The sequence below is a fragment of the Spirosoma aureum genome, assembly GCF_011604685.1.
In the GTDB taxonomy this organism is placed as follows: Bacteria; Bacteroidota; Bacteroidia; order Cytophagales; family Spirosomataceae; genus Spirosoma; species Spirosoma aureum.
This window is the reverse complement of sequence record NZ_CP050063.1, coordinates 3,872,106-3,929,776: the sequence shown is the minus strand read 5'-3', so window position 1 is coordinate 3,929,776 and position 57,671 is coordinate 3,872,106. Positions and strand designations below refer to the sequence as shown.

Genomic DNA, 57,671 nt, shown 5'->3' with positions numbered 1-57,671 from the left:
GCTGGTTTTCAGTGGCTTGTAGGCATTTAACGGCAGTTGTTTAGCCTGTTTGTAATAGTTAGAGAGGAATTTTTTTACGTTACTAACGTCCTTCCTTGCTTTGAATAAGTTAGACAAGCCATAATACGCACTTCCTGAATGGCTCCATAATTTGATACCAAACCCTGGTGCTAACGAAATAATTTTAGGATGATACGCGGGCTGGGTGTGCTTCGTATTGAAATTAATTTTTCCATAGTAATCACACCAGGCATAATCTGCTTCGGCCACAGACGGATCATCGCCCCAATCGATCACGTACTTGTGAACAACTCCGTTATCGTCAAGAATAAATTTCAGGGTTCGATTGGGTTTCAGTCCTGTAAAATACTGACCGGAAAAAGACACATTCGCTTTGCCAAAGCGATCATACAACCCTTTAATGTAGAAGGCCGTATAATCCGTATCCGTTTGAGGGTCAATATATACAAGCATGGTAGCCTCGACGTTAAATCGATTTCAGTTGAGCAATCACACACACATCCTCATTGGGTCTGTTGTGCGTGAATGGAATATTCGCCAATTCATTGTCTAACGTGATTTCACGAATGTTTGTGAATAGGCCCGATTGTTCCAGCTGATAAATGAGCCCCTCGGCATCATAACACCACTCATGTTTCTCAAAAGGCAGGCTATGCGAGAAAATTGAGAAATAGAAACTATTGGGACTATCTTTCGGAATTCGATTCAAAGCCCAATCGTAATTTTCGCGAATCTGCCCCGACAGGTAAAACTCAATGTACTTTTTCAGATCGGGCGTGGAAATAAGCACGTAACCACCTTTATTGAGCAACTTGGCGCAGTTGTCGAGCACAACCCGACCAGATTCTGGCGTAAAATGCTCAAATACATGCTGCATCCGGATCAGGTCGAACTTGCCGAGCCGTTCCAGTGCAGAGTCGGTGGCGTTAACCATATCCATCCGAAAGTAGCGTCCTTTTTGGCTGACTACCGTTTCCGGGAAAAGATCAACGTAGGTAAAATTTTCGTCGAAGGTGCCGCCACAACCGATTTCGAGCCAACTGGTTTTACGTTCAGCTACTAACTTTTGGCGCAGACCGCCATTTTCCCGCGCTTTCAGAAAACTCCCTTTGCCGTCCAGCATCGGGTGAACGCTTTCCAATCGAGCCACTTTGTAAGACTTTATCGTTTTTTTCGTAAAGACGATAAAACCTAATTTATCCAGCAAATTGATTATACCTCTTTTCATACTCATTCGCGGGAACGGAGTTTATCAAGCCTGAACAGCACCCGATAGAGGTTCAGTATTAAAAACCAGCATAGCTTGTTTTGCTTTAATCGTTTAATAATTACGCCTTCATGAGCAAAGGCCTGATAGTCGGACAGAATAGGTGCAGGTAATGTTTTTTGAAGAACTTCGGTGCGTTCGTGTCTATCTAACTCCTTTTGGATACTGCTGATGCCCTGCGTATCGAACCAGACCATATCGATATCCCGATACGCAACTTTTTCATTGTGCAGGCCAACGGTAATCAGGTAAAATTTCCAGTCCGATACGATTTTCAGGGATTCATCGTAGAACCCATACTGTTCGAACAGCGATCTTTTTATATAGGCTGTAGCATGAAAAATTGTGGAACGATACAGATCCAGCAGCGTAATCTGACGTCCGGCATAGCTTTTTTCCACGATTCGTCGGCCACCAATTTCGCGTATTTTATTGCCGTATAAAATGCTACATTGAGGCATATCCCGCAGCATTCGTTCGGTTACGTCGGGTTTGAGCAAATAATCTCCTGAATTCAGAAACTGACAATATTCGCCTTTGGCCTGCCTGATACCCTTGTTCATTGCGTGATAAATACCCTGATCAGGCTCGCTGATCCAGTAGCTTAGTTCAGGTTCGTGTTGCTTTATCACATCCAGACTTCCATCACTAGAGCCACCATCGATGATGATGTATTCAAAGTCACTGGATGTCTGACTGGCTACACTTTCTACCGTTCTGAGCAATCCGGCCGCATTGTTGTAATTAATCGTTATGATCGACAATTTCAGCATGGAGCCGGGGTTGGTAAACGCCATTAATTACCGCCACAATCTGATCAATCTCGAGAAAGGTCAGTTCATAAAATAACGGCAGGCGAACCAGGCAATTTGTGTACATGTCTGAATAGACCAATTCCCGGCCATCGTGTTTAGATCGATAATAACCGCTTTTATGCAGGCTTAGGTAATGAAAAACCGCTAGAATGCCATTTTCTTTTAATGCATCGATAAGGGCACTACGCTCCTCTATGTTCTGACAAATCAGATAGAACATGTGGGCGTTATTGGTGGCATAGTCTGGTATGTCAGGTAGTCGGACATAACCTGCCAGGGCGAGTGGCATCAATGACTGATAGTAATAGTTCCAGAGAGCAGTTCTCCGGTTTTGAATCAGCTCGATATTTTCGAGTTGGGCATATAAAAAAGCAGATATGACTTCAGATGGTAGAAACGAAGAGCCTATATCGACCCACTCATATTTGTTTACCTCTCCCCGAAAGAATTCACTGCGATTCGTGCCTTTTTCCCAAATGATTTCGGCCCGTCTACAAAATCGTTCCGCATTGACAACCAGCATTCCGCCCTCGCCGGAAATGATATTTTTTGTTTCATGGAATGAGAAAGCAGCCATATGCCCAATTGAACCCAATGGTTTCCCTTTGTAAAACGAATTGATGGCCTGCGCTGCGTCTTCAATTATCAGTAAGTTATATTTATAGGCCAATGCCATCAGGCGATCCATATCGCAGGCAATACCGGCATAGTGAACTGGCACAATGGCTTTGGTACGATCTGTTATCAGACTTTCCAGCTTGTCAATATCCAGATTTGGATTCGCCTGACTGCTATCCGCAAATACAACGTGTGCGCCCTGCCTGATAAAGGCCAGAGCCGTTGACACGAATGTGTATGATGGCACGATTACCTCATCGCCCGGTTGTATATCGGCCAATATTGCCGCCATTTCCAGCGCGTCAGTACAGGACGTTGTTAAGAGTACCTTTTTGAAGTGATATTTTTTCGTTAGAAACTGGTGACACTTGTGCGTATATAAACCATTGCCCGAAATTTTACCAGATCTAACCGCATCTGTTATATAGTCAGTTTCCCGGCCCGAGAGGAAGGGTTTATTAAACGGAATTTTATACGGAGTCACAGCCAGCAATGATACACGTTCGACACGCTTTTTACACTGAATAGGTTTTTCTCATAGAACCGACAGGCCGTTTCGTTACCTCCCTGCGTGGTTACCTCAAGGCGTGTCATACCAGTGCCAATGGCATACCGTTTTACGTGATTCAACAGGGCGGAGCCAATGCCCTTTCCCCGGTAGTGCTTATCGGTTGCAATCAGCCCAATCACACCCGTATCTTCATTTTTTTTGAGGCTGACAAAGCCCGTTATCGAATCATCTATTTTGTGGATAAAGACCCCATCGGCCAATTCCCCTGAAATGGAATTATCGACCCACTGATTGTATAATCGTTTGAAATTATGCTCACCAAAATTTTGATCAACTCGATACCGGGAATACTCACCACTTTGATAAGCGAGTTCATACAAGGTCTTTTTATCATCAGTCACGTCAAACTGTCGAATAAGAAACGTGGGTTCTCTATAATCCTCGCACAGGGCTAGTTCATAGATAATTTTATGATCGACAAGTCGCCCGTTATATAGATGCATCACGTCCTGGCTTACTGAAAATCCGGCATCACAAAAAACATAAAGGAGGTCATATTGCTGTTTGCGGGCGTTTACGAGGATGGAGCTAAGGGATAACAGATTTTGTTGAGTCGTCACACTTACCCTTCCTATTTTTCGTCGGAAAAATCTACTATCCCACTCAAGGAAGGTTATTTCAGCAATTGGAGTCGACAGTGTAAACGACATTGCGCTCAGGCAGTAACTAAGTCCATTAACTTGTTTGTAAATGCCACCCGACCATAAGCCTGTAGGGCCATATTACGACAACGATTCTGTAATGCTACCTGGCTTGACACATCTCGGTTTACCACATGGGCTATACCCTTAGCCAGATCCTGAGCATCAGCCAGTTTGGCGCGGTAGCCGGTTTGTTCAAAGATTACTAAGTCCTGCGCGACTCCTGTATCAAACGCCACAACCGGAGTACCGCACATTAACGATTGGTTGATCATCATTGGACCCGAATCCTCAACAGAAGGGCATATGAATACAGTAGCCGCCTGGTAGGCAATCACCAATTCGTCCTCGTTTAAATAGCCCAGATTCCTGACATTACCTTTCAACCCTTTTGTTGGAAATTCCCCGGCGATTAACAGCGTAAACTCATCGGCAGGATTAGTAGTCAAAGCATCCAACAGTAGCTGCATGCCCTTGCGCTTCTCTTTTAACGACGATGCTCCAAAAAAGAGAACTGGCTTATCGGCTGGGACATTGAAATAACGTCGTGCCGCTGCCTTATCGCCCACTGTAAATTTCTCTTCATCGACAAAGCCTGCCAGCTTTAATACGTGTTTGTCTCGGAATAACGAAGACTGTTTTGCCCGTACAAAATCACTTTGTGAAAACGTAATCAGGCATAGGTCATCGGGTAAATACTTTTTCTTGAATGATAGGTTTTTCTCAGCAATCCACTTGTATTCGTCAGCCCGAATTGCCGGGCAGGAGGAACAGGAACGCGTAAAGCCATCGCACGTCCAGGGGTAGTGGCACCCGCCCGTAAGGGGAGCATTATCTATGACGAGCCAATAAATTTTAGCCTTTGTTAACCGATGTAGTTCTTGAATTACTTTGGCATTGATAAAGTCGGTGACCCAGTGAATGAAAATGACATCTGGTTTCTTAGGAATAAGTGTCAAAATCTTTTGGGCCGACACTACTGAAAGTGTTTCATACTTATTGTAAAAGTAGTAGTCGTAGGCAAAATGGTCATCTGTCAGCTTTTTCTTGAATGATTTACGCTGAAACTTCCCAAGTGCATTATCGAACACACTATCGTTATAGACGATAATGCCATCACCGCCTACCTTAGAATCTTTAACGACTAAATAAGACTGTAAGCCATTTTTCTGAAGTAATCGACTAAAATCAACGGCAAACTTCCCGGCGCCACTGTAATCCAGAGCAGACAGATTTAAAATAATTTTATCTGAGTGGGCCATGAACTGAAATAGACCTAACGGATACGTAGCCTGATTTTGACCGCTTTCAGTAAGACTTTCTTCCAGAATGGCCTTTTTTGTGAATTAACAAAACGTTCAAACACATACCAGTCGAACAGTTTATCTAATTGTCGGGTAGGGTGAATGAGCGGAAACGTCATTTTATAAAGAGGAAGGTTAGCCAGCAGATCAGCTTCATGGACAGTATGGGTAGCGTCTTCATTAAACCCAATATTTTTTATCAGATTAACTACCGGAACAATCGTTTTTCCGCCGTTTGCCCAACGGCTATACAACCATTGAAAATCCCACACATCATCCGGGCGGCTTAGCTGATATTTCGTAAATTCTGCGCTGAAATGATTGAAATACATGGATAGCGATAACGTGTTGCGTATCTTCTGTTTACCAACCTGAGTTGCCCATTCATGCATTTCATAGTCAAAGGCTGCCCATGCTCTGCGCCATGAAGCCCAGCCATAACTGTGCCCCATATAACTGAAAAAATAAGACTCCCGATGTATTGTCCATTGCTTGAGCGCATTGGTACCACTTATCATAAATACCCGTTCATCATTCCTATATTTTTCCAGCAAAGTGCGACAGTAAGGGAAAAAACTCTGATCAGGCACGCAATCATCTTCCAGAACAATTCCGTCTTCAACCTGATCAAAAAACCACGTAATGGCTTCTGCCGGTCCACGCCCACAACCTTTGTTGTCGGGCCTAAACAAGGTTTCAACAGTACAGGGCCAATCTATTTGATTGATAACTGTGCGGGCAGCCTGGCATCGTTCCTTATCCGTGGGTTTATCAGGTCGTGGGCCATCGGCCGCTACAAACAACCGCCTGGGCTTCACGGCACGAAGTGCGTCTACCATCAGTTGAGTCGCGTCGGGCCGATTGAATATGAGCAGCAAAACAGGTGTCTCAAACATTCTATTGGTCAGGCTTAGGTGGCACCAGCCTTCGTTTCCATGCAACCAGTTCGATGGCACTTATATAGATAAAATGGATTGCCCCGTGGAGCATTTTTTTTGATTTGATCCATTCCCAAAGCTGTAATTCTGCCTTTTTAACCTTCCAGATTTCATAATCAGCCAACACTCTTTCGGGAAAAAACTGCCGGAGTATTTGTTGGATCTCGCTTTGTGATTGTTGATTAAATGCAGGACTGTTCGACAACCCATCCAGGTTATAATCAGTAACTATTGTATCAATAACAGCTATCGTACACTGGTGTAGAATAAGTGCGCGAATCCAGAATTCGTAATCGCCATGAATCTTATAGGTTTCACTATAAGCGCCCAATTGTTCGAATAAAACTCGTTTAATAAAGGTGGCCTGATGAGGAATGGTGGCTCCATAAAATGATTGTAATGTTAGCTCATTGGTCGGTTTATAGGTGTGAATTAAACGCCCCGCTTTAGATAGATAGCAACCACCAATCAGCAGGTCAGCCATTTGCTCGTTCGCAAAACACCGTTCGAGTACGTTTTCATCAACCAACCAATCGCCTGAATTCAGAAATAAACAGTACTGCCCGGTAGCCCGTTCGATCCCTTTGTTCATTGCATGGTAAATACCTCTATCCAGCTCCGAGATCCAGCAGTGGATTCTATGATTAAACGAACGGATAACTTCTTGGCTACCATCAACTGATCCTCCATCAATCAGTATAAATTCAACATTGGTAAAAGTCTGGCTAATTACACTTTTTATAGTCTTCTCTAAACCGTATTTATCGTTGAGGTTAATGGTGATTATTGATATTTTTTCAGCTTCATTCATCCGCTCTACATATCACTACTCTTTTACAATGTGTATCGCTTAAAACTGGGAAGGGTTAGCTCAACATCTTTATTTTCAACAACGCACAAGGGCACATCGCCGTAGAAAGATGCCCATCCCGAAAATGTGCTCGGAGGCCCAATCAAATAATCACACTTAGCCAATAAATACAGATCGACAATTACTTCGTTGGCGCTGATATACACAGTGTCGGACTGAAACAAGCTTTTGTTTATCGGCTCATCGGAGCAGAGAATGAACCCAACATTCTGGTTCTTGAACAAGCGTCTGGCTTGCTCGATATAGTTCATGTATGTCAGGTCGTCAAAGTAATACTTACCTGATTCCCAGTATCTATAATCGCCCTTGCGAAGATGAATACCCACCAGAAGCGCACCCTTTTCTTTTAGGCTGATGATGATACGATCTACTTGCTTTCCATACTTTGCTTTGGGGCGAAACAAACTCCTGATGGTAGCCTTATTGCGTTGTACATCGATGGAACTTCGGAACCCCTCTCCCTCTAAAAGCAACCAGTTTTTTTGCTCTCGTCTCAAATCATTTAGTTCTGTATGAACCCAGCCAACTTGATACTCATCAAATAGCGGACGGCTCCTAAAAATGGTGATGGTCTGCTTTAACCCGCGGATACAGGTGGAGAAGAACCATTGTAAGCGTTTACTGCTGACAACAAAAATGCGATTTCTGGCAAACAAGTAGGCTGAAAAATAGGTAGCATCATAGCCCAATACCGCATTCAATAATGTCTCATGGCGACTTAAGCAGTAGGCAGTAGCATGGGCCGAAATAAGAAGCTTATTACCAAGCTGGCCACTACTCTTTTGCACGATCACCATTCGGCTCTTTTATCTATTTAAAAAAATAGCCCTCAATCTGAAGAAGTTCGCCAGTTTCGTAATTGCGGTGGCCACCATCTATGAGCTTGAGTTTGTAGCCGTTTTCCCGCAGCAGATTCAGCATATCGTCCAGCAGTGTCTCACCCTCATACAAAGGCTGAAGTGACAATTCCATCTGAAAACCACTGATTTTATCCAATGATTTCATACAACCCTCGAACACCTGACGCTCAAAGCCCTGTGTGTCGATTTTTATATACAGATTCTTACCTGGTCTATAATACTGATCGACAAATGTGTCGATTGTCTGCACCTGAATTGGCTCCTGTTTCGTGTAAATAGAATCAGGCGCACTTTCGACGTGTAGAGGCAGTATATTCAATACTGAACTACTGTAAGAATTAGCGGATACATTAATGATGGCGGTTCCAGTATAGTCGCCGATGCCGGAATGAACAGCGTCCCAATCAGGGTCAGTAGCCGATGTTATCAATAGCTGACGAAATTCATCGGCCATTGGTTCGAATGAAACCAGCCTTCCCTTATAGCCTAATGCCCTCACTCGTTGCCCAAACTGACCGGCATTGGCTCCAACATCAAAAATTAAGTTTATCTGGTAGGCGTTGAGCAGTTCGAGCCATTGCCGGGCAATGGGATCGGTGGGCAGATGCAGTATATCATAGCCAAAGCGTCGGGCGATCTTTTTCAGTAGTCCCCTCACCGTTTTCTATAAAGATTACGCTGAATAACCCGTTTTATCCGGCGCAGAAACACCCCTAAGCTAATAAAACCAATCCGGTCCAAAAAGTGATATACACGATATTCGTTACTCTGCTTCCATTGTAAACTTTGCGTTTCAAGCTGATCGAGACGTTCATAATCAGGCAGAAAAAGCGGATATTCATTCGCCAAAACCGCAAGTTGCTCCCTGCGTGGCAGCGATTCCGTAGCCGGATCGCAACTTATGCCGTCCATATTGAAATAAGCAATCGTTCCCTGATAGTGTTGATATGTACAACCGTATTTCAATAAAGCCTCCAGAAAAAAGAGCCAATCCGATGCGATTTTGAGTGTTTCGTTATACAACCCCACTTTATCAAACACAGCCCGACGAATAAAGGTAGCCTGATGGGGAAGTGTTCCTAAAAATAAGGTCTTTGCCGTAAGCTGGTCAGGTGACGGAACGTGCCATTTAATGGCCTTCTGCTGGGTATTGTAAAAATACACATCACCCGCAACGATATCGGCCTCTGGATCCTGGGCAAATACATTTTCAAGAATAGTTGGCGTTGCAAGCCAGTCGCCAGAGTTCAGAAACAGGCAATAGTCACCCGTTGCTTTTCGTATGCCCTTATTCATGGCGTGGTAGATACCCTTATCTGGCTCCGAGACCCAACTGTTGATAAACGTTTCATAATTCCGAATCACTTGCTGACTGTCATCTCGGGACCCACCATCGATCACGACGTAGTCGAGATTACGATATGATTGGTCAGCAACGCTTTCTATTGTCTTTTTTAAGCCTGCTGCATTATTTAGGTTGATCGTTATTATCGTCAGTTTAACTGGCATTGTTCGGTTTATCCGCGAAGGCCCGCACCCGTGTACTTATAGAAATAATATTTGTGGAGGGGAATGTAAACAGATTTTATCCAGTCTTTTGCTTTCACATGCTGATGAAGACGTAGGTATATAAAACAGGCTATTACCATTGCCCAAGGCTTTTCCTGCTTGTAGTAAGTAACGAATTTATTTATGGCTTTTACCCGCGTCACCCCCTCAAAGTTCTTGAGTATCAGAAATATATTCTCGTATTGCCACGAAAAGTTTTTTAGTTTCCTACCCATCAACAGCGATTTAAAGACCCTAAATAATAATTGATACGGTTTTAGATATTCATACTCAATGGGCTTGAAGTCCTGGCGGCCAACAGTAGTATCGTGTCTTCGCCAGTATGTAGCCGGTTGGTCTATTTTTTTTGCCTGCCCAACCGACAAAGCGGTTAAGCCCACCAGCCAATCATATATAAAATCAATTTCATGAAGGTTTTTTAAACCAAGCAACACATCCTTTTTAAACAGTACACTATGACCGGGGGCAAGACCCATCCAAACTAAATCGATTAATGAATGATCGGGTACGTTAAATCTACCTGTCACCGTTAGCGTCGAGTCCGTTATGAATGAATCAGAATACACAAAACAGCAATCTTTGTCGTGTAACGCCTTGACATATAGGTCCAGCTTATCCTGAAGCCAAACATCATCCTGATCCGAGATGGCTATATAATCACCTGAAGCCTTGAAAAAAGCAGTGATAAAGTTTTGATTAAGCCCCAGGCGTTGGCTATTCTGATGTGATTTGATGCAGGCGTTAAGGCTCTTGTACTCTTCAATAATCTGCCACGTATTATCAGTTGACTGGTCATCCTGAATCAATATTTCGTAGGGCCGAAAACTCTGATTCAGAAGCGAATCAAGTTGTTCCCGCAAGTACAGCTCACCATTATAGGTACACAACACGACAGACACCTTAACGGAACTCATACATTCTTATCAATCGTTGTTTGCTACGAGTTTACTTCGCTGTCCCCGAATAATACCCCGTCTGAAATACGGCGGTTGAATATGTTTATCATGAACAAAGATCATGTAGCCGTCCGAAAATTCAGTTTCATATCCGTAGTCATTCAGAATATTTTTTAAATCCTCGGCATCCTTGTTTTTATGATATGTGCAGCAAGCTATTCGTATAGCTGGACCTGTCAGAAAAAAATCTTTATTTCCACGGAGAACCTTTAGCTCATCACCTTCAATATCAATTTTGATGAAAATTTCATCCTGGCTTTTGTCGGTTACACAGGAAGCAAGTGTTGTTTGATTACCAGAATCTACGTCCGAAACGAACTTGTTAATTAATACAACTCTGTCCTGATATGGCTCGAATGTGGCCCTCAATGCATTAGTCCACATTTCATCTGATTCAAAGAGATAAACTTTGCGTGCTTTATCAATATTATCTAACGCAAATATTCCTTCCGCAGCACCAATATCAAGTATGGTATCACCCTGTTTAACATGAAATGCCTTTGTTTGATACTGATGAGGGGCTTTCTCATAGTAGCCACCTCCTAAAATGCCTTGCTCTTCAACAAGACTAATGTAAGTATCCCTAACCTGATCTATTGACCAATCTGCCGGAAAGTACAGTTTTTTACAGTCACAATGAATAACATAAGGAAGGCCCTTAGCTGAATCAACTCCACAAACTAAAGGCGCAAGGGCTTTTATTTTTCGGTAAGGGAAAAGGGCTATTGTGCCAATTTCTTTCAAAAAGAATAGCTCGTGGCGGTAATCGTCATTAGGATGGTTGTTATAATAATCTAGAATTTTAAAATAAAGTAATTCTAGTTGAGTGGCTCCCAATCGATAATTCACGGCCGATAGCTCTGCCTGTGTAACCCTTAATTCAGATTTATAATCGTATTTGCTAAGATAAGCGAGATTCTTCAACAGATTGAAAAGGCTAACAGATTTAATCCTGAGGAGGTATTTGTTAAGCCCTGATGTGATCGAGTACTTCGCCATTAATTACTATATCGAATTGCCCGTTTAATCAGCCGTTTGATTTTCTTGTATGTGCCTGGTATTTCGACACTACCAAACAGCATCTTTTGAATAAATAAATCAGCTTCATAATGCCGAACAATCTGGTCGGGATGCGTGATTGGAAATTCAAACTCATGTGTCGGAACATTAGCGAAATAGCTATCTGGGTTCTGGGAATGGGTTGCGTCGGGACCATAACCTATATTTTTCACCAAATTAGCTTTTGGAATTATAGCCAATTGATTTCTAACCATGCATTGATAGTGGAATTGGTAATCCCAGGAATCGTTCGGCTTGAGCTGGTAAAACCGATCGAAAAAGGTTATCCACCAGTGGCTATAAGACTTATCATTGAAAAGAAACTTCGCCAGCTTACGCTTATCCACATGAGGCCAACTGCTGAGGTGATAGTCGAATCCCTGCCAGGAGCGCTTCCAGGTAGCCCATCCATTTGAACTTGGGAATACAGAAAAGTAATAATCTGCGGCTAAAGGCATAGGCTGAACGGGTTGAAAATTATTCCCTGAGATCATCGAAATCCTGGGATTGTTCCGGAATCGTTTGAGGAGGTCCTCGCTAAATCGGAAAAACGTTGCATTTGGCAAGCAGTCATCCTCTAATATTATCCCTTCTTCAACATGCTCAAAAAACCAGGATATAGCTTCTGAAGGACCACGCCCACAGCCAATATTATTATCTCTGAACAGGGTTTTTACATTGCATTCCCAATCTATATTCTCTAAAACCCACTCTCGTACGTAGCGGCACTTTTCGTCTTCCCCATCTCTCTCAAGCCGCGGTCCGTCGGCCGCTATGAAAAGTTGCGTAGGCCGTTGATCGCGAATAAGGCTAAAGACCCGCTTAGTTTCCTCTCTTTTATTGAAAATAATGAAAAGAATAGGTGTCTTCATAAACCAGTGGGGAATGAACGCAAGTCAACAAGGTCAAACAACCTCTAAATACCTACCTAAGACGCTTTTGATTTTTTTCTTAATTATTGTTTTGTAAAGCGAACTATAGAAGCCAGTAAACTCGTCGATATTAAATTGACGCGATTTGATGAAAAGAACAGATAAATAGTACAAGTACTTCGCGGAGAATGGCTTTAACCTGAGTTCCTCAGTAATCATGAAATAAATCAATAGCGCGTAGTACTTAAAATTAGGCTGATAATTCTGCGGAAAGTGCGTTTTCAAAAGCCGGAACAACCGCAGCATTTTGCTATAATTAGCCAATGGTTCTTTACTGGAAAAAACCGAATCGGCATGGATTCTGTACGTAGCACCGTTGAAATTTAAGTAAGCGCATTTGCCGAACAGGGACAGATAAGCCCACGCACCAAAATCATATAGGGGCAGTTTGCGAAACGCTGCGGGAAAAGGATGTTCACTCAGTATGTTTCTGAAAACAACGGTTACTGTCAGAATGTGAGCAGCAAAAACTTCTTCCTGCACAAAATATTTATTTTCTTTAAAATCATAAGTCGATTCCCGCACGATAGCCCCGTCTTTTTGGTGCGTTTTGTCATGATAACATAAAATGAAATCAGAATTTGCTTCTAAAAAATCAACTTGCTTTTGCAGTTTATGAGGGTCAGTCCAATAATCATCACCCTCAAGCATAGCAATGTATTTCCCAGAACACGACATTGACGTTCGCAAGAAATTATTGACCATGCCCAGATTGGTCTGATTATTTAACAGCTTTATGTGCGCGTGTTTGAGGGCGTACTCCCGACAAATGCCCCCCGTGCTATCAGCACTGCAGTCTTCACCAATGACAATGTCAATGGGAAAAGTGCATTCCTGCATCAACACACTGTCGATTGCCTGCCCAATAAACTGTTCATGGTTGTAGGTAATTATACAAACGCTGACAGAGGGAGCTGCTTCGGTCATAACGGGAAATCAACGGCGGAGCAATGAGCTTAACTAAATATAATGCCTTTGTTTGGATGCTCGTAATACCCCTTTTCGGAAGAAAGGCGGAACCATCAATTCGTCCCAGTAGAATAACATACACCCATCCGAAAACTCGGTATCATAGCCCAAATCGTCAAAATAGGCCTTTAGTGTAACTGCATCATCAGCCTTATGATACGTGCAGCAAACCACATTGATATCAATGTCGGCACAAAACAGATCGTGGTTATTTTCTATTAAGGTTGTCTCGTAGCCTTCTATATCCATTTTTATAAAAAGGCGGTTCGGATTTATTCTTTTCAGACAACTCATTAGGGTAACCTCCTGCACTGAGTCCCTGTCTGAAACTCGTTTATGAATAAGTACTACCTTGTTCATGTATGGCTCGAATGTAGCCCGAAGCGGTTCGATCCATACTGGTTCCGATTCGATAATGATAACTTTTTCGGCTTTATCGACCACATCCAGTGCAAACAGTGCTTCGGCGGCTCCAACGTCGATGACTACATCGCCTTCCTTCACAAAAACGGTATCCGATTGGTACTTGTGTGGAGATTTAGCCGTGTAATCACCGCCCAGCAGGTTTTCGACCTGTATGTAATTGAGGTAGGTCTGCTTTGCCTGTTCAGGTTCCCAGCCTCTTGGAAAATATAATTTTTTCGAGTTGTCATGAATGACATAGGGTAGCTGCTTAGCGGCATCATACCCGTAAGCTACGTCGGCAAGGGTTTTAGTCTGTACGTAGGGGAATACACATACATGTCCGAGCTTAGTCAAGTATTGGAGTTCTTCGGTAAACGAATCGGATGGATGGTTTGCGAAATAGTCTTTTATCTTATAATAAAGAATTTCCTGCTTTAGCAGAGAGAGCTTATAGTCCTGCTCCTGAATAAGTTGAGTCTGCGTATCGGCAAATGACTGTTTGAGGTCATAGCGTAGCAAATACAGGATATTGGCTAAGGCCCGCTTCGGTTTCAGTCCTTTCAGTTTTTCTACAAACGTAGTCACCCTCATGTGTACAGGTCAGGGAGCGGAGAAATGTTCAGGACACCCATTCGTAATTCCCAAAGACAGACCCGTAGTCGTAATCACCATGAATAAAAAATTCAGAATCCCGGTCCAGTACCTTAAATCGGCAAATATTTTCGACCACATCTTCCTGTTTTACCCTCGGTATATGAATAAAGGCATGAAGAGAGTAGTCACCACGAACAAGAAATTTTGGACTGATTTTCAGAGTAACGTTATTTGAAATCCCTCTAGTTTCGGCGGCAAAAACCCGTTTCAGGTTGCTGTCTAAAATCATACAGAATACATTGTATTCAGAATCCAGCCGGTTAATTTGAATGTCGAACGAGATATAAACGGCCTCGTCATAAAAAAAGTCACTTCGCTCGGTACGCTCATCATCCAAAATCATGATACGTTTGAAGTAGGCATCTTTATCGATTTTATTATAACCATCACACACATAGCTTCCCTCTTTAATATCGTTCTGGAGGTAATACTTGATGATTGCAGCAATCCGACTCTGGTACTGAACCATACCCTGATGCAGAATGATTCCGCTATGGCATAACTGCGCTACTGCTCCCATATTGTGGCTCACAAATAGCACCGTTCTGCCCTCATTCCGGCTCACATCCTGCATTTTGCCAATGGCTTTTTTCTGAAATTCAGCATCTCCAACAGCTAATACTTCATCTACTACCAGAATTTCGGGATCAAGGTGGGCGGCAACGGCAAAACCTAACCGAACGGTCATTCCGCTGGAGTAGCGTTTTACCGGCGTGTCGATATAGCGTTCGCAACCAGAAAAATCAATGATTTCGTCAAGTTTGGACCGGATTTCCCGCCTGGTCATGCCCAAGATGGCGCCATTCAGAAAAATGTTCTCGCGACCAGTCAAATCAGGGTGAAAGCCAGTACCGACCTCTAATAAACTACCTATTCGCCCGTTGAAGTCAATGCGCCCGGAAGTCGGCCCGGTTACCTTGGAAAGAATTTTTAACAAGGTTGATTTACCCGCTCCGTTTTTTCCAATGATCCCCAAAACTTCACCGGGCATTACCTCAAAGTTGATATCCTTGAGCGCCCATACGTAGTCACTGCTGCCTTTGGTACTACGATCGTTTGTTTCGCCAATTTTCAAATAAGGATCTTCTTTTCCCCGGACGCGATGCCACCATCGCTGAACATCCTCACGAATCGTACCGGTACCAATAGTGCCTAAGCGGTATTGTTTGGATAGGTTCTCGACTTTAATAATTGGCTTCATTCGTTCAATTTAAGGACATGGTTAAACCGTATCCATAAAGTTTTTCTCTGTTTTGTTGAAAACTGCCAATCCAACTAAAAACGCTATCAGGGTGAATCCTGTAGAGTAACCAAGTAGCATCCATGAAAACGTACCGGTCCCGAAAAAGCCGTATTTGAAGGTTTCGATGACGCCCGTCATGGGGTTGGCCAGCATAATGGGTTGATATTTAGCCGGCACAGCAGACAACGGAATAATAACGGGTGTTGCATACATCAATAATTGCACACCAAACTCGACCAGGTATTGCAAATCACGGTAACGAGTGGTCATTGCCGAAACAAGCATCCCTAAGCCAAGTCCCATAAATCCCATGATCAGAATGAGCAGCGGTAACAGGAGCAGCGCGCTATTGGCGCGTAACGTACTACCTGTGAAGACAAAAAAGACGTAAAGCAGCAAAAAGAGAAACAGACCGATTCCAAACTGAATAAGATTACTAATGACAGCCGACAATGGAGTTACGGCTCGTGGAAAATACACTTTGCCAAATAGGCCTGCATTGGCGGTAAAGGTATTTGAGGTGGCTCGCAGGCAGTTCGAGAAATAATTCCAGGCCGTAACGCCAGCCAGGTAAAAAAGCAGGGGTGGAACGCCATCGGTGGACAGTCCGGCCATCCCGCCAAAGACGATGGCCAATACTGCCGTCTGGAAAATCGGCTGAATAAAAAACCATACTGGCCCAAGGATGGTCTGTTTGTATTTCGCCACAAAATCACGGCGAACAAACAGCATCAGCAAGTCGCGATATCGCCATATTTCGGCTAATCGCAGGTCAAACAGACTATCCTGGGGTGTAATGGAGTGAGCGTAAATCTCCTTACTGGTATCCACGTTTATCAGACTGGAAGGAATGGGCAGAAATGCGTAAAAGCAATGATTTTACGTTGGCCTGGCATTATTCATGCCCCACTAACTGTCGCTGGAACCGGATTAACGGGTGATAATCTTCGCTAACCCGAGTTAAGGCAGTATTTCGAATGTGATTAACAATTTCGATGGACGGATAAGCCTCAGACAAGCCATATCCATTCCCCGCCATAATTTGCTCATAACTCTTCGTATGCAAATCAGTAAATCCATCACTGAACTCTATTTCCTCACCTTCAATTTGTAGGGAGCGGTAGGTTTGCCGGTTGGCAAGTTTTACCGATTCAGGCAGCGTAACGGAGTCAGTGCTCAAAAACCAGCGTACACGGGCTCGTTCCAGCTCCAGATAACCGGCGGCTTGATTTACTTCCCGCACATGTACACGGTTTTGTTTTACAGGGCCAAATATCCAGGTGAGCATGTCAAAAAAGTGTACGCCAATATTGGTTGCAATGCCTCCGGACTTTGTGATATCGCCTTTCCAGCTTATGCCATACCACTTTCCGCGAGAGGTAATGTAGGCAAGATCGAGGTCGTACATTTTATGGGCTGGACCGTTTTCGATACGCTTTTTTAGCGCAATAATGCTTGGGTGAAGCCGAAGTTGAAGAATATTACTGACCCGGTTACCGGTTTCGGCTTCTATTTCTGCCAATCCGTCGATGTTCCATGGGTTAAGTACAAGTGGTTTTTCACAAATTACGTTGGCACCACTCCTCAGACCGAAACGAATATGGGCGTCGTGCAGGTAGTTTGGGCTACAAATGCTAACGTAGTCGACCGGATGACCCGACCGGCGTAATTTATCGATGTGCCGATCGAATCGCTCAAACTCTGTAAAAAAATCAGCTTCCGGGAAATAACTGTCCATCACGCCAACCGAGTCAAATTTGTCGAAGGCTGTTACTAATTGGCTACCAGTTTCTTTGATAGCTTTCATGTGGCGGGGTGCTATAAAGCCTGCCGCGCCAATCAGAGCGAACCTGTTCATAAGTATGAGTAGTAAAGGTGTTAGATAGTTAAAGAGGGGTTAACTTATTCGGAAAACCTTTCCTTGCCTTAGCTCATAAACCATCCCGCTTTCCGGACAAGTGGCTTTTCCCCCACTGTCGAACGCTAAACGGTGGCCATATTCACTGACCCAGCCAGCCTGCCGGGCCGGATTACCAATCACTAAAGCATAGGGAGGAACATCTTTGGTAACGACAGCGCCAGCGCCGATAAAGGAAAATTCACCAATCGTATTTCCACAAACAATGGTCGCATTAGCGCCAATGCTCGCGCCTTTTCCAACGTGGGTTTTCTGGTACTGCCCTCGTCGGTTAATAGCACTTCGGGGGTTAATAACATTGGTAAATACCATCGATGGCCCAAGAAATACGTCGTCATCGCAGGTTACTCCGGTGTAGATCGAGACATTGTTCTGAACTTTCACATTTCGGCCCAATACAACCTGAGGTGAGACCACTACATTCTGACCAATGTTGCAGTTAGGCCCAATTACGGAGTCGGGCATCACATGCGAAAAGTGCCAGATTTTAGTGCCCTCGCCAATGATGCAACCATCATCAACAACGGCAGTGGGATGTATGAAAACGGAATTCACGGGCTCAGGAAAAAAAATCGACAATGGCTTCAGAAATATAGCTTACCTGTTCGTCAGACAGTTCTGTATGAATTGGCAATGAAATGACCCGATTACACAACTCGTCGGTTACCGACAAATCTCCCACGACCCGCCCAATAGTTTGGTACGCTTTCTGGCTATGTAGTGGCTTGGGATAATACACCATGCTGGGTATTTTTTTCTGACTTAGGTATATCCGCAGATTGTCACGCTCAGAAGCAGGGACTTTAAGCGTATACTGGTGAAAAACATGGTCTGATCCGGGCATTCGATAGGGTACTTCGATGGCTTCAATGTTCTCGAAAGCCTTATCATAGGCCAATGCAACCTGCTGACGGGCCTGGGTATATTCCGTCAGGTAGTTAAGTTTTTCATTTAATACGGCCGCCTGAATAGAATCTAACCGGGAATTTACACCGATGATTTCGTGCTCGTATTTACGGATTTGGCCATGATTCGCAATCATTTTTACTTTCTCTGCCAACCCATCATTTGCAGTGTAGATTGCTCCGCCATCGCCAAAGCAGCCCAAATTTTTGGAAGGAAAAAATGAGGTTGTACCCAGCGTACCCATCGCGCCAGCCGAGTACTTATGCCCATTGCTGAACGTGTAGGAAGCGCCAACAGCCTGTGCGGCATCTTCTACTATAAACAGATTGCGGGCTGTACAAATCGTTTCAATGCGTTCCATATCGGCACACTGACCGAACAGGTGAACAGGAACAACTAATTTTGTTTTCTCGGTTATAGCTTCCTCAATGGCTGCCGGGCTAATGGTGAATGTTTGCGGGTCAACATCAACCATCACCGGCTTCAGGCGCAGTAAGGCAATCACTTCGGCAGTGGCTACATACGTAAAGGCTGGAACAATAACTTCATCATCGGGTTGAAGATCCAAAGCCATCATGGCTATCTGCAACGCATCGGTGCCGTTGGCGCAGGCAATAACATGCTTAACGTTGAGGTAGTTAGCAAATCGTTTTTCGAATCTGCCCAACTGAGGCCCTTTAATGAAACTACTCGTATCGATACATTCCTGAATAGCCGCATCGATAACTGGTTTGATTTTCAAATACTGATTTTTCAAATCAACCATTTGTATGTTATCCACTGTATTCAGCACAATTGATTGTTTTGAAGGAGCAGTTATTTACTTCTGGCTTTATAAATAACAATATTCTTAAGGATACGTAGCAGATAGCGCAAGTCGGTTACCAACGGTTTCTGTTCATATGCCTTCAGGTAAGCCAATTCAGAAGCTATAATTTCATCGAATGTTGCCGGTAGATCAGCGTAGAAAGGAGGCAGTAGACCCGGCTTGTGATTTCGCCTGATAACCTGTGCATGAGCGGGGTATAAGCTGAAATAATGCTCACTAATCGGCCTTACGCCTACCAATTTAATAGACCCTTTCAGGAGGTTAAACACCATTGGCAGTTCGTCGATCCAATATTTTCGGATCAACCGCCCTCCTGTACTCACTCTAAAGTCATTTCTGAACTTACCTCCAGTATCAATCCCATTTGTTTTATAGAGGTATTCCTGCACATACTCTGCATAAGGGTGCATGGAGCGGAACTTATATACGGTTATGGGCTTGCCATGCAGACCTACCCGTTCCATTCGAAATAAAACCCCTTCATTTGGCAACGGCTTCGACTGGCTTGGGTTATCTAACCAATTAATTCTGGCAACAATTAGTGTTTCTTGATCTGCTTCCTGGATGTCAACAATATCAAATCCTTTATAAATAAGCCTGCCAATTATTTCTGCTTTCGAAATATCAACCGGTATTTTGAGTAGCCTGCCTATTTTTCTAAAACCGTTTAGTTTGGGCAGCACCCGCCTGAACAGGAAATGAAACGTGTAGTATAAAAGGAATAAGTGAGAAGGATATTTTTGCTGAATACTGAATTTAATATTCTCTGCAGTTATGATTCGAAAAGCGAAATGACCATCTCCGATTAGTAGTTGCCTGACTTTTTCAAAAATCAGATTAGGGTCATGTGTTTTCTGAAGTAGGTCCTCAAGGTATATGCTTCCTATCTTTTGCTGGGTTTTGTTCTGCCGAATATCCTCTATCTGGATGCAGTGCCAGGTAGTTTGTTGCGCAATTTTTTGTAATAGGGCTGGTATTTTTTTATGTACCGATAACTGATCGGGCGAAATAAGCGCTGGTTCTCTAAGCGAGTGTTGGGGAGTATCCGAACTTGTCGGATACTCGCTCTGTAGAGAGATTCCACCAAAATGCATAATATGGATCAGTTGATCTATGTGTGGATAAGGCAGCGGTAATGTAACGACCTGTAGCTAAGGATTCTGGTCAAAGTCGGATATCAACAACGCGTCTGTCGAAAATTGATTTTACATCAAAAAGTATCGATTTATCGTCTTTTTTTAAGCCATTAATATCCAGTGTCAGGAACTGTTTGTGAGCTACGGCCAATATGATTCCGTCGTATTGTTTTAAATCGATATCCGGAATCAACTCAATTCCATATTCCTCTTTTACATCCGGCGCTAAAGCCCAGGGATCATAAACATCCACATGGATACCGAAATCGGTAAGCTCATAATAGATGTCAACAACTTTCGTATTTCGGGTGTCAGGGCAATTTTCTTTAAACGTGATGCCTAAGATCAAAACGCGGCTTAGCTGAATCTGCAATCCATTGGAAATCAATCGCTTCAGGACTTTTTTAGCCACGAATATTCCCATGCCATCATTAATTAAACGGCCTGAAGCAATTACCTGTGGATAATAGCCCAGACTCTGTGCCTTGTAAACCAAATAATAAGGATCAACACCAATGCAGTGTCCTCCCACCAATCCAGGCTTGAATTTTAAAAAATTCCATTTGGTACTGGCGGCATCCAGTACATCGTTTGTATCGATTCCCATTCGATCAAACATCAGCGCCAGTTCATTAACGAATGAAATGTTTATATCACGCTGAGCATTCTCTATAGCCTTGGCGGCTTCTGCAACCTTTATTGATGGCGCTCTGTATGTTCCAGCCTCTATGATTGAGCTGTATAGCTGATCAACAAACGTAGCCGTATCGACCGTTGAACCCGATGTGATTTTAAGAATTTTTGTCAGCGTTCGTTCTTTATCGCCGGGGTTGATCCGTTCGGGAGAATAGCCACAGAAAAAATCCTGATTATACACCAGATTGCTGCATTTTTCCAATACCGGTACACAATCCTCTTCTGTGCAACCCGGATACACCGTTGATTCGTAGACGACCAGATCGCCTTTTTTGAGCAGTTTTCCGACCACTGCAGAGGCTTTCAGTAAATAACTTAAATCGGGCTTTTTAAAATTGTCGATCGGCGTAGGTACGGTAACGATATATACATTGCAGTCTTTTAAGTCTTCAACCTCGTGGGTAAACGATAAGTGATGCGAAGCCACAATCTGATCCTGCCGAATCTCCAGGGTATGATCGTATCCTTCATTTAGTTGTTTAATACGGTCTTTGTTAACATCAAATCCTATTACTGTATATTTTTTACCGAATTCTACGGCTAACGGCAGTCCAACGTAACCTAATCCAACAATCGCGATTGCGGTTTCATCTAAGCTTTGCATTCGGTTGATGGAAGTCGTGGATAGTAGTTTGCTAAAGCGGAATGGCTGATACTTACTTAGTTAATAAACGACTAATCCAGTTCTTTTTTCTTTCCTCGTCGTAGTAGTCTACTTTCCCGTACCCGTATCCGTAGGCATGGTCTGGCGAACTTTCGAGTTTAACAGCATTGAATATTATGTTTATCGACTTAAAGATTTTCTTTTTATCTACATCGTTTATCGTCTTTAAATGGAGTTTGGCGGTTTTTTTATAGCGTACTACATAGAAACATACATCGGCTAAAGTTGCCAATAGGGTTGCATCGGTAACTAACCCCACTGGCGGAGTGTCAATGATTATATAATCAAATGAGTGGCGAAGACCTTCGATCATCAGCTTGACACGGCCATTTGCAATCAGCTCTGATGGATTAGGAGGAGTTGGGCCGCTGGGTATCACAAACAAATTATCGATGTCGGTACTCTGTATGATATCCGCAATACCTAATCGTCCGATCAGGTAAGAGGATATACCTGTTTTATTACTGATTTTAAGGTAGCCCTGAATTTTGGGTTTTCGTAAGTCTAGCCCGAGAATGACAACCTTTTTATCCAGAAGTGCCAGTGAAGCGGCAAGATTTAACGCTATAAAACTTTTACCCTCTCCGCTGGTCGACGAAGTAATCAAAACAGTCTTTCCTATTTCTTCCTGAGCATCTAAAAATAGATACTGCATATTTGAGCGAAGCATTCGGATTTGTTCGCTCATAAAACTATGACTTTTTGTATCGATAATTTCTCCTTTATCGTCTTTAGCTTTTAGACTGATTTCGCTAAAGACACGCAGTCCGGTTTTTCGTTCAATTTCCCGTTTTGACCGAACCGTATTTGTAAATGTTTCTTTTAATGTGATCAGAGCAATCGGAATGGCCAGGCCAAGTAAAAGGGCCATCAGGTAGATATTGTTCTTATTAGGTTTTACGGCCTCTCCGGTGGAAAATGGCGCATCTACGATCCGGCTATCGGTAACGGTGGATGCATACGATATAGCCGTCTCTTCTCTGGTTTTAAGGAGCAGTAAATACAAATCTTCTTTAATGTTGGCCTGCCGCTTTATACCAACAAACTCTCTTTCTTTTCGGGGTATGGTTGAAATAGCTCCTTCGAGACGGGTGTTGAGATCGGTTAAGCTCCGCTTTGTTACATTCAGACTCTGCTTCTGGTTAGCCAAATTTTCGCGGATAGCCTGTTTGACATTTCGCATCTGGTTGTTTATTGTTTCCAGATAGGGATTGCCTGGCTGAACTGTCTGGGCTAACTTACTCCGTTCTATTTCTAACTGAGACAACTGCTCGATGTAAGATGTTAAAATAGGGTCCGTAATGCCCATCATGGTTGCCGGAGCCACAATGCCCACCTGCGTACTGTTCAGGTATTGTTCAACACCCTCCAATACTTTTATCTGAATAGCTAACTCATTCAGTTTGGCGTCATTATCTTCAACTTTACCTAAAAAAAGATTCGCTTCTGAACTTAAATCCGTAATGCCTTTTTTTCGCCGATATTGTTCAACATTCTCCTCAACATCGCCTAACTCAGCCGTTACCAGTTTTAATCGTTCTTCAATAAAACGCAATGTGTTGGTGGCCTCTCTGTTTTTATCTTCTAACGTCGCAAAGGCATATTCTTCCAGTAGCTTCGTCAATATATCCTTCCCTTTTTTAGGCAGTGAGGTTTCGAGACCCAATGAGATCAGGCTGCTTTCATAATTGAGAAGTGCTATTTGTAATTGACTGGTTAACGTATTGATGAGAACATCCCGATTCTGGAACGTAATTCGTATTGGGACAGGGTAGCTATCACTCAGGCTATCTTTGTCAAAAACTCTAAACTTACCGTATTGCGATTTCACTAACTGGCTGTATTCAAAGGTACCCAGGCTATTCTGCTCCTGATCGAATAACTGATATTTTTTTCCGGGTCCTACCTGAATATAGAGTGGATTGTTATAAGCGTAATCGGTTATTTCGGTAGTGTTCAGTTTAATTGGGCTATTGGTATATAACTCTAAATCACGCGCTTTTCCTTCTGTCCAGTAAGAAACAATCAGATTAAGGTTGTCAACTACTTTGCCAATCAATGCTCTTGATTTCAATACCTCTATTTCATTTTCTACCAGTTTACTGGTGCCTTTCATATCTAATTTTTCAAGCACCTCGGTATTCATTTTTTTTTCATCCTTGATCAGCAGGGTTGCGCTAACCTGATAGATCGGTGTGAACCTTTTCAGATATACGTAAGCATATGTGAAGCTAATGGCCAGCGCCAGCACGATCAAATACCAATACCGCAAATACTTGAAGACATACCCCAGGATGTTTGTATCTTCTTCCTGTTCTTCTGTGAAGGCTTGTTCAGAGGAATTCATGAATTCTGTTTGCTTACGTAGAGAAATGACCGGCTACCTGGTTAGCAAATACACCAATGATATAAGTGTTGTTGCCAGACTTAAGTAGATAGGTGCCCGCTGTATAAAAAGGCTGGGCTGTTGTTGAGGAGGTTGTGGTACAGGTAATGCTTTATCTTTTGTAGGTTCTACGTAAATGATATCGTCGTTTCTTATATAGAAATAGGGAGACATGAATACATCCCTATTCCGAAGGTTTACCAAGCCAATTTCCCGTTTGTTACCAACCGTCCGAATAACCCGAATACTGTCCCGTTTACCGAACATAGTTAAATCACCAGCTGCCGTAATCGCTTCTATTATAGTCGTTTGATCGTTTAATAAATTAAATATACCAGCATGGCCCACTTCCCCTAACACGGTAAATTTGTGATTCATAAACCGAATATTTACAGCCGGATCTTTAAGCGTTTTTTCAACAGCATCTTTAACCTTTCCTTCCGCCTGCTGGATTGTCAGTCCGTCAAGTTTTTGTTTTCCGATGAGTGGTATCGAAACGTTACCTAACGAATCTACTGGATAGCCTAGAGGTTGACTACTAGCTCCTCCTGACTCACCACCAGGCGAAAAACTGGCTAGGGGCAATGAGCTTATGTTATAAAAATTCATAATCTCATTGGACTCTTTGTTCAGGCTACTGATGATTATCCCTAAAATATCTCCTTTTTGTATCGTTGATATTTTTGGAACAGCCATTTCTACATAGGCCGGAAACGTTAAGTCTTTACTTTGAAAATACTCTAATTGGGGGGGCGGAGGAGTGACCGGCTTAACAGTTGCACAGGATGCGAGAAGAAAAAACAGAACACATATGGCAATGAATTTTTTTAGCCATTCACTGACAGTGCTTAGAGTACTCATAGGGGTTCAGAAATGCTTGGGAGCCTATTCCGTTAATGGAGCAGGATGAAGAAAAAACTACGGCTTCGCCCGTTCAGTCACATTTCTCAGATGGACCTGGCGTAAAAACAGCCTTTGACTAATGAAATGGTAACATCAACTAAAAGCTCTAATCTTTAGTATAAACTAGAAACTTTTGTGGTTTCTAGAGTTGATCTAGAGCTTTGCTTACTTACGAAAAAAGGCGATTTTACTCCACTTTCTCCAAGTATTCAGGCAATAAAATGATTCCCTGTACTTGTCATGGATCGACTTAATCGTCGCGGCTATTTACCAGAAATTTAACTTTAATGGTAATTGTATTGATGTGAAAAAATATTCCACCTCAATACTAGCACGATTCAATGTTGAGTAATTTGAAGCGCTGTCTTGGATAATGCCAAAGACATTTAATTAGGGAGCAGTCAAAAAATAAGTTGAGTATGACGAACCTTATAGCAACAGATTGTAAAGGTTGTATGAATGCTAAATAACTAAATTTATATATGCGATAAAAAATCATTGTTTTAATGGTTGCATATATTTGGGCACTTTAAGACTGAAATTGACAAGCAATCTTCTGTTAATGTGTCACTTATGCCGCTTACTAAGTAATCTATAGATTTTACAGGTTTAATCTAGATTCACACCAAACGGTAAGATTCGTTCCAAAACCAGGGCTGAGTGGTTAGTTGAATAAAACTACGAACAGCCTCATCAGGCCTTTAGGTTCATGATGCCGGTGGAGTACCGACTGGCAGCTTAAATACCTGTCAAAACTGACGTTCCCAACAGGCAAGGACACACTCAACAGCCTTAAACTGTATAGCTCGATCACATGCCAGCGAAAGGCACCTGCTTTGTACTTATTCCTGAAATCAATAAAACTGCTCACGTTCAAAACTCTACACGGTTCGTGTCAAGCTATTTCAGCGTAATACATATGCCCCGATTCCGACTACGGTAGACGTGCCAAACAAAGGGCTTTTCATCAACAGCGGTGAGCAATCGTTCAGGTTCAAGCTTACCAGATGCTGTTCCCTATTCCGCTGGCCGAGATTCAATATAATCCAATCCTTACGCAGAATCCAGGCTACTGATCAAAGTAACCTTATTAGAAATGAAACGAACTGCCCTGAATTTCCCCGTCGTACTGATTACCTTGTTGTTCAGTTGGAGCTGCCAGAAACCACTGTCAACAGGTGCAACCACTTTTCAAAAAACCAACTCATCGGAGACACAAGAGTTTCATCAACGGGGCGGGTTGCCGAATTTCTTTCAGAAAGTTAAAGAAAGACGTGAGGTTAATGTGGCGTATATCGGCGGCAGCATTACCGAAGCGGGAGACGGCTGGCGTAGCCTGACTTTCAGCTGGTTACGAATCAACTACCCTCAGACATCGTTTAATGAAATCAACGCAACTATAGGTGGAACGGGGTCAAATCTGGGGGTTTTTAGGATGGATCGCGATGTACTGGCTCAAAAGCCTGATCTTGTGTTTGTGGAATTTGCCGTCAATGATTTTGGACGAACTGCGGAGCAACTCTACCAGTCAATGGAAGGCATCGTTCGGAAAACCTGGAAAGCAAATCCCAATACGGATATCTGTTTTGTATATACACTGGCCGAAAACGTGTTGCCTGATCTGGTAGCTGGCAAGTTTCAGGCATCGGCTCAAGCCATGGAAGCCATCGCCGATCACTATCAGATTCCCTCGATTCACATGGGCGTGGAAGTGGCCCGACTCTATAAAGAAGGCAAACTGGTCTTTACCGGAAAGCCGGAAGAAAATCCCGGCAAGATTGTTTTCACGACAGACAAAACGCACCCGCTGTCTAAGTCAGGACATCCCATTTACGCCAGCGTAGTCCGCAAACACCTTGCCGAAATGGAAAGCGTGACTGCAGACAAACCACATGCGCTACCAAATCCACTGGCGTCCAACAATTGGGAAACAGCTCAATTAGTGTCTCTTGCCGAATTGCCTCCGTCGTCACATTGGCAAAAATTACCTACTGACCACCAGCTAGTTAAGTCGTTTTCCAAATTCATGCCTGCCATCTACAAAGCAACCTCTCCGGATGCTGTTTTACGCGTCAGATTCAAGGGCACTACACTTGGCTTTTACGATTTGGTTGGGCCAGGATCGGGTATCCTGGAAATGACACTCGACGGTGAGAAAAAGGAAGTGCAACGCTTCGACCAGTATTGTCACTATTATCGGAAGTTTAGTTTTTATCTGGAAGGCTTAAGCGATACAGCTCATGAAGTAACCGTACGCGTAACGGGAAAAGCATTCGACAAGGCCGCTATTCTTCAGAAACGAAACATCAAAATAGATGACCCCGATCGATACGCCGAAAATGGCTGGTATCTCAGCAATCTTCTTTTGGTTGGCAAGTTAGTATCCCTTCAATGGGATTGATTGGCCTTTAACTACGTAGCTCTATTATTATTTTTTGCCGTCCACTCTGTGTTAACCTGCCTTATATGCTGCTCAGCCCAGTTTGGCTGCTGGCACAAATGACGCCAACTGCACTAGTTATTCCAACCAACTGGCTAACTGGCTACAGAAAGGCAGTCCGATCCAGTTTCGGGATGAGCTAAACATCCCGAACATGAACTGGCCTATAACCCGACTTCGCTATACCGTTAATTTTGCCGGGGCAGGTGCATCGGCGACCAACTTGCACTTACGCGACATTGCTACTGGGAAAGCAGTCACGTTTCAATTATCGGATGTTCAGTATACCAAAGGCCTGATTCAAAAAGCCAACCTGAATTTCCTGTTTGATTTACCAGTGAGTTCGGTCAAACTTCAGGAATATTGTCGCTCACTATTAATTAGTGGTTGGCGCTAGTCTACATTAACGTTTGAAGGTTTCTCAATTTCAGGTCAACTCTGCATGCCCTTAATACCTTTCAGTCTTGTAGCGCTTGAGCTGTCGTCAAACAGTTAATTCACTCGCCTAATCTGTGGCGACCTCAGGCCTGCTCCGGCTTTCGCCGGAGCATTTGTACTTGGGTACAAATGCAAGGTTGTTTAGTCGACTAATACAAATCTACCATTGGCTTAAGTGAAGATTAAGTCAATGTTTCGATCCTGAGATTGCTGTCATTGGCCAAAACTGAAAATCTCAATGTCTGACAGATTATACCAAGATACTACCAAAACATGATTGACACTTTACGGTAGAAAAGATTTTTTTAAAAGAAAAATACAAAATAATTGACTAATACTCCATAATATATTCTATATTTGTATTGATATTCCATATATAGAAATGAAAATATCATTACTTCTAACCCTCAGCCTCTACATTGGAACGATGTGGCTTAGTCAGCCCATCCGGGCTTTGCCAGGAATCAGCCTGAGCAGTGCAAGAGTTATTTCTGGCCAAGTCACGGATTACGAGCTCGGCACGCCTTTACCAGGCGTCAGCGTATTAGTAAAAGGAACCAGCATTGGTACAACAACTGATGCCAGCGGACGGTATAATGTCACGATTGCGGATGACAAAGCCGTTCTGGTATTCAGTTTTGTTGGATACGCCAAACAGGAAATAGCTGCCGGAAGTCGTACCGAACTGAACATCTCGCTCAGCCCCGACCAACAGACGCTCAATGAGGTCGTTGTAGTGGGGTATGGCACGGTCAAAAAGTCGGACCTGACGGGGTCGGTTTCTTCTGTCAAAGGTGCCGAAATCAGTCAGGGCGCCGTAGCGTCGATGACGCAGGGTTTGCAGGGCCGGGCCGCTGGCGTTCAGATAACGCGCCAGGGGGGGCAGCCGGGTGAGGGAAGCACAGTCAGAATTCGGGGTACCAACTCGTTTTCAGGCGGAGAGCCGCTCTATGTCATCGACGGCATTCCAGTCTACAACGAAAATGGAGCCTCGCTGAATCCGAGTGATATTGAGTCGCTGGAAATTCTCAAGGACGCATCAGCAACGGCTATTTATGGTTCTCGTGGGGCCAACGGCGTTATTCTGGTGACAACCAAACGGGGAAAAGATGGAAAGCTGCGGGTAAATCTGGAATCATATTATGGTCAGCAGCAAGCGATTAAAAATCTGAATATGCTTAACGCACCGCAATATGCGACCTTAACGAATGCCCGGTTAAAAGCGCTGGGGCGGGCTGCCCAGTTCACGGATGCGCAGATTTCGGCTATGGGCGAAGGTACCAACTGGCAGGACCAGATATTTCGATCAGCGCCCATCCAGAATTATCAGTTGAGTTTGTCGGGCGGCAATAAAACGATCAATTATTACATCTCGGGCAATTACTACAACGAGCAGGGCATTATCATCAATTCGTCCCTGAAACGGTTTGCGTTCCGGTCCAACGTATCGGCTAATCCGAACGACAAAATCAGTTTGGGAGCCAATCTGTATTTCACCGATTCGCGCCGGAATGTTGTACAGTCAGATCAGGACGGCGATGGGCGCAGTAATTTCCTCACATCGGCTGTACATGGTTCCCTGCTTTTCAGTCCGGTTAGTCCGGTCTATAATGCTGACGGAAGTTATGTGGTCCAGAACCCCGATTTTCCGGCCATCGACAATCCCGTTGCCGTCGCGCAATCCGTTACCAATAACCGGTTTGGCCGACGGTTGCTGGGAAATGCGTTTTTTGAGTACCGGTTCAGCAGTTACCTGAAAGCCCGACTGAGTCTGGGTGGCGATTTCAATTCCGGCCTTTCCGGTCAATACCTTCCCCGCAGTACCATTTTTGGCAATAGCAGCAACGGCTATGCCAGCGTTGGTAACGACTATTCAAACAACCTGGTAAGTACGCTTCAGGTTGAATACCAGCATACGTTTGGTAAACATGCGCTGACGGCACTGGCCGTTCAGGAGGCCCAATCAGCTACGACACGTTCGAACACGTTTACCTCAAAAGATTTTCCTAATGATGCCCTGGCCTATCTGGGCAGCGCCAACACAATTCTACCAACCAATACGGCTTCCGCACTTTCCGAATCGTCCATTCTGTCGTATCTGGGTCGGATTAATTACAATTACAACAGCAAATATTTGCTTACGCTCTCAGGTCGTTACGATGGCTCGTCCCGGTTTGGGCGTAACAACCGCTTTGCCTTTTTCCCATCGGCGGCACTAGCCTGGCGCATATCTGAAGAAGATTTTATTAAAAGTATTCCGACGTTGAGCGATCTGAAACTACGGGCTAGTTACGGCGTAACGGGTAATCAGGAAATCGGCAACTATAGTGCCTATTCGGTGTTAGGTCCCCGCGTCACGTCATTCAATGACCAGCTCGTTACGGGCTTTGTGCCGCAGAACATTGGCAATGCCAATTTGAAGTGGGAGTCGACGGCGCAGCTGGATGTGGGACTTGATATTGGGTTGTTCAATAACCGCATCGCGATCACGGCGGATTATTACCAGAAGAAAACCAGGGATGTATTGGTGGGATTGAACGTTCCCCAAACGTCAGGATTCAGTGTGGTGACCCAAAACGTGGGCAGCGTTGGCAATCAGGGGTTTGAGTTTTCGCTGCAAACCCGTAATCTGACTGGATCTTTCCAGTGGAATTCAGGCTTCAATATTTCGCTAAACCGCAGTAAAGTGACAGACCTGGGTCCAATCACCGAGTTTTTCCCGAACGATGGCAGTGGCTGGCTGGCCATTCCCAGCTTTACTATTGTGCGCGTTGGGCAACCGTTGGGGTCGTTCTATGGCTGGGTGTTCGACGGAATCTATCAGAAAACGGACGACATTGCCGGTTCCGCTCAGTCGACGGCCAAACCCGGCGACATTCGGTACAAAGACTTAAACGGCGACAAGAAAATTGACGATAGTGACCGCACCATCATAGGCACCTCGCAACCGGCTTTTATTTACGGATTTACCAACGAGTTCCGCTTTAAAAACTTCGACCTGACCGTCTTTCTGCAAGGTTCCCAGGGCAATAAGATTGTGAATGCCCAGTTCAAAAACCTGAATTATTTTACGGCGGAGGGTAATGCCTCCAAAAATGCTCTCAACTACTGGAGCGACACTAACCCCAGCCAGACTACGCCGTCGCTGACTAACCCGAACATCCGGTACGCCAGTCAGTATGTCGAAGATGGCTCGTATCTGCGCCTGAAGAACATAATTCTGGGGTACACCTTGCCCGGAACTGTGGCAAAACGACTAAAGATAAGCACGTTGCGGCTGTACGTGACAGGTCAGAATGCGCTGACCTTCACAAAATATTCGGGTTTCGATCCGGAAGTCAACCGCTTCCGAAACAGCAATGTTTCGTCGGGTATCGATGCGGGCAGTTATCCAACGCCCAAAACATGGACGCTGGGGCTGAACGTTGGTTTCTAGCTACGCTATCTATCTCCTTAAACTCCAACCCGTTATTCCATGAAACCGAATCGACTTCTCTGCTTAGTCTGCTCATTGGGGTTGCTGCTGAGCACAACTGCCTGCCATGATTTTCTGGAGAAAGTGCCCCAAAGCGCGCTGACGCCTGACAATTTTTACAACAACAATGCTGAAGCAACAGCCGCCATCAACGGCGTTTATTATCGGCTCAGCAACTACACGGGTACGTATGCCTTCCGATACCAACTACTGTCTGAACTTACGACCGATGATTTTGTCTGGGCGCGGGCGGCTGGTACACTGGTGATTATCAACACCTACACATTTGACTCGTCGCTTCGCGAAATTGCCAGCGTTTGGGAGGAAACCTACCAGATGATTGCCTATGCCAACTCGGTGATTAAAAACGTACCCCAGGCCGCTGGCGTTACGGAAAGTCTGCGGAAGCGCATCGAGGCAGAAGCCCGGTTTCTGCGGGCAACCGGCTATTTTAATCTGGTTCGGTTTTTTGGCGATGTGCCGCTGATTACACAGCCCTACGAAACGCTGGATAATTTACAGGTGCCCCGCGATCCCGTTCAGAAAGTCTACGACCAGATTATTGAGGATGGCCTGTTTGCCGAACAAAACCTACCGAAGAAGACCGAGATCGTAACTGCCGAACGGGGTCGGGCTGCGCAGGGAGCCGCCAAAGCGATGCTGGCGAAAGTGTATCTGACGATGGCTTCACCTGGGACCAAAGGCATTACGGCTGATAAAAAAATGCTGTACCAAAAAGCCGCCGACAAGTGCAAGCAAATCCTGGATGGAACTTCCGGTAGTTACTCCCTGATGGCCGATTACGGCAGTATTTTCGCCAAGACAAATGAGTATAACAACGAAGTTCTGTTCGATGTGCAGTACAAGTCAGGACTGGGCCAGGGCGCGACTGGCGCGGGAGCTATTTTTGGTGGCTTGTTTGTGCCGCTATCTGTGCCGACGGGCCAGGCCAACATGACGCCCCGCGCGGGATTGTACGACAGTTTTCCACCCAACGACAAACGGAGGGCCTGGGGATTCTGGACAGAGTTTACGGACCCCGCTGGCAAGAAATACACCTTCGACCAGCCTTACGTCTATAAATACGTTGATATCGAGCAACTCCGGCTCAACAACGGAGCCGATGGCGGCATTAATTTCATTCTGTACCGACTGGGTGACGTGTACCTCATGTATGCCGAAGCACTCAACGAACTCGGCCGGACAGCCGAAGCTTATTCGTCCATCAACGCCATTCGCCATCGAGCCGGTATTGGCGACGTTTCCGCAGGTTTGAGTCAGGCCGATTTTCGGAATGTGGTTTGGCAGGAACGTCGGTGGGAGTTGTTCGCCGAAGGAACCCGCCGGTTCGATCTGGTACGCGAAAACCGGCTCGTGGAGGCCGTCCGGGCCGTGGGCGACGCCAACAACAAGATTCAGGATTTCCATGTTCTGCTGCCCATTCCGCAGCGGGAAATCAACACCAACAAGGCGCCTGGCTTTGGGCAAAACCCCGGTTACTGAAACGCAAACTGTGTTTCGGAATGGTTAACTTCGGGGGTATTTTGACGCTAAAAACAGAAAATAATGAAAGAGGTAAACGAAAAATCCTCACCGAACGAAAAGGAAGACGGCAGCAAGTATCACGTTCCCAATCTGGAACGGGCGTTGCAGCTCCTGGAGTTGCTGGCTAAGCACCCCAGCGGGCTAGGCCTTTCCGAAATTAGTAATCTGCTGAATTTTCCCAATAACAGCACCTTCCGCATTGCCATGACGCTCCTTGATTTTGGTTACCTCAACCGCGACGAAGCCTCCAAGCAATTCACCCTGTCGGGTAAGTTGCTGTCGCTGGGTTACGCGGCTGTGAGCGATCAGAATCTGGTCGAAAAGTCGCTTGACGTCATGCGTGCCCTGCGCGACACCGTTAAAGAAACTGTCCTACTGGGCGTTATCAATCAGGAAGAAGGCATTGTGCTGGAACAGGTTTCGGGTTCGTATCCGGTTAAATTTCTGGTCGATCCCGGCCATCGTTTTTGTCTGCACGTAGCGGCTCCCGCCAAAGCGATACTCGCTTTTCTGCCCGAATCGGTCCAGCATCAGGTTTGCAAAAATATCCTTTTCAAACCCTTCAACGAGCGAACCATCACCAATCTTACAGACTTGAGGGCGGTACTGAACCTGTCACGTGATCGGGGGTATGCCGTCGATCATGGCGAGGAACTGGAGAGCCTGCATTGCATTGCTGCGCCTATTTTCGACCGGCATGGCTATCCCATTGCGGCCATCTGGACCACGGGGCCGGCAGAGCGGATGCCCGATTCGGAGTTTCCGGCATTGGGCAAAGTCGTCATTGAACATGCCCGCCGGATTTCGCAGCGGTTAGGCTACTATCCGGCCCAGCAGCCCGTTTAGTTGAGCTGACCAATTGGTAAAAAGTTAAATAAACAATACGTTAAATGTCTGCTTTACAGAACAAAGTAGCTCTGATAACCGGAGCGTCATCGGGTTTCGGCGTCGGGATTGCCCGCCAACTCAGGCAAGCCGGGGCAACGGTCTACATCACGGCGCGGCAGGAAGATAAACTTCGGGCGGTGGCGACTGAAATTGGTGCCATCGCTGTGGTTGCCGATGTTACGAAGGCCAGTGACTGGGATACCGTTTTTGACCTTATCCGACTACAGCATAACCGGCTGGATATTCTGGTCAACAATGCCGGAGCGGGTGGTGATATTGTTGACATCGCCGACCAGTCGGATGCAGCCATCGAGCAGACGATTGCCCTGAATCTCACCGGGGCCATTCTGGGCAGCAAACGAGCTGCCCAACTGATGCGGACCCAGCGCGACGGGATTATTATCAATATCTCGTCGATTTGCGCCGTGCAGGCCTGGAGCGGCTGGGGCGTTTACGGAGCGGCCAAAGCGGGTCTGGACCAACTTACCCGACATCTGTACGTTGAGTTGCGGCCCTTTGGTGTTCGCGTTACCTCGCTCGTGCCTTCCTGGGGAGCCACCGGTTTCAAGGAAGCCTCTAATCTAGACGAGTTCGACGCCGAAACAGCCGCAAAAGCCATTCACCCAATCGACATTGGCAACGTGGTAACCGACATTTGTTTATTACCGGCGCATCTGGTCATTCCCGAAATGCGCTTGTTACCACTGGTTCAGGAAATTCAGGCCTACTGATGAAGCATGTTGACTTACTGATAATTGGCGCGGGGAGCGGTGGCATTGGTGCTGCCCTGTCGGCCGCGCGGCTGGGTGCGTCGGTGGTACTGGTCGAACAGGCCAGCCAGCTTGGGGGCAATGCCGCCGTCAGTGGAGTGTCCGTCTGGGAAATGGGCATCGGAGGAACCGGGATTCCGTTCGACATCTATAAACAGATGAAGCAGTTTCCGAAGGCCGTAGGCATCTATCGATTTGCGAAACACCGCAAATGGCAAATTCCCAAAGGTGAAACACCGGTGCATCCGGGTGCCGAACTGGTGATCGACCCGTCGCTGAACTACCTCGACAGCTTGCGTCGGTATGGCTCTGAAACGGGCATCCTGAACGAATCATTTGTGCGGCAATACTGGCACGGTGTTCCTTTCGAACCGGCCGTCTACCAACGCGTTGTCGAAGATATGCTGACCGAAACAGGTAACTGTCTGATACTGAAAGAGACCTCGTTTGGGCAAGTCCATTACTCGAACGGGCATATCAACTCCATCGAGCTTACGAATGGCGAAACCTTTTCGGCATTGAGCTATATCGACAGTACCGATAGCGGAGTTCTGTGCCGGTCAGTGGGCTGTACGCTGCTTTCCGGGCAGGAGTCGAGCGCTACATTTGGCGAACCAAGTGCCCCTGACGAGGCCACTCATAAGCGGAACGGCGTGACACTGATTTACCGGGTAACGCCCAAACGTGAGTCCGCTGTTGACCCGTTGCCCGACGAAATTCCAGCCGACTGCTGGTGGGCCGATGATTTTCCGGTGGCCAGCATCGTGCAATATCCCAACGGTGATTTGAATGTGAATATGCTGCCGACGATGGAAGGTATCGACCTGATAGGGTATCCCGACCGGCAGACTGCCTATTCCGAATGTCAGCGCAGAGTGCTGGCTCACTGGCACCATGTGCAGACTACGTATATACCATATCGTTCGTTTTCATTGGACTGGATGGCTCCCGCTTTAGGCATTCGGGAAAGCAGCCGGGTGCTGGGCGAATACGTGCTGACGGAGCAGACTATACGCGCTGGTTTATCCAACCAACAGGAGTCCGACATCATCACAATTGCCGACCATGCGCTGGATACGCACGGCAAAAGTACCGGACGGGCGGGTTGTGCTGAGCTTGACGAACCATATGGCGTGCCGTTCCGGTGTCTGATTCCGAAAGGATTCGACAATCTGCTTATTGCGTCCCGAGCGGCTAGTTTTAGTTCATTGGCGGCCTCCAGTTGCCGTTTGTCCAGGACGATGATGCAGCTCGGGCAAGCCGCCGGAACCGCTGCCTGGCTGGCAAAAAATCAGCAGATCGCCGTTTCCGATGTGCCTTACGCCGACTTACGGTCGTTGCTGGTGCAGCAACACGTTCAACTCACCAATCCGTTACCCGCCGACTTACTGACTTACCTGGCTAATGAACACAGTTGATATTGGGGTCATCGTTTTTTACATGCTGGCTCTGATCGGGCTGGGTTTTTGGGTGAGTTTCACGAACCGGCAGAAGAAATCGGCTGACCTGTTTCTGGCTGGAAAATCGCTGGGATGGAAAACCATTGGCCTGTCTATTTTCGGGACCAACATCAGTCCGCTCAACATCATCAGCGCCTGCGGTCTAGCCTATTCCTACGGGATGGTGGCCTGTAATTTTCAGTGGTTTGCGTGGCTGTACCTGCTGTTGCTCAGCGTCGTTTTTCTACCCTACTACCTTAAACACGATATCCAGACGATGCCCCAGTTTATGCTGCGCAGGTACAATGAATCGTGTCGACGGGCGTTGTCGTGGTTTGTATTTTTTCAGGTTTCCATCGGGGCGGGATCGGTTTTGTACGCGGGCTCGCTCTTAACCAGCCAGTTGCTGTCGCTTCCAGTCTGGCAGTGTGTGGGCATTATGACTCTGATTTCGGTTAGTTTCACCATTCTGGGCGGGCTGAAAGCGGTTGCCCTCACCGACTCGTTCCAGTCGATTGTTATGATTGTCGTATGTAGTCTGATTGGGATTAATGCCCTGAATCAACTCCCTGACTGGTCGGTTTTTAGTGAGAAACTACCCCCCGATTACTGGAAACTTCTGCGCTCGGGCGACGACCCAAATTATCCCTGGCAAGCCATCATTGTCGGCTATCCGATTATGTCCGTCTGGTACTGGTGCGCCAATCAAAATATAGTTCAAAGTACGCTGGGTGCCAAAAGTTTAGAAGAAGGTAAGAAAGGGGTGTTGTTTCTAAGCTACCTTAAATTGCTGGTGCCAATTCTATTTATTCTGCCCGGTATTATCGCGAAAGTTGCCCTGACTGACCTGCACAAACCCGATGAAGCGTTTTTGAGTATGGTCTACCAGTACTTGCCGCACGGGCTCATCGGCCTGGCGATTTCGGTACTGACAGCGGCTCTGGTCAGTACCGTTACGGCGATGTTCAATTCGGGCAGCACCATTTTCACGCTCGACATTCTGCCGTCGCTGCGTCGCAATCAGCAAACGCCGACTGTGGCCCAGGGACGTTGGGTCATTGCTGGCCTGGCCCTGCTGGCGTCAGGCATTGCGCTGGCCCTGGACCGGGTGCAGGGATTCAATCTGTTCGAGAAAATCAATTCAATCTTCTCGTTTCTGTGCCCGTCGTTGGTTGCCGTGTTTATCTGGGGCGTTTTCTGGAAGCGTATTTCTTCGAAAGCGGCTTTTTATACCCTCGTTGTTGGCAATATTCCCTGCGTCGTGCTGAGCATTGGCTACCTCTCGCAGTACCCAAGCAAGGCATTTTATCCGAATTTCTTTCTGATTTCCTTTTACCTCTTCGTCGGTCTGAGCATTCTGCTCATTGTAATGTCCTACCTGTTTCCAGACCGGGATGGGAAAGCGCGTCCCATATTTAACTGGGGGGAGTATAATCAGCAACAGCAGTGGTTAGCGCCTTCCCTGCGCTGGGGATGGGCAGTGTTGAGCATAATCATGACGAGTTTATATCTTTTTTTTAGCTGATATGTCAACTACGGTACTAAGTGACCGCAGCCTGAAAATTGGGTGCGGAGAGTGGGGATTTCGGGAAATGCCGATGGAAGAACATTTCCGAATCGCCAAACAACTGGGCTTTAAAACCCTCGAATTCGGTATCGGGGGCGGACAAAACGGTCGTTTGCCCGATGAACTGACCAAGGCTGATCATCATCAGTTTAGTGCGCTGAGTCAGGATTATGACATCCGTACTCCGTTCTGTTGTCTGGAAAATGATTTTACACTACCTGATGCGAAAAAACATCAGAAAATGGTCACTTACGTGCGTCGGTTACTGCCTGAGGCTAAACTACTGGGGGCTACCCACGTCCGGCTTTTTGCCGGATTTACGCCTTCTGAGGAAATGACCGAAGCCATCTGGCAACGCATGTTTGAGGCCTTTACGCTTTGCCAGTCCGATTGCCAGTCGCTCAATCTGCAACTAGCCATTGAAACGCATGGTAACCTCGACTGGTCGCGTGGTGTTGCCCGGCACCGGCATACGGTGAGCACTAAATCTACTGACGTCCAGCGCCTTCTGGCCGAATTGCCGCCCGCCATTGGCTTTAATTTCGACCCCGGCAATCTGAAAGCCGTTGCGCCCGACGATAAGACTTTTTTACTGCCGCAACTAAATCCGCGCATCAATTACTGCCACCTGAAAGACTGGAAGCAGCAAGATGATGGCTGGGTCGCCTGCGCCATTGGTGACGACGATTTAGACTATGGTCCGGTGTTTGAGCAACTGGCTTTCGACGGCGTTTGCCTTATTGAGTACGAACCGCTGGACGATGTACCGGCAGGTATCCGGCGAAGTCTGATGTATCTCGACAAACTCGGTATTTCGTATCGACTGGTTTGATGGTATGCGATGGTGCTCAGTTGATTGATGGAGCTAACGTCTTCGCTCCATCGATCAGCCAAACTGGCTGATCTGCATCAGTTTGTTTACGTTTATTCTATTCTATTCAGATTCTATTCGGTCGTACCCTAACCCTATATCTTACTTGACGATGAATAAGTTGGTTTTGTTGACGTGGCTGACGCTGCTGCTCCCGACGATTGTCAATAGCCAGCCGAAGCCGGTTTTTTATGTGTCGCCCAAAGGGAGCGATGCCAATGCAGGTACGCTGAACAGCCCGTTTGCTTCCCTCGAAAAAGCGTTGTTAGCCGCATCAGGCACCACCAAACCAACCGATATTATACTGCGTGAAGGCACGTATGCAGTGGCAAAATCCCTGCAGATTGACCGGAGCGACCTAACGATTAAAGCTTACGTAAACGAAACGCCAGTCATCAGTGGCGGAAAAACCATTCAGTCCCGTTGGGAGAAAGTAAGTGCCAATCGCTGGAAAACTCGCGTGCCGATGTATTTCCGGCAGTTGTTTGTTAACGGCAAACGCGCCACCCGCGCCCGTTTCCCGAACGCGGGTATGTGGTCATCGCAGTGGTTTCAGCCGGATACCATCCAGACGAAGGCCAAACGATTGGTCCTCAACAAACCCTTTCCTGCTCGCTTTGCCAACCTGAAAGGCGTCGAGATGCACGCTACTGCCTGGTGGCATTGGCTGCGGCAAAAAGTCGCTCGATTTGACCCGGCGAACCGAGCGGTGTTCACCATGACGGAGCCAGGCCCGGAGTGCAGCGGACGGAAAATGGACTTGACTGACCGTATCTATTTCGAGAATCACCTGGAATTTCTGGATACGGATAACGAATGGTTTCTGGATTCACTCAGCCAAACGCTCTACTACCAATCGTCTCAATCGCCCGCTCAACTGTCGTTCGTCTACCCTTTTGTCGAAACGATTTTTTCTATAAAAGGAACCGAGCAGAAACCGCTGAGGAATATTCGGTTGGAAGGAATAACCATTGCCCATACCGAATGGATAATGCCCGGCCTCGAACGCAAAGGAATTCAGGCGGGCTACTGGGGCACTGAAAAAGGAAAGGCGGTTTATGCGCCACCGACTGCGCTGATGATGACCTGGGCGACCGATTGCGAAGTGACCGATTGTCTGTTCACCCGTTTGGGCGAAGGGGCCATTGTGCTGGGCGATGGATGCCAGAGAAATCGGATTCAGCACAATCAGTTCGAAGATATCGGGGCCAACGTCATCCAGATTGGCTGGCGATCGGGCTACGTTGGTGAAGGGCATCCACTGCATTACGTGCCCCGGAATTCGGCGGCTGTTCCGTCAGCCAACGTTGTGCATAACAATCACTTACAAACCTTCGCTACCACCGACCACGGTTCAGTGGGTATTCTCATTGGCTACGCTCACCATAACAAGCTGACCCACAATCTGCTGGAAGATTTTCCGTACACGGGCATCAGCATGGGCTGGCGCTGGGACACACTAGCGAATCAGACGTATGAAAATCTCATCGAGTGGAACGAAGTCAGAAACGGGATGCAGTACCTGAGCGACGGCGGAGGGATTTACACCGCTGGTCAGCAGAGAGGTTCGAAAATTTCGAATAACTGGGTACATGACATGGGTGGAGGACCGGGACTGAGCGAAGGTGTGTATAACGACGAAGGCAGTAGTTATTTTGAGTTGTCCAACAACCACGTCGAGCGCGTTAACGACTTATTTTATAAGTTTCACCAGAACATTCTGAGTAGTGTGAACGCACACGATAACAACGGTCAGGCTGGAAAAAACGTCATGCAGGTAACCCGGAATCCTAAGGTATTTTTGCTTCAGGTCGTTGACAGCAGCCCTGATCATCCAGAGCAATATGGCTTACTCAAATAGAACTATGGAGCGACAGGCAACCATTGCACATTTGCGGAGGAACCCCCAGATTCCAGTCCTGATTATTGGGGCGGGCATCAACGGCTCGGGCTTGTTTCGAGAACTGTGTCTTCAGGGAGTGGACGCGCTGCTGATCGACAGGCGGGATTTCATGGCTGGGGCCAGTGCCGCGCCGTCCCGCATGATTCATGGAGGACTGCGGTATCTGGAAAATCGGGAAGTGCGGCTGGTCAGGGAAAGTCTTGCCGAACGGAACCGACTCCTCCAGAATGCTCCTCATTACGTAAAACCTCTGCCGACCGTAATTCCTATTTATCACTGGACGTCGGGGATTGTCAACGGCGTCCGGAAGTTTCTGGGCCGGAAAGCCAGTAATGCGCCACGGGGCGCTTTCATCGTCAAACTGGGGCTGCTGATGTACGACATCTACACGCGCAATCAGCGGATTATGCCCCCACATGCATTCAGCAGCCGAACCAAAGCGTTGCAGGAACGCCCCCTCTTAGATCCCAGAATTATCGGTACAGCGTTGTTTTATGATGCATGGATTTCGTTTCCTGAACGACTCGGTATAGAATTGATTCAGGATGGGCAGGCGCTGAATCCCAACGGTAGTGCTCTGAATTATGTCTCGGCCACTGAAAGCCGCAACGGAGAAGTCTGGCTTCGCGACGAACAAACCGGCGAACCGTTTTCGGTCCGCCCACAGGTAGTGGTGAATGCAACGGGCGCCTGGATTGACTTGACCAATCAGGCACTGGGTCAGAAAACCCGGTTCATCGGGGGAACCAAAGGGTCGCACCTAATGGTCGATAACCCGGTTCTGATGGCGGCAACCAAGGGGCAGATGGTGTATTATGAAACCGATGAAGGTCGCATTTGTATTCTGTTTCCGCTGCATGGCAAGGTGATGATTGGCTCGACCGACATAAATATCACCAATCCCGATGAGGCCGTTTGCACTGATGAAGAAGCCGACTACATGCTCGCCTGTGTGCGACAGGTGTTTCCTACCCTTGAGCTTGACCCCAGCCAGATTGTGTTTCGGTATTCGGGGGTTCGCCCGCTACCCAGTGCGCAGGGAAGCGTTCAAAATGCCCAGATAAGCCGTGATCACAACCTTCAAATAGTCGAACCAAATGCTTTCCAGCCATTTCCTATCCTGAATTTGGTAGGCGGGAAATGGACGACTTTTCGGGCATTCAGCGAACAAACGGCTGACCAGATTCTGCAACGGCTCGGCCGACTCCGCCAGGCCAGTAGTACGGATCTGTCCATTGGGGGCGGTATCAATTTCCCAAAAACTGACCTGGATCGCCAGCGCTGGACTGAGCGCGTAAGCAACCAGAGCGGACTGACGATTTCCCGAATTGACACGCTGTTGTTTCGATACGGTACGGTGGCGGAAACCGTAGCGGCCTATTTGCAGGAGGCCCCCGACGCGCTATTGAAACACCATACGGGCTACAGTCGGCGGGAAATCGACTATCTGATTCGGTGGGAGTTTGTACAGCATCTGGACGATCTGGTCCTGCGCCGAACCGTCATGGCACTGGCGGGTGAACTGACACGTCCTCTGCTCCACGAACTCGCCGGAATTCTGGCCGACTGTCTGACGCTTTCTTCGGCCGACAGGCAAGCCGAAATTGACCGAACATTAGCCATTTTGGCCCGAAACCATCAACTTTATTTATCCTGATTAGCATGTATCAAACGGCAAAAGTCCGGCTTAACCGGATGTTCAACGAATCGGGCCGCTGCCTGGATGTGGCCATCGACCACGGCGTTTTTAACGAGTATAGTTTCCTGGATGGGCTGGAAAATATTGAGCAGGTCGTAGCGCAACTGGTCGCTGCCGGACCCGATGCAATTCAGACCAACTACGGTCAAAGTGACATTTTGCAGCGTATTCCCGGCAAGTACAAACCAGCCCTTGTGATGCGGGTGGACGTCGGCAATCCGTACAACGCCGAAACACACCGGGTAATGTTCAGCGCGCTGCAGAACGAAAATGAGCCGCTCCTGGAAGCCCTTCGGATGGATGCGTCCTGTGTGGTCTGTAATCTGCTGCTACTGCCCAACGAACCTGATTTGCACCGCCAGAGTATTCGAAACATTGCGAGAATCCGCTCGGAATGCGATAAATACGGGATGCCGCTGATGATCGAGCCGCTGGTAATGGCGCCCAATGCCAGACGGGGTGGTTATCAGGTTGATGGGAATAAAAAACTCATTATACCACTGGTACGGCAAGCCCGTGAACTGGGTGCCGATATCATCAAAGCAGACCCGACTGAACACGTCGGGGATTACCACGAAGTCGTCGAAGCCGCCCGTTGTCCGGTGCTGGTACGAGGTGGGGGCAAGGAGGGTCTGGAAGCGATATTTCAGAAAAGTTACGATTTTTTGCAGCAGGGAACCCGGGGGCTTGTCTATGGCCGCAACATATACCAACATCCAAATCCTACGCAAATTGTGAAGGCGTTTATGGCGATGATTCACCAAAACGCAACCCCGGCTGAGGCATGGGCTATTTACCAGACAAACGAACCAAAGTAGATAGGCGAAAACTTAAGACCAGTCCGTAAGTAGCGTCTTTTCTCACCCGAAAGCAGTAAAAATAGTCGGGTAGGCTATTTAGCAAAGACAACCAGACAGGATATAATGAGCTATCAGTTCAACACACCCCAAACCATTATCCACGGCGCAGGTGCCAGCAGGGAATTGCTTCCGCAACTGGCACGCATCGGTGCCCGGCGGGTATTCTTCGTGACTGATTCGTACCTTGAACAGACTGGTTTAGTGCAGGCACTGGCAGAACCACTCCGACAGGCGGGTCTGGCGGTAGCGGTGTTCAGTGCTGTACAACCAGACCCGACGGAGCAGAACGTGCTGGATGGTCTGGCCGAATTGATTGACCACGAAGCGGATGTTGTTGTAGCCGTGGGGGGGGCAGCCCGATGGATGCGGCAAAAGCCATGGCCATCATGAGGATGAATGAAGCACCCCTTCATCAGTATATGGGTTACCACAAAATTAAAAACGCCGGATTGCCCCTGATCGCCATTCCGACCACCGCCGGAACGGGCAGCGAAGCCACCAAGGTGGCGGTCATTACGGATACTGAACGGAACGTAAAAATGATGATTTTCGACGCCCACCTGATGCCCACCGTCGCGCTGGTTGATTACGAACTTAGCCTGTCCATGCCCCCGTCGCTGACCGCTCACGTTGGGGTCGATACGCTTACGCATGGGATGGAAGCGTACGTATCGCGGAAGGCAAATGCCCTGAGCGATCCGCTTGCTTTAACATGCATTGATCTGGTTGCCAGACACCTGTATACCGCCTGGCTCGAACCTGCGAACCGGGTAGCCCGCGAAGGTATGGCCCTGGCAGCTTGTGTAGGCGGGATGTCGTTCACGAACAGCAGTGTCTGTCTGGTACACGGCATGAGCCGGCCCCTCGGCGTACAGTTCCATCTGCCGCACGGCTTAAGTAATGCCGTTCTGTTGCCAGCGGTAACCCGGTTTTCGGTTTCCGGCGCTCCAGACCGATACGCTACGATAGCCCGGACAATGGCGCTAGCTCAGATCGGCACGTCGGACGAAGCCGCCTGTGAGGCTTTATTAATGGGACTGGAGCGTCAGAATCAGGCTTTGAAAATCCCCCGGTTGCAGGATTGCCCGGGCGTAGAAAAAGCCGTTTTTGAGCAGTCTATTGAAAAAATGGCATCCGACGCCCTGGCCTCCGGCAGCCCCCAGAACAACCCGATCGTACCGAACGCCGACGAGATAGTGGCTTTGTATCGACAAGCCTGGTAGAGCCAATTTATTCCTAACCCGTTTGTTTCCATGAGCCGATACTTGCTTGGTTTAGACAATGGCAACACCGTCTGCAAAGCCGTACTGTTCGACGTCACGGGCCGTGAGGTGCAGGTTGCTTCATGCAAAATTGCCACGCATTACCCACAGCCGGGCTGGAGCGAACGAAACATGACCGAACTTTGGCAGGCAACTGCCCGTACAATCCATGAGGTGATCGACAGGGCTGGTATCAAATCGGAGCAGATTGCTGCTATTGGGAACACTGGACACGGCAACGGACTGTACCTCCTCGACCGGTCTGGGCAACCATTGCGGGGTATTCAATCGCTCGACTGCCGGGGCGCGGGCATATGTGCCGAGTGGGCCGCGTCAAACCTACTGGAACGAGTTTACCCCTATACGCTACAGGCATTTTGGGCAGCTCAGACTAACACACTGCTGGTCTGGTTAAAACGACATGAACCCCAAACCTACGCGCAAATCGGGGCGGTTCTGCTTTGCAAAGATTACCTGAATTACTGCCTGACTGGCCAGATTGCCACCGACTATTCGGACATGAGTGCGACCAATCTGCTCGATGTGTGCCAACGACAGTATAGCCGTGACCTACTGGCACTGTACGATTTAGCGGACATCTACTACGCCTTGCCCTCGCTCCATCAAAGTTTCGATGTGATTGGAAATGTAACACCCGTAGCCGCCCGCCAAACGGGCCTTCTGGTCGGAACACCGGTCGTTGCGGGGCTGCTCGATGCCAACGCCAGCATGATTGGCAGCGGGGTTGTGGAAGAGGGGCAAGCCTGTCTGGTTGCGGGATCATGGAGCGTCAATAGTGTGCTGACGCGCATACCATTGGTCAACCCCGACCTGGCGATGACTGCCATTGCCGCCGTACCCGACCATTGGCTGTGTCTGGAGGCCAGCGCTACATCGGTCACGAATCTGGAATGGTTCATTACCCAATTTTGCGCCGAAGAGCGACTAGAAGCCGAACGCCGGGGCGTAACGGTTTATACCGTATGTGATGAAGCGGTATCGGCACTGCCCCGCAATGACAAGTCCCCGATTGTGTATCATCCGTTTCTGCACGGTTCCAATGTACATGCCAATGCCCGAGCGGGGCTATACGGACTGGCGGGCTGGCACACACGAGCCGACATTTTGCGTGCATTGTATGAAGGGGTCGTGTTCAGCCATTTAAGCCATGTCGAGAAATTACGGCAGGGGGGCGCGGCTTCGTTCGATTCCGTTCGGTTGACGGGTGGAGGTGCCCGCAGTCCAGTGTTGTGTCAGCTATTTGCCGATTCACTCGGTGTTCGGGTAGAGGTGCCGCAAAGCGGAGAAACGGGTGCCTTAGGCGCTGCACTGACTGCCGGTATTGGAGTGGGCGTCTGGGCGAACTATGCCGATGCCACTCGGCAGATTGTCCACGTCAGCCGGACGTATGAACCCAACCCCGAACGGCTGGCCTTGTATCAACTCCATTATCAAGTATACAAGCACCTCATTCAGACGATGAGCGAGCCCTGGAATGGAATCATGGCACACTAATAATCCGAACCAAACTACACGTATGCTTCTTTTCGCACTAACTTATCTTCGTCAATTGCAGAACGTGCTTACTGATCTCAAGAAAATAGCTTGTCAAGGACACTGTGCCACGATTTTTCTGCTGGTTATGACAATGTCCGCCGGGGCTCAGTCCAATCCTGCGGCTTTGTGGAATCTTCGGACCTTGTTCCAAACGCCTACTATGCGCTGGCTGAACAGCGATACCTCTCGAATCCGGTCGCTGGTATACAGGGGAGAAACCTATGGATCGATTGCTAAAACCGACGTATTCGCTTACTACGCCACACCAGGCAGCTTGGCGGGCAAACCGGAGTTGGATCAACACTTGCCGGGTGTGATCCTGGTGCACGGTGGAGGGGGTAAGGCCTTTGCTGAATGGGCCGAGCTGTGGGCACGGCGGGGATATGCCGCGCTGGCTATGGATTTAAGCGGCAGGGGTTTTGATGGGAAGCGCCTGCCCAACGGCGGTCCTGATCAGGATAGCCTCCATAAGTTTTCCAGCATTGACAGCACCGGGGACAAACAGTGGGTCTACCACGCGGTAGCCAACGTCATCCGGGCGCATTCATTGCTCAGGAGTTTGCCGGGTGTAGATTCGGGCCGCACTGCCATTACAGGGATAAGTTGGGGCGGTTTTCTGACCTGTATCGTGGTGGGTTTAGACCCTCGCTTTACCGCTGCCGTTCCGGTGTATGGGTGTGGATTTATTGAGCAGCCCGGCGGTTTTTTCTACGAAAAGGAGTTTGGCACCTTGACGACAGATCAGAAAAAACGCTGGACTGCGCGGTATGATCCCCAGCATTTTGTCGGCAAAGCCCACCTACCGATGCTGTGGGTCAATGGAACCAATGATATGTTCTACCCACCCAACATCTTCTCCCGAACCTATTCGCTGGTCAAAAGCCCTAAAAATTACAGCATCACCACCACGCTCAAACACGGGCACATCGAGGGGTGGACGCCCCCCGAAATAGGTTGGTTTGTAGATTCATATTTAACTCATGGAACGCCATTGCCCGTTCTGTCAGTGATCGGGCGACGGTCTGGTCGGGTTCAGGCTGTGGTGTCGGGCAGCTCGCCCATTAAACTGGCCACCCTGTCGTTCACCACCGACAGTACATTGCCCTACAGGGAGCGTTATTGGCAAACCCGACCGGCAAATGTGAGCGGGAACCGCATCATAGCGGATGCGCCCCCCGCCCAAACGACCATCTGGCTCCTAAACGTTACCGATGAGCGAGGAGCGACCGTCTCGAGCGCGTACCAATTTGAACGTTAACGTACACTACTGATAATTCTAGTTAAATTCCAGAATGAATGAATAGCTTCACTACCCTTACAGAGAATGTTACATAGCACTTTCCTTGTGTGACATTAATATTTAATTCTGTACTCGCTTCCCTCCTACTTATAGCGGCTGTTTTGACAAATAAAAGGCCAGCACATGCTATATATTGGACTACTAATTAGTATTTAAGAATGATTTGTTTCAAGATTAACTGTCAAAGTAAAGCGTTCAGTTAAACGTCCGATTCGAATCTGTACCCGATGCACAAAATTTCGATAACCGTAAACGACAGTTAGTCGCATATGAGCCTTGAAACAGTATGATATAAGGACAGAGTTACCACAGGGACACCTGAGCTATCGACAGGAGGAGCTATCTGATTATGCGAGCCACTCCGTAGAAGCGATTTATTGGTAGCTGTAATCAGTAGGAGAACCCAACGCAGTCAGCTGATGCTCTGAAAAAGTTAATACTATGGTTAACCCCGCCTGACTCCCGATCGATAACTCACCACCCAATTGCTGGCTGAAGCCCTCAATCAAAGTCATGCCCAATGATCGGCTAGCAGCAGGATCATAATCAGGCGGTAAACCTATCCCATCATCGGCAATCCTGAGTTCAAATGTGGTGGGCCTGAGCCAATGAAAAACTACACTGATCGTTCCAGATCGCTCCTTGGGAAAGGCATACTTGAGAGCATTAGTGATGGCCTCGTTGATGATCAACCCTAAGGGCACCGCCTGAATAACGTCCAACTCGATGGGCTCTACCTGCATATCAAAGCCAATGGGCTGGGGCAACTCATACGACTCCCGCAGGTAGGCCACCACCTCCTGAATATAGTCAGCCATCGGGATGCGGGCGATGCCTTCGGCCTGGTAGAGCTTCTGGTGGATCAGAGCCATCGCCTGCAAGCGGTGCTGGCTCTGCTGGATGGCCGACAGAGCCGCCCTATCCGAGAGATAACTGGCCTGGGAGTTCAACAGACTCATCACCACCTGGAGGTTGTTTTTGACCCGGTGGTGGATCTCCTTGAGCAGCCGTTCTTTCTCGTCGAGTAGCCGCTGTAAGTGCTGGTTCTTGTGGTGGATTTCGGTTTGCTGGGTCTGGAGCTGCTCCTGTTGAGCGAGGAGCAGCTCATGCTGGTGCTGCAACTGCTGGTTGCTGCGCTGCTTGAGTCGGTAGCGGTTGAAGGTGAGGCCCAGCAGCAACAGGAGCATAAGGGCCCCCAGGCCCACCGAGTTACGCACCAGCCGGTCCTGTTGAAGTTGCTGGTTCTGGAGTTGCTGTTGTTGGGAGAGGACCTGAATCTGTTGTTTTTGCAGGCGGATGTCTTTGTCTTTCTGTTCAGTCTCGTATTGGGTTCGGAGTTCTTCGAACTGTCGGTTTTTGGTCTGGTTGAAGAGGGAGTCGTTGATGGTGGTCGCCAGCTGGAAATGAAGCAGGGCGGAACGCAGGTGTCCCTGGGCGGAATCGATTTTGAAGAGGGCCCGAAGAATGCTGACCGTTTTGTCGGGGAATCGGCCTTTCTGACTGGCAGCCAGGGCTTTCTGATAGTAGTATTGGGCCAACTCATACCGTCTGGTGAGCCAGTAAAACTCGCCAACATGCTTGTTGAAATCGACCACTCCGGATAAGATATTTAATTTTTCATAGTAAGGCAACAAGTGTTTATACAAACGTTCGGCCAGCTCATACTGGCCTAAAAATACGTAGCTTTGGGCCAGGAAGTTGGCTAGGTTAAAACTTTCGTGATGTGGATCCTGGCGAGCCAGCTCGATGACGGTTAACGCCTGCTTCCGGGCTTGAGACACTTGATGATTTTTTTGATATAAAGTCATTAACATGTTGTGTTGTCCTGCGAGCATGGTAAGCAACTCGCCCCCCCCCTGAATTTGGATTAAGTGAAGTCGTTTAAGTGAAAAATGGATGGCTCTTTGGTAATTGCTTACTATTTCATAGATATCGGATAAGCGCCCATAAATATCGAGTTGATACTCTAAATTATTCCTTTGTTCGGCTAGCCGTAAGCTTTGTAAATAGGCTTGCAAGGCTAGTTGGTAGTTACCCATTAGTTGATGAAGTACTCCTATCCGCTCTAAGGTCAAGTAGATGGTTGTATCCCGGTACGATTGCCGAATGGCTAACTCCTCCATAAATAAGGGTATGGCCATTTTCGCCCCAACTCGTAAGCGAACAAGGTCAGCCCAATCTTCCAGAACTTCGGCCGCATTGGGTTTATCACCGAGTTGCTGATAGGCCTTTAGCGCCTGCTGGTAGTAATCGAAAGTCCGGGTCGAGTCATAGCTTTCTCCGAAACTAAAACACTTCGCTAACAGATAGAGGGCCGCGGCTTTCTGAAGGAGTTGATTAGCCGCTACAGGTTGACTCACAACCCGCCCGGAATTGTTAATTGCACTATCCAACAGAAAATGGATTTCACGCATGGTAGCATGACTTCTACCTTTTCGGCCTTCTTTATACTGATCGTAGTATTGTTGACCGATTTTTAGCAATACCCTGGTTCGGTTCGTGTCCGCTGGCGCACGCACCAGTAGCCGTTTCAGACTATCAATCCGATCCTGAGCTTGAGACCAGGTCAGGGTGGGGTCTAAAGCAGTGGCTAGAATCACGGCAATAAAAACGAGACGGTAACGGCTCATGGCACATCAACAATTTTAGCATTCAGTCTATGTTACAGGTAAATTGCTGATTTACAGCCGTGAGCCTATCCAATTTGACCTTTTATTCTGCTTATGCCGGTCTCTGGTGGCGAGTCTCGATGTAGGTCAGCCCGGTTGATTACACTTACCGGAAGTCCTAGTACTATAAAGGATAATAGTCCAGCGTAAAGACACCTTTTGATGTGGCGCTCTGGTTATGAGCAAGTGATCAGCTGAATAAGTAAATAACTGCTCCACATCAGTTTTAACAGCTGATATTAATAACAATTATATATGGACTGTTTTAATCTCTTAACATAATTTATTTAATTAGAATGGAATACAATAATACTTTAACGGTTTTAACCATCGATTAACTGTCAATTATTTATGAAAGCATTATACATATATTCTTTAATAATATTTTGTTTCAATTGGACACTAGCGCAGAAGACTGTACCAGTCTTTAACAAGCTATCAAAAGGATCATATGACAAATTAAATATAAACGATAGTCTACTTGTTGATAGTCTGGCTCGCCTGGAACGTAGAAATGAAATTCATGAGATTTATATAGGGAGATATAACACAGTCTTATGGGATAAGGTAAACAGCGACAAAGAGAAGCTAATAAATGGACCACAAAGAGCCTGGCAGCCAGAACGATTTAATAAACTGTTCCATACAGTTAATTTAAACTTTGTAACGGATCGAAATTATAAAAAAGTCGAAAGTAATTTAAAGATAAAATTTGGATCCGAAAGATCGACAGTAAGTTATGGACAATGTTCGGTCTACATACCTGGTGATCATAAAATTGGAGAGACCGTTTCGTCAAATTTCTATAATTGGGTTAATTATAATACAGATGATTACATGCATTTAGTAGAGAATACACTTTTAGACAAAAATAATTTTTATAGTCAATTATCTAAACGCATTAATGAATCTAGTAATAAAAACGCATTACTATTTATACATGGTTATAATGTCTCTTTCGACCAAGCGGCAATAAGGACTGCACAAATTGTCTTTGATTTAGATTTTAAAGGCCCAGCTATTTTTTACAGCTGGCCGTCTCAGGATAATCCGTTTCAATACTCTACGGACGAAACTAACATTGAATGGACGCAAAAGCACCTGGAAGATTTTTTATTAGATTTTTTCAAAAATACAACTTCCCGTAATGTTTATATTATAGCTCATAGTATGGGAAATAGGGCTATGACTAAAGCAATAGCGAATATTTCCAAGCTAGATCCTAAAATTAAAGAAAGAGTTAAAGAGGTTATTTTAGCGGCACCGGATATTGATGAAGATACATTTCGGGAGGGTATCGCTCCTTCGTTAATAAAGTCATGCCAAAGGGTTACTATTTACGGTTCAGCAACTGATGTAGCTATACGGCTATCCCACTTCTTCCATTCCTATAAACGGTTAGGTGCCACTTTTAACGGGGCCAAATTGTTACCAGGAATTGACTATATCGATGCGACAGGGGTTGATGCGAGCTTTTTAGGACATTCATACATAGGGACGAATCGAACCGTTATAGCAGATATATCAGAGATCATAAACCATAGTTTAGCTATTTCTAAGCGATTTGGGCTTAATAAAGTAGCAATAAAGCCAATTTCTTATTGGAAATTCAGGGAATAAAGTATAGGCCCAGACCCTCTCGGGTGATCGACAACTTTTGCACACCAGGGGGCCATTTGGTTTTGGCAGTTACAATGTACTCTATCCAGATCGTCAATTAGACATCGTCCTGTTGGCTAATGAGTCGGGTAGCTTGACACAGGCTAAACTGGTTGGCTTATCAAAGCGAATAGCGAAACAGGTAGAATATGAAAATTTGTTGTTTGGTTTGGCATGACTTTTCACACAGTCAATAAAGCTACATCTGTTCTTACAAAAGAAATTTATAGCTTTATCGTATACCCGAGAAATGGTCGGATTGCCTCTTTGGCTCAGTTCGGCTATCAGCTATTTAAGCAAGGCTTTTCTTCAGGTGACTGGGAGAGATGCCATACTTCTTCTTGAAGACATATGAAAAGTGGGAAAGGTCTTCAAAGCCTACTTCCAGGTACACTTCGGAAGGATGTTGGCCCAAATGGGCCAGCATAAAATGCGCTTCGGTCAGCCGCTTATCCACTAACCAGCGGCCAGGTGAGGTGCCAAAAGTCTTTTTGAAATCATCCTTAAATACAGTGAGGCTGCGTCCGGCCAGATAGCTGAAATGCTTGAGGCTCACATTGAACCTGAAATTGCGGTTCATGAAGTTTTCCAGGTCTATTTTGCCGGGATCGCTAAAATCAAGCAGCACGTTTTTCAGGTTCGGAGTGGTTTTTAACAGGATCAGGACGATCTCCTTGGTTTTGAGCAGCATAAAATGGTCGCGTTCTACGCCCGTAAGGCTCAAATAGGGTTGCATAGACTTTACATAACTGTCCAGCAATGGGTGCGGTTCCAGTTTAATGATCGCGTCGCAACCGAAGCATTCATTCGTCTCTGCTTCATAACCATATTCCTTGCTGAAACTTCTCAGGAACTCCTGGCTTATATAAATCGAAACCGATTTGAAAGCCTTACCGTTCGCCCCGCCTTTTTTATACCTGGCAAGATGGTTGCGGCTGATAAAGCCGTATTCCCCAGCCTCAATGTTGTATGTCTTCTCCCCATCATAGACCGTTAAAAATCCCGTTTCGAGGTAAATGAAAATATGTTCGGGAATGAATTGCTCATTCGAAATGGTGGGTTCAACGTGGCAGGGGTACTGGGTGTGTTCCATAGTACTAATTTAATGGAAAATCTCCTGCCCCCCGAAGCTATAAGGCAGAGGCAGGAGTAGCCAGCCTTACGCGGGCATGAACGGTAAATACGATTCTTTGATCGAATTCACATAATCCTGATCAGGCATAGTCAGTCGGTTGTTGACGCGCTGCTTGAAATCATCGTTTCCGACAAGGTAACGCAACGTGTCGGTTCCATCAGAAGCGGCTTGGTAGATCACTTCCGCTACTTCTTCAGCCGTAGCCAGTCGCATAGCCTTCAACTGGCCAAACATCTGGCTGGATGCATTAATGAAACCGTCGTATTCGGGGAGTGGTTTGAGGGCGATTTTTTCTTCGCTCACTTTGATGAAATTGGTGGTGGTTCCACCCGGCTCCACGATCTTAACCCCGATATTCAGGGCTGCCAGTTCAAACGATAAGGCTTCCGAAAACCCTTCCAAGGCAAATTTTGATGCATTATAAAGGGAAATCAATGGCAATGTAAAACGGCCCGCGCCAGAACTGATATTGATAATCATCCCCTGCTTCCTCGCCCGAAAATGTGGCAGGACAGCCCGGATCGTATTCATTACACCAAACACATTCACGTCAAACTGCTCGTGAACCTGCTCAGGCGTAAGGGCTTCGAAAATACCATACTGGCCATAGCCGGCATTGTTGACGACGACGTCGATCTGTCCGAACCGTGCTATACCCTGCTGAATTGCGGTTTCGATGGTTTCAGGGCGCTGTACATCGAGCCGGGTTACGAAAATAGGCTGGTTATCGACCAATTCGGTTTCCTTTTCAGGGGTACGCATGGTAGCGATGACATTCCAGCCTTGGGTGGCGAAATAGTGTGCGGCTGCTTTGCCGATTCCGGAGGATGCGCCGGTAATTAAAACTGTTTTACTCATGATCGTTGACTGTTGATGCGACAAATTTCGTATTCCTATCAAGAGCCAACTTTGTTGTGAGGCCGGAATTACTTTGTTGTTGGGACGGTATGAATTTTGACTGAGTGAATGGTATAGCCTTAAAGCGGTAGAAGTAAAGATCTTTGTTCTGTAAGCTACCGTTCGTTGGGGCATGACTAGGGCTCAGGTAGTAAAAGCTGAAGGGAAGAAGCCGTCTAATGATATAGCCGACGCACTAATTTTTCAAAACTAAAGCTTTGGGCGTCCCGGCATTAATTCTGTCAATACGTTAAATGATGCCGTTTTCTATAAAAGCCCAGGAATAATCAAGTTATGTCATTTACTGCTCTATTGATAGCAGTAAACGATTTCGTCTGTCAACTTTCGAATGAGTATATACACTCCGAGAATTACGGAATTAATGATCGTTAACTCCGATATTTTCGGAGTAATGAAGTACCTGAATTTTTTAATTACCCAAAGTAATGATTATAAAATAGACTGATTTTCAGTTGATTGCAAAATTCTGTTTTCGTATTTTAGCTTCTCTCCTTAGCTGGCATGTTATTGGTAACTGAAATTAGTAGTCAACTATTAACAACCAAAACCAATTAAAGCGTATCAGATTTGAGCAGCCTAACCGAACAAAAATAGGACCCATATCAGCGCAGCATTATTGCTTATTTTGGGATTAGCGGTCAACCGGAACCAAAAAAAAGAAGGAAGCAATCGTAAACCTGAAACTCATCAGAAGGAATTGGATCAGAATATTTTTAAGAAACGTTGAATGCAAAACTAGATAAATGGCTTACTGAAAAAGAGTGGTTGATGAGGGAGGTACACCATCGGGTGAAGAATAATCTTCAGATGGTAACAAGCTTACTTCATACACAATCTGCCCATCTTAAAGATGAAGCAGCTATTCAGGCTGTCAAGGATAGTCTTCGGAGGATGCAGGCAATATCCCTGATTCATCAAAAGCTTTACCAGGGTGAAAATATTTCTACTATTGACATGCCCGACTATATCAATGAACTGGTGCGCTACCTGCATGAAAGCTTCGAAATTGGTAACCGGATCGTTTTTGAGCAAACAATTGAGCGGTTAGAACTGGATGAAACGCAGGCAACTCCACTGGGGTTGATTATTAATGAGAGTATTGTCAATGCCATTAAGTATGCGTTTCTGAATGGACAGAATGGAATTGTGCGTATTAATTTGCAACGAGATGGGGCGGATCACCTATTACTCAATATATCGGATAATGGAGTTGGTTTGCCAGCAGGGTTTGACCTATTTGAACATAACTCGCTGGGACTTGAACTGATGCAGGGCCTTGCCAGGCAATTGAATGGCACCTTTACTATTGAAAATAATAAGGGTGTGCATATATTGGTCAGGTTTAACATGTTGAAAAACTAATTTTCAGCCAAGCCCCGGCTTCAAATTTATTGTAACCAATTGGTATGGACATCAACGTGCTTATTGTGGAGGATGAATTTCTGGTAGCCAATGATCTGCGGGTAATCGTAAAGCAGGCGGGGTATAAAGTGACCGGTATTGCTGCTTCTGTCGAAGAAGCCAATGAGAATCTGCAAAAGCAGAAACCGGATCTTGTCCTTCTGGATATTCGATTAAAAGGTATTCTATCGGGCATTGACTTCGCCAGGAAGCTAAGAGCTGAAAATATCGCTTTTGTTTATATATCTGCCAATTCAAGCCAAAAAGTATTGGAGGAAGCAAAGTCAACGGATCCTTATGGATTTATTGTCAAGCCATTCCGGGAAAAGGATCTTCTGGTTGCGCTGGATATTGCGTGGTATCGTCACCAGCATAGCCTTGAATCAAAATTGCGGCAGGAAGAACTTTTGCAAAAACAGTTAACGAAAATAACCACTGACCCATCTGGTGCTGAACAAAAGTTATTGAAGATTGCCAGGGTGATACAGCCTTATATACCCTTTGATTTTATTGCATCTAAACCCTGGCCAGATAATGCTGGACAATTCAAGGATATAGGGTATTTACGCATTGGATTTGATGAATATCAGTTTATTGGTGAAAAAGAATTAATGACAATAACCGGTTTTAAAAAAGACGTCCTTTCCGCACTAATTAAAAACAGTGATACCAATGCCATCCTTTATAGTGATGGCATACCAAAACAAAAACCTGGTATAAATTCGCTTCAACAACTATTGTTTGATTCGTTTAAGTTAGAGTCGTATTTGGTTTTTCCTGTCGATCCAGGCAATGGACAAATGGTTCACTATGCCTTTTATAGTCGTAAGCAGGATGTTTACACCAGGGATCATATTGCCTTATTAAATCGTTTAAAACCGTATTTGGTTGCCTTAGCCGAAAAGAAGATTTATGATGAAACCTCGTCAACGTTAACACTAGTTCAGCCCGATTCCGTCAATAAGAAAAATAGTGAGGCAGCAAATTATTCGGGATCCCATCCAACGTTCAAAAATATTATTGGAAACCATCACCTGTTACTGGCATCATTAGATCTTGCGTCGCAGGTTGCGCCATACAACACGTCGGTTTTAATTCTGGGCGAGAGCGGAACTGGAAAAGAAAAAGTTGCTCATTCCATCCACTCACTTTCACCGAGAGCAAGTGGACCGTTCATTAAAGTAAATTGCGCGGCTATACCACCCACACTCATAGAATCGGAGTTATTCGGTCATGAAAAGGGAGCATTTACTGGAGCCACTGAAAAAAGGAAAGGCAAATTTGAGCAGGCAGATGGCGGCACTATTTTTTTAGATGAGATCGGCGAGTTACCGCTGGATATGCAGGTTAAACTACTGCGTGTTTTACAGGAAAAGGAAGTAGAATATGTGGGAAGCAGTGCACCCAGGAAAGTGAATGTTCGCATTATAGCTGCTACAAACCGAAACCTTGAAAAAGAAGTAGCGAACGGAACGTTCCGGCTTGATCTATATTATCGGCTCAATGTTTTTCCGATTACATTACCCCCTTTACGGGAACGAAAAAGTGATATTGAAGCACTGACATTGTATTTTGCCGATAAGTTTTGTAAAGAGTTCCATAAGCCATTCATGGGTATTGCTGCAACAATGATGGACGAAATGTATGCGTATAATTGGCCGGGCAATATCCGTGAACTCGAGAATGTTTTGGAGCAGTCTGTTATTCTCAATGATGGGCGATCAAACTTAGAATTAAAGCGAAGCCTTACCGGTACAAGGAATGAATTATCTGGAAAGGTGAACATCGAAACGCTCGAGGATGTAAAGCACATTCAGAGGGAAACAGAAAGAGACTATATCATTTCAATTCTCAAAAAAGCCAAAGGCCGTATACGGGGAGTGAATGGGGCTGCAGAATTATTAAATATTAAACCTACGACCTTAGAATCAAAAATGGCTAAGCTGGGTATTAAGAAGGATTTTTTATGAATTCGCCAGTTAATGCATAGCCTTCGCATACAGCGAACGCCAACGACAAAAACGCGTAAGCGAGTACCAATTTTATTAGTCGGCAACGTGATCCGGTTTTAGGGCGTAGTGTACGAATAAGGTGAAAAAATAACCAGAGAATGAGAGCAGAAACCGAATTTTTCCTCAATTCGATACGAGAATTTTGTCCGTCAATGACTGAAGCTGAGCTTTCTCAGTTTGCGTCAAAGCTTAGATTCACAGAATTAAAAAAGAAAGAGGTCTTTCTTCAATCGGGTGAAATCCAAAAAGCTATCGGGTTTGTCACCAAAGGCCTGGTCCGTTCTTTCTTTATTGATCAGGATGGAAACGAGCGAACGGTAGGCTTTTATCCCGAGGGTGACTATGCCACCCATTACCCGGCCTTTATTTCGCAGAAGCCAAGCAAGTACGCCATACAGTGTTTAGAGCCAACGACATTTGCCTGTCTATCATTCGAAGACATGCAATGGATTTATCAACAGTCGCAAAACTTTGAAAAATACGGGCGGTTAGTTGCCGAAGAAATCTTAAAAAGGCAACAGGCTCGTATCGAAAGCTTTGTCTTTCAAACCGCCGAAGAGCGTTACCTTGATTTTATCAAACAACATCCGGCTTTATTCAACCGGGTCTCTCTATCTCACCTCTGTAGCTATCTGGGCATCGAAAGGCAATCCCTTACCCGGATTCGTCAGAAAATAGCCCACCACTGATTTTTGACACATTTGTGTCAGGTACGCCTTTCCGATCCAGCCC

At 46.3% G+C, this 57,671-nt stretch carries 48 protein-coding genes and 1 pseudogene (1 of these 49 only partly in view); 21 read left to right on the top strand and 28 right to left on the bottom strand.

Annotation, left to right across the window (positions count from 1 at the left end):
* From G8759_RS15435 to G8759_RS15315, 25 genes are all read right to left on the bottom strand, one after another.
* Positions 1-474 carry the 5' portion of a glycosyltransferase gene (locus tag G8759_RS15435; RefSeq protein WP_167209435.1) on the bottom strand. It extends 576 nt beyond the left edge of the window, so 474 of the gene's 1,050 nt are visible here — the first part of the coding sequence; it begins with the start codon at positions 472-474; its stop codon lies off the left edge, out of view.
* Positions 475-487: 13 nt separating this feature from the next.
* Positions 488-1,249 carry a methyltransferase domain-containing protein gene (locus G8759_RS15430; protein ID WP_167209433.1) on the bottom strand — a complete coding sequence of 254 codons (762 nt, stop codon included), beginning with the start codon at positions 1,247-1,249 and terminating at the stop codon, positions 488-490.
* Positions 1,250-1,251: 2 nt separating this feature from the next.
* Entirely contained in the window at positions 1,252-2,061 is an 810-nt protein-coding gene (locus G8759_RS15425) for a glycosyltransferase family 2 protein (RefSeq protein ID WP_167209431.1), read from the bottom strand.
* On the bottom strand, positions 2,033-3,205 hold the full coding sequence (gene rffA, locus G8759_RS15420) for a dTDP-4-amino-4,6-dideoxygalactose transaminase (RefSeq protein WP_197933139.1): 1,173 nt from the start codon (positions 3,203-3,205) through the stop codon (positions 2,033-2,035). Before rffA ends, G8759_RS15425 begins: the two co-directional genes overlap by 29 nt.
* Positions 3,202-3,852 (bottom strand): GNAT family N-acetyltransferase, encoded by a 651-nt coding sequence (locus tag G8759_RS15415; protein WP_167209429.1) that lies wholly within the window; start codon positions 3,850-3,852, stop codon positions 3,202-3,204. Before G8759_RS15415 ends, rffA begins: the two co-directional genes overlap by 4 nt.
* 95 nt (positions 3,853-3,947) lie before the next feature.
* The gene (locus tag G8759_RS15410; protein ID WP_167209427.1) at positions 3,948-5,195 is read right to left on the bottom strand and encodes a glycosyltransferase; all 1,248 of its coding nucleotides are present in this window, start codon (positions 5,193-5,195) and stop codon (positions 3,948-3,950) included.
* Between the two features lie 14 nt (positions 5,196-5,209).
* Positions 5,210-6,133, bottom strand: a complete 924-nt coding sequence (locus G8759_RS15405) for a hypothetical protein (RefSeq protein ID WP_167209425.1) — start codon at positions 6,131-6,133, stop codon at positions 5,210-5,212.
* 1 nt (position 6,134) lies between these two features.
* The gene (locus G8759_RS15400) at positions 6,135-6,986 is read right to left on the bottom strand and encodes a glycosyltransferase family 2 protein (RefSeq protein WP_167209423.1); all 852 of its coding nucleotides are present in this window, start codon (positions 6,984-6,986) and stop codon (positions 6,135-6,137) included.
* A gap of 23 nt (positions 6,987-7,009) precedes the next feature.
* Positions 7,010-7,834 (bottom strand): alpha-1,2-fucosyltransferase, encoded by an 825-nt coding sequence (locus G8759_RS15395; protein WP_167209421.1) that lies wholly within the window; start codon positions 7,832-7,834, stop codon positions 7,010-7,012.
* Positions 7,835-7,856: 22 nt separating this feature from the next.
* Positions 7,857-8,564 carry an FkbM family methyltransferase gene (locus tag G8759_RS15390; protein ID WP_167209419.1) on the bottom strand — a complete coding sequence of 236 codons (708 nt, stop codon included), beginning with the start codon at positions 8,562-8,564 and terminating at the stop codon, positions 7,857-7,859.
* Positions 8,561-9,415: a glycosyltransferase family 2 protein gene (locus tag G8759_RS15385; RefSeq protein ID WP_167209417.1), complete on the bottom strand. Its 855-nt coding sequence runs from the start codon at positions 9,413-9,415 to the stop codon at positions 8,561-8,563. The genes G8759_RS15390 and G8759_RS15385 overlap by 4 nt, the downstream gene beginning before the upstream one ends.
* Positions 9,416-9,423: 8 nt before the next feature.
* Positions 9,424-10,389 (bottom strand): glycosyltransferase, encoded by a 966-nt coding sequence (locus G8759_RS15380; RefSeq protein ID WP_167209414.1) that lies wholly within the window; start codon positions 10,387-10,389, stop codon positions 9,424-9,426.
* Between the two features lie 9 nt (positions 10,390-10,398).
* Positions 10,399-11,355 (bottom strand): FkbM family methyltransferase, encoded by a 957-nt coding sequence (locus G8759_RS15375; protein ID WP_167209412.1) that lies wholly within the window; start codon positions 11,353-11,355, stop codon positions 10,399-10,401.
* 74 nt (positions 11,356-11,429) lie between these two features.
* Positions 11,430-12,362, bottom strand: coding sequence for a glycosyltransferase family 2 protein (locus G8759_RS15370; RefSeq protein WP_167209410.1), 933 nt, complete (start codon positions 12,360-12,362; stop codon positions 11,430-11,432).
* 33 nt (positions 12,363-12,395) lie between these two features.
* On the bottom strand, positions 12,396-13,349 hold the full coding sequence (locus G8759_RS15365) for a glycosyltransferase (RefSeq protein ID WP_167209408.1): 954 nt from the start codon (positions 13,347-13,349) through the stop codon (positions 12,396-12,398).
* A gap of 33 nt (positions 13,350-13,382) precedes the next feature.
* Complete coding sequence (locus G8759_RS15360) at positions 13,383-14,387, bottom strand: class I SAM-dependent methyltransferase (RefSeq protein ID WP_167209399.1); 1,005 nt, start codon at positions 14,385-14,387, stop codon at positions 13,383-13,385.
* A gap of 28 nt (positions 14,388-14,415) precedes the next feature.
* Positions 14,416-15,651 (bottom strand): ABC transporter ATP-binding protein, encoded by a 1,236-nt coding sequence (locus G8759_RS15355; RefSeq protein ID WP_167209398.1) that lies wholly within the window; start codon positions 15,649-15,651, stop codon positions 14,416-14,418.
* Positions 15,652-15,672: 21 nt separating this feature from the next.
* A complete protein-coding gene (locus G8759_RS15350; RefSeq protein ID WP_167209397.1) occupies positions 15,673-16,524 on the bottom strand; it encodes an ABC transporter permease in 852 nt (283 codons plus the stop codon).
* A gap of 64 nt (positions 16,525-16,588) precedes the next feature.
* Positions 16,589-17,551 (bottom strand): Gfo/Idh/MocA family oxidoreductase, encoded by a 963-nt coding sequence (locus tag G8759_RS15345; protein WP_167209395.1) that lies wholly within the window; start codon positions 17,549-17,551, stop codon positions 16,589-16,591.
* 39 nt (positions 17,552-17,590) lie between these two features.
* On the bottom strand, positions 17,591-18,166 hold the full coding sequence (locus G8759_RS15340) for an acyltransferase (RefSeq protein WP_167209393.1): 576 nt from the start codon (positions 18,164-18,166) through the stop codon (positions 17,591-17,593).
* Between the two features lie 4 nt (positions 18,167-18,170).
* Complete coding sequence (locus G8759_RS15335) at positions 18,171-19,310, bottom strand: DegT/DnrJ/EryC1/StrS family aminotransferase (RefSeq protein WP_317166790.1); 1,140 nt, start codon at positions 19,308-19,310, stop codon at positions 18,171-18,173.
* Positions 19,311-19,333: 23 nt separating this feature from the next.
* Positions 19,334-20,440, bottom strand: a complete 1,107-nt coding sequence (locus G8759_RS15330; RefSeq protein WP_167209391.1) for a sugar transferase — start codon at positions 20,438-20,440, stop codon at positions 19,334-19,336.
* 70 nt (positions 20,441-20,510) lie between these two features.
* Entirely contained in the window at positions 20,511-21,782 is a 1,272-nt protein-coding gene (locus tag G8759_RS15325) for a nucleotide sugar dehydrogenase (protein WP_167209389.1), read from the bottom strand.
* A 52-nt stretch (positions 21,783-21,834) separates the two neighbouring features.
* On the bottom strand, positions 21,835-24,189 hold the full coding sequence (locus G8759_RS15320; protein WP_167209387.1) for a GumC family protein: 2,355 nt from the start codon (positions 24,187-24,189) through the stop codon (positions 21,835-21,837).
* Positions 24,190-24,222: 33 nt separating this feature from the next.
* Complete coding sequence (locus G8759_RS15315; protein ID WP_167209385.1) at positions 24,223-25,089, bottom strand: polysaccharide biosynthesis/export family protein; 867 nt, start codon at positions 25,087-25,089, stop codon at positions 24,223-24,225.
* Positions 25,090-26,138: 1,049 nt separating this feature from the next.
* Here G8759_RS15315 and G8759_RS36415 point away from each other — a divergent pair.
* The 17 genes and pseudogenes from G8759_RS36415 (at position 26,139) to G8759_RS15230 (ending at position 47,103) form a co-directional block, all read left to right on the top strand.
* Positions 26,139-26,207, top strand: a complete 69-nt coding sequence (locus G8759_RS36415) for a RagB/SusD family nutrient uptake outer membrane protein (protein ID WP_167218998.1) — start codon at positions 26,139-26,141, stop codon at positions 26,205-26,207.
* 20 nt (positions 26,208-26,227) lie between these two features.
* A complete protein-coding gene (locus tag G8759_RS15305) occupies positions 26,228-27,532 on the top strand; it encodes an SGNH/GDSL hydrolase family protein (protein ID WP_167209383.1) in 1,305 nt (434 codons plus the stop codon).
* A gap of 82 nt (positions 27,533-27,614) precedes the next feature.
* Positions 27,615-27,968, top strand: a complete 354-nt coding sequence (locus G8759_RS15300) for a hypothetical protein (protein WP_167209381.1) — start codon at positions 27,615-27,617, stop codon at positions 27,966-27,968.
* Between the two features lie 423 nt (positions 27,969-28,391).
* Entirely contained in the window at positions 28,392-31,445 is a 3,054-nt protein-coding gene (locus tag G8759_RS15295; protein ID WP_167209379.1) for a SusC/RagA family TonB-linked outer membrane protein, read from the top strand.
* Positions 31,446-31,484: 39 nt separating this feature from the next.
* Positions 31,485-32,987 (top strand): RagB/SusD family nutrient uptake outer membrane protein, encoded by a 1,503-nt coding sequence (locus G8759_RS15290; protein WP_167209377.1) that lies wholly within the window; start codon positions 31,485-31,487, stop codon positions 32,985-32,987.
* A 63-nt stretch (positions 32,988-33,050) separates the two neighbouring features.
* Positions 33,051-33,875: an IclR family transcriptional regulator gene (locus G8759_RS15285; RefSeq protein ID WP_167209375.1), complete on the top strand. Its 825-nt coding sequence runs from the start codon at positions 33,051-33,053 to the stop codon at positions 33,873-33,875.
* A gap of 44 nt (positions 33,876-33,919) precedes the next feature.
* Complete coding sequence (locus G8759_RS15280; RefSeq protein WP_167209372.1) at positions 33,920-34,648, top strand: SDR family oxidoreductase; 729 nt, start codon at positions 33,920-33,922, stop codon at positions 34,646-34,648.
* Positions 34,648-36,105: an FAD-dependent oxidoreductase gene (locus G8759_RS15275; protein ID WP_167209370.1), complete on the top strand. Its 1,458-nt coding sequence runs from the start codon at positions 34,648-34,650 to the stop codon at positions 36,103-36,105. The genes G8759_RS15280 and G8759_RS15275 overlap by 1 nt, the downstream gene beginning before the upstream one ends.
* A complete protein-coding gene (locus tag G8759_RS15270) occupies positions 36,092-37,651 on the top strand; it encodes an SLC5 family protein (RefSeq protein ID WP_167209368.1) in 1,560 nt (519 codons plus the stop codon). The genes G8759_RS15275 and G8759_RS15270 overlap by 14 nt, the downstream gene beginning before the upstream one ends.
* A 1-nt stretch (position 37,652) precedes the next feature.
* Positions 37,653-38,525, top strand: a complete 873-nt coding sequence (locus G8759_RS15265) for a sugar phosphate isomerase/epimerase family protein (RefSeq protein WP_167209366.1) — start codon at positions 37,653-37,655, stop codon at positions 38,523-38,525.
* 151 nt (positions 38,526-38,676) lie between these two features.
* Positions 38,677-40,425, top strand: coding sequence for a right-handed parallel beta-helix repeat-containing protein (locus tag G8759_RS15260; protein ID WP_167209364.1), 1,749 nt, complete (start codon positions 38,677-38,679; stop codon positions 40,423-40,425).
* A 4-nt stretch (positions 40,426-40,429) separates the two neighbouring features.
* Positions 40,430-42,124 carry a glycerol-3-phosphate dehydrogenase/oxidase gene (locus tag G8759_RS15255; RefSeq protein WP_167209362.1) on the top strand — a complete coding sequence of 565 codons (1,695 nt, stop codon included), beginning with the start codon at positions 40,430-40,432 and terminating at the stop codon, positions 42,122-42,124.
* A 5-nt stretch (positions 42,125-42,129) separates the two neighbouring features.
* Positions 42,130-42,984, top strand: a complete 855-nt coding sequence (locus G8759_RS15250; RefSeq protein WP_167209360.1) for a class I fructose-bisphosphate aldolase — start codon at positions 42,130-42,132, stop codon at positions 42,982-42,984.
* Positions 42,985-43,089: 105 nt separating this feature from the next.
* Positions 43,090-43,553 (top strand): annotated as a pseudogene (locus G8759_RS36555) (iron-containing alcohol dehydrogenase); the annotation flags it as partial.
* A gap of 12 nt (positions 43,554-43,565) precedes the next feature.
* Positions 43,566-44,249 (top strand): hypothetical protein, encoded by a 684-nt coding sequence (locus G8759_RS36550; RefSeq protein ID WP_449448592.1) that lies wholly within the window; start codon positions 43,566-43,568, stop codon positions 44,247-44,249.
* 30 nt (positions 44,250-44,279) lie between these two features.
* Positions 44,280-45,803: an FGGY-family carbohydrate kinase gene (locus G8759_RS15235; protein ID WP_167209354.1), complete on the top strand. Its 1,524-nt coding sequence runs from the start codon at positions 44,280-44,282 to the stop codon at positions 45,801-45,803.
* Positions 45,804-45,825: 22 nt separating this feature from the next.
* Positions 45,826-47,103: an alpha/beta hydrolase family protein gene (locus tag G8759_RS15230; protein ID WP_167209352.1), complete on the top strand. Its 1,278-nt coding sequence runs from the start codon at positions 45,826-45,828 to the stop codon at positions 47,101-47,103.
* A 416-nt stretch (positions 47,104-47,519) separates the two neighbouring features.
* Here G8759_RS15230 and G8759_RS15225 read toward each other — a convergent pair whose 3' ends face one another.
* Complete coding sequence (locus G8759_RS15225) at positions 47,520-49,775, bottom strand: tetratricopeptide repeat-containing sensor histidine kinase (protein ID WP_167209350.1); 2,256 nt, start codon at positions 49,773-49,775, stop codon at positions 47,520-47,522.
* A 390-nt stretch (positions 49,776-50,165) separates the two neighbouring features.
* On the opposite strand from G8759_RS15225, the gene G8759_RS15220 reads away from it, so the two are divergent.
* On the top strand, positions 50,166-51,434 hold the full coding sequence (locus G8759_RS15220; RefSeq protein WP_167209348.1) for an alpha/beta hydrolase: 1,269 nt from the start codon (positions 50,166-50,168) through the stop codon (positions 51,432-51,434).
* 331 nt (positions 51,435-51,765) lie between these two features.
* Here the strand turns inward: G8759_RS15220 and G8759_RS15215 are convergent, their stop codons facing one another.
* Positions 51,766-52,566 (bottom strand): helix-turn-helix domain-containing protein, encoded by an 801-nt coding sequence (locus tag G8759_RS15215; RefSeq protein WP_167209346.1) that lies wholly within the window; start codon positions 52,564-52,566, stop codon positions 51,766-51,768.
* Between the two features lie 66 nt (positions 52,567-52,632).
* On the bottom strand, positions 52,633-53,466 hold the full coding sequence (locus G8759_RS15210) for an SDR family oxidoreductase (RefSeq protein ID WP_167209345.1): 834 nt from the start codon (positions 53,464-53,466) through the stop codon (positions 52,633-52,635).
* 783 nt (positions 53,467-54,249) lie between these two features.
* Between G8759_RS15210 and G8759_RS15205 the strand changes: the two genes are divergently transcribed.
* From G8759_RS15205 to G8759_RS15195, 3 genes are all read left to right on the top strand, one after another.
* Positions 54,250-54,888 carry a sensor histidine kinase gene (locus G8759_RS15205; RefSeq protein WP_232074265.1) on the top strand — a complete coding sequence of 213 codons (639 nt, stop codon included), beginning with the start codon at positions 54,250-54,252 and terminating at the stop codon, positions 54,886-54,888.
* A gap of 44 nt (positions 54,889-54,932) precedes the next feature.
* Positions 54,933-56,897 (top strand): sigma 54-interacting response regulator, encoded by a 1,965-nt coding sequence (locus G8759_RS15200; RefSeq protein ID WP_167209343.1) that lies wholly within the window; start codon positions 54,933-54,935, stop codon positions 56,895-56,897.
* A gap of 194 nt (positions 56,898-57,091) precedes the next feature.
* Positions 57,092-57,628 carry a Crp/Fnr family transcriptional regulator gene (locus G8759_RS15195; RefSeq protein ID WP_232074264.1) on the top strand — a complete coding sequence of 179 codons (537 nt, stop codon included), beginning with the start codon at positions 57,092-57,094 and terminating at the stop codon, positions 57,626-57,628.
* Positions 57,629-57,671 lie beyond the last annotated feature (43 nt).

Coding starts and splice junctions, on each gene's coding strand:
- G8759_RS15360 (WP_167209399.1), bottom strand. CDS start 14,387: ATGAGGGTGACTACGTTTGTAGAAAAACTGAAAGGACTGAAACCGAAG.
- G8759_RS15425 (WP_167209431.1), bottom strand. CDS start 2,061: ATGCTGAAATTGTCGATCATAACGATTAATTACAACAATGCGGCCGGA.
- G8759_RS15410 (WP_167209427.1), bottom strand. CDS start 5,195: ATGGCCCACTCAGATAAAATTATTTTAAATCTGTCTGCTCTGGATTAC.
- G8759_RS15275 (WP_167209370.1), top strand. CDS start 34,648: ATGAAGCATGTTGACTTACTGATAATTGGCGCGGGGAGCGGTGGCATT.
- G8759_RS15230 (WP_167209352.1), top strand. CDS start 45,826: ATGCTTCTTTTCGCACTAACTTATCTTCGTCAATTGCAGAACGTGCTT.
- G8759_RS15255 (WP_167209362.1), top strand. CDS start 40,430: ATGGAGCGACAGGCAACCATTGCACATTTGCGGAGGAACCCCCAGATT.
- G8759_RS15200 (WP_167209343.1), top strand. CDS start 54,933: ATGGACATCAACGTGCTTATTGTGGAGGATGAATTTCTGGTAGCCAAT.
- G8759_RS15355 (WP_167209398.1), bottom strand. CDS start 15,651: ATGAAGCCAATTATTAAAGTCGAGAACCTATCCAAACAATACCGCTTA.
- G8759_RS15430 (WP_167209433.1), bottom strand. CDS start 1,249: ATGAAAAGAGGTATAATCAATTTGCTGGATAAATTAGGTTTTATCGTC.
- G8759_RS15215 (WP_167209346.1), bottom strand. CDS start 52,566: ATGGAACACACCCAGTACCCCTGCCACGTTGAACCCACCATTTCGAAT.
- G8759_RS15270 (WP_167209368.1), top strand. CDS start 36,092: ATGAACACAGTTGATATTGGGGTCATCGTTTTTTACATGCTGGCTCTG.
- G8759_RS15295 (WP_167209379.1), top strand. CDS start 28,392: ATGAAAATATCATTACTTCTAACCCTCAGCCTCTACATTGGAACGATG.
- G8759_RS15305 (WP_167209383.1), top strand. CDS start 26,228: ATGAAACGAACTGCCCTGAATTTCCCCGTCGTACTGATTACCTTGTTG.
- G8759_RS15280 (WP_167209372.1), top strand. CDS start 33,920: ATGTCTGCTTTACAGAACAAAGTAGCTCTGATAACCGGAGCGTCATCG.
- G8759_RS15290 (WP_167209377.1), top strand. CDS start 31,485: ATGAAACCGAATCGACTTCTCTGCTTAGTCTGCTCATTGGGGTTGCTG.
- G8759_RS15365 (WP_167209408.1), bottom strand. CDS start 13,349: ATGACCGAAGCAGCTCCCTCTGTCAGCGTTTGTATAATTACCTACAAC.
- G8759_RS15235 (WP_167209354.1), top strand. CDS start 44,280: ATGAGCCGATACTTGCTTGGTTTAGACAATGGCAACACCGTCTGCAAA.
- G8759_RS15265 (WP_167209366.1), top strand. CDS start 37,653: ATGTCAACTACGGTACTAAGTGACCGCAGCCTGAAAATTGGGTGCGGA.
- G8759_RS15400 (WP_167209423.1), bottom strand. CDS start 6,986: ATGAATGAAGCTGAAAAAATATCAATAATCACCATTAACCTCAACGAT.
- G8759_RS15380 (WP_167209414.1), bottom strand. CDS start 10,389: ATGAGTTCCGTTAAGGTGTCTGTCGTGTTGTGTACCTATAATGGTGAG.
- G8759_RS15285 (WP_167209375.1), top strand. CDS start 33,051: ATGAAAGAGGTAAACGAAAAATCCTCACCGAACGAAAAGGAAGACGGC.
- G8759_RS15210 (WP_167209345.1), bottom strand. CDS start 53,466: ATGAGTAAAACAGTTTTAATTACCGGCGCATCCTCCGGAATCGGCAAA.
- G8759_RS15195 (WP_232074264.1), top strand. CDS start 57,092: ATGACTGAAGCTGAGCTTTCTCAGTTTGCGTCAAAGCTTAGATTCACA.
- G8759_RS15320 (WP_167209387.1), bottom strand. CDS start 24,189: ATGAATTCCTCTGAACAAGCCTTCACAGAAGAACAGGAAGAAGATACA.
- G8759_RS15250 (WP_167209360.1), top strand. CDS start 42,130: ATGTATCAAACGGCAAAAGTCCGGCTTAACCGGATGTTCAACGAATCG.
- G8759_RS36550 (WP_449448592.1), top strand. CDS start 43,566: ATGATGATTTTCGACGCCCACCTGATGCCCACCGTCGCGCTGGTTGAT.
- G8759_RS15385 (WP_167209417.1), bottom strand. CDS start 9,415: ATGCCAGTTAAACTGACGATAATAACGATCAACCTAAATAATGCAGCA.
- G8759_RS15260 (WP_167209364.1), top strand. CDS start 38,677: ATGAATAAGTTGGTTTTGTTGACGTGGCTGACGCTGCTGCTCCCGACG.
- G8759_RS15325 (WP_167209389.1), bottom strand. CDS start 21,782: ATGCAAAGCTTAGATGAAACCGCAATCGCGATTGTTGGATTAGGTTAC.
- G8759_RS15220 (WP_167209348.1), top strand. CDS start 50,166: ATGAAAGCATTATACATATATTCTTTAATAATATTTTGTTTCAATTGG.
- G8759_RS15315 (WP_167209385.1), bottom strand. CDS start 25,089: ATGAGTACTCTAAGCACTGTCAGTGAATGGCTAAAAAAATTCATTGCC.
- G8759_RS15370 (WP_167209410.1), bottom strand. CDS start 12,362: ATGAAGACACCTATTCTTTTCATTATTTTCAATAAAAGAGAGGAAACT.
- G8759_RS15405 (WP_167209425.1), bottom strand. CDS start 6,133: ATGTTTGAGACACCTGTTTTGCTGCTCATATTCAATCGGCCCGACGCG.
- G8759_RS15225 (WP_167209350.1), bottom strand. CDS start 49,775: ATGAGCCGTTACCGTCTCGTTTTTATTGCCGTGATTCTAGCCACTGCT.
- G8759_RS15345 (WP_167209395.1), bottom strand. CDS start 17,551: ATGAACAGGTTCGCTCTGATTGGCGCGGCAGGCTTTATAGCACCCCGC.
- G8759_RS15330 (WP_167209391.1), bottom strand. CDS start 20,440: ATGCATTTTGGTGGAATCTCTCTACAGAGCGAGTATCCGACAAGTTCG.